General features: G+C 66.9%; 55 protein-coding genes (1 of these 55 only partly in view). 23 read left to right on the top strand and 32 right to left on the bottom strand.

Translation table 11 applies throughout. The features are described from left to right. Both paaZ and AC6CHP_RS10830 read left to right on the top strand, forming a co-directional pair. Positions 1–435 carry the 3' end of a phenylacetic acid degradation bifunctional protein PaaZ gene (gene paaZ, locus AC6CHP_RS10835; protein ID WP_498229788.1) on the top strand. The gene continues 1,677 nt to the left of window position 1, outside the view, so 435 of the gene's 2,112 nt are visible here — the last part of the coding sequence; its start codon lies beyond the left edge, outside the window; it ends in the stop codon at positions 433–435. A 283-nt stretch (positions 436–718) separates the two neighbouring features. After that, positions 719–1,114, top strand: coding sequence for a VOC family protein (locus AC6CHP_RS10830; protein WP_498229786.1), 396 nt, complete (start codon positions 719–721; stop codon positions 1,112–1,114). A 106-nt stretch (positions 1,115–1,220) separates the two neighbouring features. Here AC6CHP_RS10830 and AC6CHP_RS10825 read toward each other — a convergent pair whose 3' ends face one another. From AC6CHP_RS10825 to AC6CHP_RS10805, 5 genes are all read right to left on the bottom strand, one after another. Then, entirely contained in the window at positions 1,221–1,526 is a 306-nt protein-coding gene (locus AC6CHP_RS10825) for a hypothetical protein (protein ID WP_188813488.1), read from the bottom strand. 12 nt (positions 1,527–1,538) lie between these two features. Then, positions 1,539–2,648, bottom strand: coding sequence for a S1C family serine protease (locus AC6CHP_RS10820; protein WP_498229785.1), 1,110 nt, complete (start codon positions 2,646–2,648; stop codon positions 1,539–1,541). An 83-nt stretch (positions 2,649–2,731) separates the two neighbouring features. Then, entirely contained in the window at positions 2,732–3,346 is a 615-nt protein-coding gene (locus tag AC6CHP_RS10815; protein WP_498229783.1) for a TetR/AcrR family transcriptional regulator, read from the bottom strand. Between the two features lie 68 nt (positions 3,347–3,414). Next, complete coding sequence (gene paaK / locus AC6CHP_RS10810) at positions 3,415–4,782, bottom strand: phenylacetate--CoA ligase PaaK (RefSeq protein WP_188813483.1); 1,368 nt, start codon at positions 4,780–4,782, stop codon at positions 3,415–3,417. A gap of 7 nt (positions 4,783–4,789) precedes the next feature. Further along, entirely contained in the window at positions 4,790–5,323 is a 534-nt protein-coding gene (locus tag AC6CHP_RS10805) for a hotdog fold thioesterase (protein ID WP_498229781.1), read from the bottom strand. 375 nt (positions 5,324–5,698) lie between these two features. Between AC6CHP_RS10805 and pta the strand changes: the two genes are divergently transcribed. Further along, on the top strand, positions 5,699–7,777 hold the full coding sequence (gene pta / locus AC6CHP_RS10800) for a phosphate acetyltransferase (RefSeq protein ID WP_498229779.1): 2,079 nt from the start codon (positions 5,699–5,701) through the stop codon (positions 7,775–7,777). Positions 7,778–7,878: 101 nt separating this feature from the next. Here the strand turns inward: pta and AC6CHP_RS10795 are convergent, their stop codons facing one another. Then, entirely contained in the window at positions 7,879–8,190 is a 312-nt protein-coding gene (locus AC6CHP_RS10795; RefSeq protein ID WP_377194241.1) for a hypothetical protein, read from the bottom strand. A 135-nt stretch (positions 8,191–8,325) separates the two neighbouring features. On the opposite strand from AC6CHP_RS10795, the gene AC6CHP_RS10790 reads away from it, so the two are divergent. Beyond that, positions 8,326–9,492: an acetate kinase gene (locus tag AC6CHP_RS10790; RefSeq protein ID WP_498229776.1), complete on the top strand. Its 1,167-nt coding sequence runs from the start codon at positions 8,326–8,328 to the stop codon at positions 9,490–9,492. Positions 9,493–9,624: 132 nt separating this feature from the next. Here the strand turns inward: AC6CHP_RS10790 and AC6CHP_RS10785 are convergent, their stop codons facing one another. The 5 genes from AC6CHP_RS10785 to AC6CHP_RS10765 form a co-directional block, all read right to left on the bottom strand. Next, the gene (locus AC6CHP_RS10785) at positions 9,625–10,821 is read right to left on the bottom strand and encodes an NAD(P)/FAD-dependent oxidoreductase (RefSeq protein WP_498229774.1); all 1,197 of its coding nucleotides are present in this window, start codon (positions 10,819–10,821) and stop codon (positions 9,625–9,627) included. 4 nt (positions 10,822–10,825) lie between these two features. After that, positions 10,826–11,032, bottom strand: a complete 207-nt coding sequence (locus tag AC6CHP_RS10780; RefSeq protein ID WP_104184611.1) for a hypervirulence associated TUDOR domain-containing protein — start codon at positions 11,030–11,032, stop codon at positions 10,826–10,828. A 146-nt stretch (positions 11,033–11,178) separates the two neighbouring features. After that, positions 11,179–13,767 carry an AMP-binding protein gene (locus tag AC6CHP_RS10775; protein WP_498229772.1) on the bottom strand — a complete coding sequence of 863 codons (2,589 nt, stop codon included), beginning with the start codon at positions 13,765–13,767 and terminating at the stop codon, positions 11,179–11,181. 79 nt (positions 13,768–13,846) lie between these two features. Further along, positions 13,847–16,261 carry a zinc metalloprotease gene (locus tag AC6CHP_RS10770; protein ID WP_498229770.1) on the bottom strand — a complete coding sequence of 805 codons (2,415 nt, stop codon included), beginning with the start codon at positions 16,259–16,261 and terminating at the stop codon, positions 13,847–13,849. 6 nt (positions 16,262–16,267) lie between these two features. Beyond that, entirely contained in the window at positions 16,268–17,041 is a 774-nt protein-coding gene (locus tag AC6CHP_RS10765) for a peptidoglycan-binding protein (RefSeq protein ID WP_498229973.1), read from the bottom strand. Positions 17,042–17,325: 284 nt separating this feature from the next. Here AC6CHP_RS10765 and AC6CHP_RS10760 point away from each other — a divergent pair, with 284 nt between their 5' ends. Continuing rightward, on the top strand, positions 17,326–17,778 hold the full coding sequence (locus AC6CHP_RS10760; RefSeq protein ID WP_377194231.1) for an SRPBCC family protein: 453 nt from the start codon (positions 17,326–17,328) through the stop codon (positions 17,776–17,778). 90 nt (positions 17,779–17,868) lie between these two features. Here the strand turns inward: AC6CHP_RS10760 and AC6CHP_RS10755 are convergent, their stop codons facing one another. Then, positions 17,869–20,100: a S9 family peptidase gene (locus tag AC6CHP_RS10755; RefSeq protein WP_498229767.1), complete on the bottom strand. Its 2,232-nt coding sequence runs from the start codon at positions 20,098–20,100 to the stop codon at positions 17,869–17,871. A 213-nt stretch (positions 20,101–20,313) separates the two neighbouring features. On the opposite strand from AC6CHP_RS10755, the gene AC6CHP_RS10750 reads away from it, so the two are divergent. Both AC6CHP_RS10750 and AC6CHP_RS10745 read left to right on the top strand, forming a co-directional pair. Beyond that, entirely contained in the window at positions 20,314–20,505 is a 192-nt protein-coding gene (locus AC6CHP_RS10750) for a hypothetical protein (protein WP_104184607.1), read from the top strand. A gap of 242 nt (positions 20,506–20,747) precedes the next feature. Further along, positions 20,748–21,170 (top strand): Hsp20/alpha crystallin family protein, encoded by a 423-nt coding sequence (locus AC6CHP_RS10745; protein WP_104184606.1) that lies wholly within the window; start codon positions 20,748–20,750, stop codon positions 21,168–21,170. Positions 21,171–21,360: 190 nt separating this feature from the next. Here AC6CHP_RS10745 and AC6CHP_RS10740 read toward each other — a convergent pair whose 3' ends face one another. From AC6CHP_RS10740 to AC6CHP_RS10715, 6 genes are all read right to left on the bottom strand, one after another. Continuing rightward, positions 21,361–22,287 (bottom strand): NAD(P)H-hydrate dehydratase, encoded by a 927-nt coding sequence (locus AC6CHP_RS10740; RefSeq protein WP_498229764.1) that lies wholly within the window; start codon positions 22,285–22,287, stop codon positions 21,361–21,363. Further along, a complete protein-coding gene (locus tag AC6CHP_RS10735) occupies positions 22,271–23,047 on the bottom strand; it encodes a histidine phosphatase family protein (RefSeq protein ID WP_498229762.1) in 777 nt (258 codons plus the stop codon). The genes AC6CHP_RS10740 and AC6CHP_RS10735 overlap by 17 nt, the downstream gene beginning before the upstream one ends. Positions 23,048–23,157: 110 nt before the next feature. Beyond that, positions 23,158–24,861, bottom strand: coding sequence for an alkaline phosphatase D family protein (locus tag AC6CHP_RS10730; protein WP_498229760.1), 1,704 nt, complete (start codon positions 24,859–24,861; stop codon positions 23,158–23,160). Between the two features lie 197 nt (positions 24,862–25,058). After that, a complete protein-coding gene (locus AC6CHP_RS10725; RefSeq protein WP_377194219.1) occupies positions 25,059–26,258 on the bottom strand; it encodes an LCP family protein in 1,200 nt (399 codons plus the stop codon). 36 nt (positions 26,259–26,294) lie between these two features. Continuing rightward, a complete protein-coding gene (locus AC6CHP_RS10720; RefSeq protein ID WP_498229758.1) occupies positions 26,295–27,449 on the bottom strand; it encodes an LCP family protein in 1,155 nt (384 codons plus the stop codon). Between the two features lie 99 nt (positions 27,450–27,548). Next, a complete protein-coding gene (locus AC6CHP_RS10715; protein ID WP_188726976.1) occupies positions 27,549–28,187 on the bottom strand; it encodes an arsenate reductase/protein-tyrosine-phosphatase family protein in 639 nt (212 codons plus the stop codon). Between the two features lie 233 nt (positions 28,188–28,420). On the opposite strand from AC6CHP_RS10715, the gene AC6CHP_RS10710 reads away from it, so the two are divergent. Beyond that, entirely contained in the window at positions 28,421–29,689 is a 1,269-nt protein-coding gene (locus tag AC6CHP_RS10710; RefSeq protein WP_498229756.1) for an FAD-dependent oxidoreductase, read from the top strand. 193 nt (positions 29,690–29,882) lie between these two features. Here AC6CHP_RS10710 and AC6CHP_RS10705 read toward each other — a convergent pair whose 3' ends face one another. The 4 genes from AC6CHP_RS10705 to AC6CHP_RS10690 form a co-directional block, all read right to left on the bottom strand. Continuing rightward, positions 29,883–30,503: a DUF305 domain-containing protein gene (locus tag AC6CHP_RS10705; protein ID WP_188726980.1), complete on the bottom strand. Its 621-nt coding sequence runs from the start codon at positions 30,501–30,503 to the stop codon at positions 29,883–29,885. 73 nt (positions 30,504–30,576) lie between these two features. Beyond that, positions 30,577–31,062 carry a hypothetical protein gene (locus AC6CHP_RS10700; protein WP_188726982.1) on the bottom strand — a complete coding sequence of 162 codons (486 nt, stop codon included), beginning with the start codon at positions 31,060–31,062 and terminating at the stop codon, positions 30,577–30,579. Positions 31,063–31,184: 122 nt separating this feature from the next. Next, positions 31,185–33,314, bottom strand: coding sequence for a heavy metal translocating P-type ATPase (locus AC6CHP_RS10695; protein WP_498229753.1), 2,130 nt, complete (start codon positions 33,312–33,314; stop codon positions 31,185–31,187). Between the two features lie 54 nt (positions 33,315–33,368). Further along, the gene (locus AC6CHP_RS10690) at positions 33,369–33,704 is read right to left on the bottom strand and encodes a heavy-metal-associated domain-containing protein (RefSeq protein ID WP_188726986.1); all 336 of its coding nucleotides are present in this window, start codon (positions 33,702–33,704) and stop codon (positions 33,369–33,371) included. Between the two features lie 288 nt (positions 33,705–33,992). Here AC6CHP_RS10690 and AC6CHP_RS10685 point away from each other — a divergent pair, with 288 nt between their 5' ends. Continuing rightward, on the top strand, positions 33,993–34,664 hold the full coding sequence (locus AC6CHP_RS10685) for a PAS and ANTAR domain-containing protein (protein WP_188726989.1): 672 nt from the start codon (positions 33,993–33,995) through the stop codon (positions 34,662–34,664). 6 nt (positions 34,665–34,670) lie between these two features. Here the strand turns inward: AC6CHP_RS10685 and AC6CHP_RS10680 are convergent, their stop codons facing one another. The 3 genes from AC6CHP_RS10680 to AC6CHP_RS10670 form a co-directional block, all read right to left on the bottom strand. Next, positions 34,671–35,318 carry a hypothetical protein gene (locus AC6CHP_RS10680; RefSeq protein ID WP_427115683.1) on the bottom strand — a complete coding sequence of 216 codons (648 nt, stop codon included), beginning with the start codon at positions 35,316–35,318 and terminating at the stop codon, positions 34,671–34,673. 101 nt (positions 35,319–35,419) lie between these two features. Beyond that, a complete protein-coding gene (locus AC6CHP_RS10675; protein WP_427115882.1) occupies positions 35,420–36,106 on the bottom strand; it encodes a sortase domain-containing protein in 687 nt (228 codons plus the stop codon). A 33-nt stretch (positions 36,107–36,139) separates the two neighbouring features. Then, positions 36,140–36,910, bottom strand: a complete 771-nt coding sequence (locus AC6CHP_RS10670) for a hypothetical protein (RefSeq protein WP_498229750.1) — start codon at positions 36,908–36,910, stop codon at positions 36,140–36,142. Positions 36,911–37,133: 223 nt separating this feature from the next. Here AC6CHP_RS10670 and nhaA point away from each other — a divergent pair, with 223 nt between their 5' ends. After that, positions 37,134–38,486, top strand: coding sequence for a Na+/H+ antiporter NhaA (gene nhaA / locus AC6CHP_RS10665; RefSeq protein ID WP_188726995.1), 1,353 nt, complete (start codon positions 37,134–37,136; stop codon positions 38,484–38,486). Between the two features lie 100 nt (positions 38,487–38,586). Here nhaA and AC6CHP_RS10660 read toward each other — a convergent pair whose 3' ends face one another. From AC6CHP_RS10660 to AC6CHP_RS10645, 4 genes are all read right to left on the bottom strand, one after another. Beyond that, positions 38,587–38,850: a GlsB/YeaQ/YmgE family stress response membrane protein gene (locus AC6CHP_RS10660; RefSeq protein WP_188726997.1), complete on the bottom strand. Its 264-nt coding sequence runs from the start codon at positions 38,848–38,850 to the stop codon at positions 38,587–38,589. 146 nt (positions 38,851–38,996) lie between these two features. After that, entirely contained in the window at positions 38,997–39,221 is a 225-nt protein-coding gene (locus AC6CHP_RS10655) for a hypothetical protein (RefSeq protein WP_188726999.1), read from the bottom strand. A 107-nt stretch (positions 39,222–39,328) separates the two neighbouring features. Then, on the bottom strand, positions 39,329–39,682 hold the full coding sequence (locus AC6CHP_RS10650; RefSeq protein WP_498229747.1) for a hypothetical protein: 354 nt from the start codon (positions 39,680–39,682) through the stop codon (positions 39,329–39,331). 387 nt (positions 39,683–40,069) lie between these two features. Further along, entirely contained in the window at positions 40,070–40,327 is a 258-nt protein-coding gene (locus tag AC6CHP_RS10645; protein ID WP_498229745.1) for a hypothetical protein, read from the bottom strand. A gap of 349 nt (positions 40,328–40,676) precedes the next feature. On the opposite strand from AC6CHP_RS10645, the gene AC6CHP_RS10640 reads away from it, so the two are divergent. The 11 genes from AC6CHP_RS10640 to AC6CHP_RS10590 all read left to right on the top strand — a co-directional run bounded on the left by AC6CHP_RS10640 (position 40,677) and on the right by AC6CHP_RS10590 (position 50,156). After that, positions 40,677–42,038 (top strand): hemolysin family protein, encoded by a 1,362-nt coding sequence (locus tag AC6CHP_RS10640; protein ID WP_498229743.1) that lies wholly within the window; start codon positions 40,677–40,679, stop codon positions 42,036–42,038. Beyond that, positions 42,031–43,071 carry a hemolysin family protein gene (locus AC6CHP_RS10635; protein WP_498229741.1) on the top strand — a complete coding sequence of 347 codons (1,041 nt, stop codon included), beginning with the start codon at positions 42,031–42,033 and terminating at the stop codon, positions 43,069–43,071. The genes AC6CHP_RS10640 and AC6CHP_RS10635 overlap by 8 nt, the downstream gene beginning before the upstream one ends. A 212-nt stretch (positions 43,072–43,283) precedes the next feature. After that, positions 43,284–44,567 carry an MFS transporter gene (locus AC6CHP_RS10630; RefSeq protein WP_498229739.1) on the top strand — a complete coding sequence of 428 codons (1,284 nt, stop codon included), beginning with the start codon at positions 43,284–43,286 and terminating at the stop codon, positions 44,565–44,567. Then, complete coding sequence (locus tag AC6CHP_RS10625) at positions 44,527–44,904, top strand: ArsR/SmtB family transcription factor (protein WP_229675168.1); 378 nt, start codon at positions 44,527–44,529, stop codon at positions 44,902–44,904. Before AC6CHP_RS10630 ends, AC6CHP_RS10625 begins: the two co-directional genes overlap by 41 nt. Before the next feature lie 128 nt (positions 44,905–45,032). After that, positions 45,033–45,209: a CsbD family protein gene (locus AC6CHP_RS10620; protein ID WP_066278512.1), complete on the top strand. Its 177-nt coding sequence runs from the start codon at positions 45,033–45,035 to the stop codon at positions 45,207–45,209. A gap of 114 nt (positions 45,210–45,323) precedes the next feature. Further along, positions 45,324–46,190 (top strand): universal stress protein, encoded by an 867-nt coding sequence (locus AC6CHP_RS10615; RefSeq protein WP_498229736.1) that lies wholly within the window; start codon positions 45,324–45,326, stop codon positions 46,188–46,190. A 184-nt stretch (positions 46,191–46,374) separates the two neighbouring features. Beyond that, positions 46,375–47,574, top strand: a complete 1,200-nt coding sequence (locus tag AC6CHP_RS10610; protein WP_498229734.1) for an AI-2E family transporter — start codon at positions 46,375–46,377, stop codon at positions 47,572–47,574. Continuing rightward, complete coding sequence (locus AC6CHP_RS10605; RefSeq protein ID WP_498229733.1) at positions 47,575–48,906, top strand: DUF2254 domain-containing protein; 1,332 nt, start codon at positions 47,575–47,577, stop codon at positions 48,904–48,906. A 57-nt stretch (positions 48,907–48,963) separates the two neighbouring features. Further along, positions 48,964–49,440, top strand: a complete 477-nt coding sequence (locus tag AC6CHP_RS10600) for a hypothetical protein (protein WP_498229731.1) — start codon at positions 48,964–48,966, stop codon at positions 49,438–49,440. 59 nt (positions 49,441–49,499) lie between these two features. Next, on the top strand, positions 49,500–49,907 hold the full coding sequence (locus tag AC6CHP_RS10595; protein WP_104184579.1) for a four-helix bundle copper-binding protein: 408 nt from the start codon (positions 49,500–49,502) through the stop codon (positions 49,905–49,907). Positions 49,908–49,922: 15 nt separating this feature from the next. Beyond that, on the top strand, positions 49,923–50,156 hold the full coding sequence (locus tag AC6CHP_RS10590) for a hypothetical protein (RefSeq protein ID WP_377195543.1): 234 nt from the start codon (positions 49,923–49,925) through the stop codon (positions 50,154–50,156). A 97-nt stretch (positions 50,157–50,253) separates the two neighbouring features. On the opposite strand, the gene AC6CHP_RS10585 is transcribed toward AC6CHP_RS10590, so the two are convergent. Next, on the bottom strand, positions 50,254–50,634 hold the full coding sequence (locus AC6CHP_RS10585; RefSeq protein ID WP_188727020.1) for a MerR family transcriptional regulator: 381 nt from the start codon (positions 50,632–50,634) through the stop codon (positions 50,254–50,256). Positions 50,635–50,812: 178 nt separating this feature from the next. Here AC6CHP_RS10585 and AC6CHP_RS10580 point away from each other — a divergent pair, with 178 nt between their 5' ends. After that, entirely contained in the window at positions 50,813–52,336 is a 1,524-nt protein-coding gene (locus AC6CHP_RS10580) for a SulP family inorganic anion transporter (RefSeq protein ID WP_498229728.1), read from the top strand. Between the two features lie 66 nt (positions 52,337–52,402). Next, positions 52,403–52,981 carry a DUF3267 domain-containing protein gene (locus AC6CHP_RS10575; protein WP_427115697.1) on the top strand — a complete coding sequence of 193 codons (579 nt, stop codon included), beginning with the start codon at positions 52,403–52,405 and terminating at the stop codon, positions 52,979–52,981. A 50-nt stretch (positions 52,982–53,031) separates the two neighbouring features. Here AC6CHP_RS10575 and AC6CHP_RS10570 read toward each other — a convergent pair whose 3' ends face one another. Next, positions 53,032–53,724, bottom strand: a complete 693-nt coding sequence (locus tag AC6CHP_RS10570; protein ID WP_498229725.1) for a potassium channel family protein — start codon at positions 53,722–53,724, stop codon at positions 53,032–53,034. Next, a complete protein-coding gene (locus AC6CHP_RS10565; RefSeq protein WP_498229723.1) occupies positions 53,717–55,183 on the bottom strand; it encodes a TrkH family potassium uptake protein in 1,467 nt (488 codons plus the stop codon). Before AC6CHP_RS10565 ends, AC6CHP_RS10570 begins: the two co-directional genes overlap by 8 nt. Positions 55,184–55,650 lie beyond the last annotated feature (467 nt).

Genomic DNA, 55,650 nt, shown 5'->3' with positions numbered 1-55,650 from the left:
TTCCGGAAGTCGCTGGAGACCCTGAGGATTGGCGACGCCGTCCGGTCCGACCTGCGCCAGGTCACCCTGGAGGACATCACCGCCTTCGCCAACTCCACCGGCGACACGTTCTACGCCCACACCAACCATGAGGCGGCGGAAGCCAACCCGTTCTTCCCGGGCATCGTGGCGCACGGCTACCTCCTGCTGGCCTGGGGTGCCGGGCTGTTCGTGGAGCCGGCGCCGGGGCCGGTGCTGGCCAACTACGGGCTGGAAAACCTGCGGTTCATCACTCCCGTGGCGGCGGGCGACTCCATCCGGGTGACGCTCACCGCCAAGAAGATCACCCCGCGCGAAACCGATGAGTACGGCGAGGTGGCCTGGGACGCGGTGCTCACCAACCAGAACGACGAGATCGTGGCCACCTACGACGTCCTCACCCTCGTAGCCAAGTAGCCCCGCAACCAAGTAGCCCCCCCCGGCACGCTCTCTCACTTAACGCCCGTTTTTCTGCGACGCTCTCTCACTTAATACCGGTTTTTCGCCAACGCTCTATCACTGCCCCTGGTGGGTGATAGAGCGTTGGCGATTAATCCGCATCAAGTGATAGAGCGTTTGGGGATTTCCTGCATCAAGTGAGAGAGCGTTTGGCTGAACCGGACGGTGGGGGCGGCCGGTTCTTTTTGGCGGGCGGAAGCGTAAAATTCTGCCCGTAGGAGGTGGCCACATGAACCTAAGAATGAACACAGCCACAACCGTCCTGCCAGTCGATGATGCAGCGCGCGCCCGAAGGTTCTATACCGAAAAGCTCGGACTCCCGCACCGCGGCATGACAGGCGACGGAAGCGAATTGCTCGGCAGCGACGGCGGCCCCATGCTGCAGTTGATGCCGGTCTCGGACGGAAAGCACTCGGAGCACACCGCACTGAGCTTCGAGGTCACGGATATCGAAAAAACGGTCCGCGACATGGAAGCCAGGGGTGTCGCGTTCCAGGACTACGACCTGCCCAACCTGAAGACAGAGAACCACATCTGCACCACCGACTCGGAGAAGTGCGCGTGGTTCATGGACAGCGAGCACAACATCCTGTGTGTCCACGAAAAGCTCGGCGTCCAGGCCGAGTACGAACTCTAACCACACACCGGTGAAACACGAAGGGGCGCCCCGGAATACCGGGACGCCCCTTCGCCGTGCTGGCCGCCTGCTGTGTTAGCAGCCGGCCGTGCCGGCTGCCGTGAAATCAGGACTCGGCGCCGCCGTGGAGGCTGTCGTCGCTGCTGTCATCCTCACGGCCGGTGCCGTGCCCGCTTTCGCTCTGGTCCGAGAGGTCCATGTTGCCCCGGGCCTCAGCCATGGTGGGGCCGCCGGAGGGAACGCTGTAGGTGTCCGGGCGGATGCCGTGGGACTGTTCCTCGATCAGTGCCTGCTCTTCGCTGAAGCGGATCACGTTGGCCTCATCGCCGGCGTCGCCGGGGACGTCCTCACGGATCTTTGAGGGGTCCGGAATGATGTATCCGGCGTCTGCTTCGTCTTTGGGGTGGCTCATTTTCTTACCTTCCTATCGGGTGTTACTTGTGGGCCGCGCGATGAGGTCCGCCTTGAGGTCAAGGCTCTGGTCCTGCCGCTTGACCTTGAAGCCTACGGTATCGCCGGGGTTGCGGTTCCGGAGTTCCGCCAGGAGCTTCTCCGGAGCGGTGAGGTCAGCGCCCTCCAGGGACTCCAGGACGTCACCCGGGCGGATGCCGGCGCGTGCGGCCGGGCCGTCGTCGTCCACTGCCAGGACCACAACGCCGGTGCGAGCGTTGATGCCCAGCTGGCCGGCGATCTGCGGGGTCAGTTCCCCCGGCGTGAGGCCCAGGTAGGCGTGCTCGGCAGTGCCGTCCGCCAGCAGTTCCTCGGCGACCTCCACGGCGGTGGCGGCGGGGATCGCGAATCCGAGGGCCACGGCACCGGCCGACGGGGGAATGTAGGCCTCGCTGATGCCGATGATTTCGCCGCGCATGTTGATGACCGCCCCGCCGGAGTTGCCTGGGCTGATGGGGGCATCGGTCTGGATCAGGTCCACCAGGGAGAGGCTGTTGGAGGCGGAGCCGGGAATGGACCGGTGCAGCCCGGAGATGATCCCGGCGGTGGCTGTGTTCTCGAAGCCGAGCGGCGAGCCGAGCACCACGGCACCCTCGCCCACGCGCGGGAGGTTGGTCTGGTAGACGGGTTTGGGCAGGCCGGTGCGGTTGGCCTGGACCAGCGCGAGGTCCGTTACGGGGTCCGTGGCCCTGACGGTTCCCTCCACCCGCTGGCCGTCAGCAAAGGCCACCTCAACGCGGGTGTTGCCCCGGACCACGTGCTCGTTCGTGAGGATCAGGCCGTCCTCGGAGTAGACCACGCCGCTGCCCAGGCCGCCGTCCGTGAAGATGGTGACCACGGACGGGGCGAGGTTCTCCACCAGCTGGGGGATATCGCCCTCCGCAGCCGGCGCGGGGGCCGGCGCCGATGTGCTGTTGGGCGTAGCGGTTGACGCGGACCCGGGGCTGGAGGAGCCGCTGGGTTCCGGGGGAGGCATGGAGCCGGTGCAGGCGGTGAGGGCCAGGGATGCCGTGAGCAGTGCAGCTCCCGCGGCGGTCCGGAAGCGGTCCGGATGCGGCAGCTCCCGGCGGGTGACGGTATTCATGGACGGCCTCCTCCGGGTCCTGGCTGGTTTCTACCACCGTAGCCGGGGATCGGAGGAAATACCAAGCACCCTTAGTATCTGCCTTAGTGCTGGGTGGAGTGCAGCCCGTCGAACGCCATGGTGATCACGTCGTCGGCAAGCCGTTCGGGGGAGAGGGGCCCGCCCGGCTTGTACCATTCCACGATCGAGTTGATCATGCCGAACAGCAGCCTGGTGACGGTCCGCGGATCGATGTCCTGGCGCAGGGAGCCTTCGTCGCGGGCTGCGGAGATCAACCCAGCCACCTTGTGGTCGAAGGCGCGGCGGCGCTCCAGGGCGTCCCGCTCAATTTCCGTGTTCCCGCGCAGCCGCAGGAGCAGCGTAACGAACGGCAGCCGCTCCACCAGGACGGCCACGGTCTGCCGGAGCACGAACTCAAGGCGGGCATCGGCCGCGCCGGACGTGGCTGCGGGTTCTTCCAGGATGGCCTCGAGGCCGCCGAGGGCGTGCTCCAGGGCCAGCTTCAGGAGGTCGCCCTTGGACGGCACGTGGTGGTAGATGGCGGACTTGGAGATGCCCAGGTTGTCCGCAAGTATGCCCATGGACGTTGCGTCGTAGCCGTGCCGGTTGAAAACGTCGACGGCGATGCGCAGCACCGACTGCTGGTCGTATCCGGGGCGGCCGCGCTTGGCTGTGCTGGCTGTATCAGTGCTGGGCATAGTGGCTAGTTTCTCATGAACGGTCGGTCGGGTGGCGCAGCCCGGAGCCTGCGCCACCGCTGGATGGCCTACGCCTTGGGGCGCATGTCGTAGATGCGCCGCAGCTTGCCGTTGGACCGCTCCAGGGAGCCGGGGTCCACCACGTCGACTGTGCAGGAAGAACCCACGTGGATCTTGATCTGCTCCTTCAAGGTGCGCGCCGCCGTCGAAACCTGCTCGATGGTGACGGTCTCCCGGCGCTCGATCTTCACCGTCATCTGGTCCATCCGCTGGCCCTCGGGGCGGGTGAGCTCCAGCTGGAAGTGCGGGCTGAGCTCGGGGATGCGGAGCGCAATCTCCTCGATCTGGGACGGGAACACATTCACGCCCCGGAGGATGATCATGTCGTCGCTGCGGCCGGTGATGCGTCCCATCCGGCGGTGCGCGGGGCGGGCGGTGCCGGGGAGCAGGCGGGTGAGGTCCTTGGTGCGGTACCGGATGATGGGCAGCGCTTCCTTGGTGAGGGACGTGAACACCAGTTCGCCGTGCTCGCCGTCGCGCAGAACGTTTTCCTTGCCCACCACCGGGTTGAAGGCGTCGATGATTTCTGGGCGGAAGTGGTCCTCCCAGATGTGGCTGCCGTCCTGGGTTTCCACGGCTTCGCCGGCCACGCCGGGTCCCATCACCTCGGAGAGCCCGTAGATGTCGCAGGCCTTGAGGTTCATGGTGACCTCCAGCTCGTGCCGCATTTCCTCGGTCCACGGCTCGGCGCCCAGCACCGCGTACTTCAGCGAGGTGGAGGCGGGGTCGATGCCCATGTGCGCCATGGCGTCCGCGATGGTGAGCAGGTACGTGGGGGTGGCCAGGATGGCGTCCGGCTTGAAGTCCTGGATCAGCTGGATCTGGCGTTCGGTCTGCCCGCCGGAGATGGGGATGACGGTGCAGCCGAGGGCTTCCGCGCCGGCGTGCGCGCCCAGGCCGCCGGTGAACAGGCCATACCCGTAGGCGTTGTGGACCTTCATGCCCGGGCGGATGCCGGAGGCGCGGAAGCTGCGGGCCACGAGTTTTGCCCAGTCCGCCAGGTCCTTCTTGGTGTACCCGACCACCGTGGGCCTGCCCGTGGTGCCCGAGCTGGCGTGGACGCGGGCTACTTCATGCTGCGGGACGGCGAACATGCCGAACGGGTATTCCTCGCGGAGATCGTCCTTGGTAGTGAAGGGGAAGTTGCCCAGGTCGCTGAGTTCCCGGAGGTCGTTCGGGTGGATGCCGGCGTCATCGAACTTGCGCTTGTACAGGGGTACGCGCTCGTAGGCGTAGGCCACGGTGTGCTGCAGGCGGCTGAGTTGCAGGGCCTCGAGCTCGTCGCGGGACATGGTCTCCTCGCGGTCCAGGATGACGTTAGTGCCTGCGGCCGTTGCTGCGGCAGCGGCGGGGGTTTCGGGGGCATGCAGGGTCATGATTTTCCTACTTCTTGGGGATGGTGCGGCTGCGTCCGCGGAACTCGGCAATGAGCTCGCCGGGCTGGGCTGAACTGGGCTGGGCTGAACTGGGCTGGACTGAATTGGGCTGGACTGGGCCTGGCAGGGCCTGTGCGGGCTGGCCTGTTGGGGAGGGTGCAGCATCCGTGGCGAATATCTGGATGTCGTACAGGCCGCTGCGTCCGGCGCTGGAGCGGCGGTCCGCCACTGCGGTCAGCACCTGGCCGCGGAACGCCGGCTTGAGGAAATTGATGTCGACGCCGGAGGCCACGGTGATGCTGTTTTCCTCGCCGGGTGCCTGGACGGCGGGGTTGCAGGCGAGGGCGAACGCGGTGTCCCCGAAAGCGAAGATCATTCCGCCGTGGGCCATGCCGAAGCCGTTGAGCATTTCCTGCCGGAGGGTCATCCGGATGGTTGCGTGGCCGTCGCTGATGGCGAGGACTTCGATGCCCATCCACTCGGAGGCATAGTCGTTCTCCAGGATCTGGTGTGTCGGCCCGGAAAGGGTGGTTTCAGCCATGCGTCATTGCCTCCAGCTTTATTTACCGAATGTTCATTAGGTAATCCCATGGAGGGGTCCGGTGTCAAGGGCCGGGCGTCCACGGCCGGCCGTTCCTGCCCACTTGCTCCGGCGGGATCGTGCGCCGGAGCAGGGACACGCTGTCGTGCCCGGCGCGCCGGCCAGGGTGCGGAGAAGCAACCGGGCTGGAACGTACGACGGCGGCACGCACCGGCCGCCGCCGGCCCGCCTGATGCGCGGTCCCACCGCCCCCGTGCCCGCCGCCACAACATCCCGTGCCCATCACCACAGGCCCGGCAGACTCCCACGCTGCCGAAAGCCCGTGCCGAAGTGCAAGGATGGAGTAACCGGCACCAGCACAGCAAAGGGCGGACCATGGCCAAAGGCATCTACGTCAGCGCAACCACCCCCGGATCGGGCAAGTCACTTGTGGCCCTGGGTCTGGCGGACACCCTCCACCGGCATGCGGACAGGATCGGCTTCTTCAAGCCCGTGGTCCATGGCCCGGACGCCGCGGCCGATCCGATGGTCGCGCTGATGAAGTCCCGTTTCGCGCTGGAGGACGAGCGCTGCCGGGGAGGCCTCACCCATGAGGAAGTCCGGTCCCTGCTGGCCGAGGGAAACCGGGCCGAGATCGACGCCCGCTGCGTGGAGATCTTCGCCGATATCTCGCGGCACTGCGATGTGGTGATCGTGGAGGGAACGGACCTGGTGGGCCAGGACTCCGCCGTCGAATTCGACCTCAATGCCCGCCTGGCCAACAACCTGGCCGCCCCCATCGTGGCGGTGGTGGGCGCCAAGGGGCGGACCGTCGCCGAGGCTGCGTCCGCCGTCGAGGTTGCCCGGAAGGAACTCGCCGCTGAAAGGTGCTCCCTGCTGGCCATCATGGTGAACCGGGCGGATCCGGCGGACCTGGACGCAATCGCCGCCGCCGTGAAGCCCGGCGCCTCCAAGCGGCCCGTGTACATCCTGCCCGAGCTGGAGGCGATCGCACGGCCCACCACCGGCGAGGTTGCCGTGGCGCTGGGCGTCCGCCAGATCGCCGGGCGGCCGGACATGGAACGCGACGTCAAGGACATCAAGGTGGCCGCCATGAACGTGGGCAACTTCCTGAACGTGCTGGACGAGGGCGCCCTGGTGATCGTCCCCGGCGACCGGGCCGATGTGATGGTGGCGTGCCTGGCGGCGTCCTTCTCGCCGGAGTTCCCGGTGGCCTCCGCGCTCATCCTCACCGGCGGTCTCGCACCGGACGCCAACATCTACCCGCTCCTGGCGCAGGCCCCGTTCCCCGTGTTTGCCGCCACGGAGGACACCTACACCACGGCCCGCCGGGTTTCCGAGGTCCGCAGCGAGATCTGGTCCGGACACCGCCGCAAGGTCGCGTCCGCCCTGGGCCTCTGGTCCCGCCGGGTGGACGAGACCGAACTGATGGAGCGCCTCCACCTGCCCCGGGCGGAGCGGATGACCCCGCTGCGCTTCCTGCATGACCTCATCGAACGTGCCAGGTCGCAGCGCCGGCATGTGGTGCTGCCGGAAGGGACCGACGTGCGGATCCTCCGGGCAGCCGAGATCCTGCACCGCCGTGACGTCTGCGACCTCACCGTGCTCGGCCCCGAATCGGAGGTCCGCGAACTGGCGGCCGCCCGCGGCATCGACCTGTCCGGCATCAACATCGTTGACCCGGCCACCTCCGACCTGCGCCAGAAGTTCGCCGAAAAGTACGCGGAACTGCGGGCGCACAAGGGCGTGGACCTGGCGAAGGCGCTGGAGATCATGCAGGACGTCAGCTACTTCGGCACCATGATGGTCCAGCTCGGCGTGGTGGACGGCATGGTGTCCGGGGCGGCCCACACCACCGCCCACACCATCCGGCCCGCCCTGGAGTTCGTGAAGACGCGCGAGGGCGTCAAGATCGTGTCCTCCGTGTTCCTGATGCTGATGCCGGACCGGGTGCTGGTGTACGGCGACTGCGCCGTGAACCCGGACCCGAACGTGGAGCAGCTGGCGGACATCGCACTGGCGTCGGCGGAAACCGCGGCGCAGTTCGGGGTGGAGCCGCGGGTGGCCATGCTCTCCTACTCCACCGGCGGTTCCGGCTCGGGTGAAGCGGTGGACGAGGTGCGGCAGGCCACCGAGCTGGTCCGCCAGCGCCGCCCGGACCTCGCCGTCGAGGGGCCCATCCAGTACGACGCCGCCGTGGACGCCTCCATCGCGGAGTCCAAGATGCCGGGCTCGTCCGTTGCCGGGCAGGCCACGGTGTTCATCTTCCCGGACCTCAACACCGGCAACAACACGTACAAGGCGGTGCAGCAGAGCTCCGGTGCCGTGGCCGTCGGGCCCGTCCTGCAGGGGCTGCGGAAGCCGGTCAACGACCTCTCCCGCGGCTGCACCGTGGAGGACATCGTCAACACCGTGGCCATCACGGCCATCCAGGCACAGGCCCCCGCTTCCTAGGGCCAGCGTCCCAGGGCCCAAACAAGCCAGCACAAAGGGCGACGGCGGCACCCTCCGTGGGTGCCGCCGTCGCCCTTTGTATTCAGGTGCTTAACGCTGCGTCAGCTGTTGTCCGGCTTCGCCATGCTGGCCGGGTCCTCCTGCTTGGCAGGCTCATCGGACAGTCCCTGCGGGGTGAGGTCCAGGTCCTCGGTGTTCTCCGGGGCTTCGGGTGCCTCGCCGGTTTCCTCAGCTTTCACGGCGCCGGTGTCGTCCAGGGCAGGGTTGGCGCCTTCCACCACAGTGGGGTCCTTCTTCCCGGAACCGGAACCGGAACCGGTATCCGAATCCGCCTGCGGATGCAGGGGCGCGGTGCTGCTGGATCCCGTGTTGGTGGGGTCGTTCTCGTCGATCGAATTCGGCTCGTTCGTCATGGAAGTGTCCTCTCGGGCGTGGTCCAGCTTGTGTGCCGACTCTAGGCCCCCGCCTCGCCTGTCCGCAAGAAACCCGTGCCCCGGCCCGCCTATAGTGGGGTTTGAACCGCAGAAGCAAGGCTCAGGAGGCCCCACATGCTCGTGCTCGTCATCAACTCCGGCTCGTCCTCGCTCAAGTACCAGGTGCGCGACGTCGCCGCCGGGACCGTCCTGACCGAGGGGCTGATCGAGAAGATCGGCATGGGCAACGGTGGTGACGGGGACGGCGAAATCGAGGGCCCGCGGGACCACGCCGAGGCGCTGGAGCAGGTGGATGCCGCCATCCACCAGGAACTTGGCGGCCTGGAGCTGGCCGCGGTGGGCCACCGGGTGGTGCACGGCGGGGAGCGCTTCGCGGAGCCCGTGCTGATCGATAACGAGATCACCCGCGCCATCGAGCGCCTGAACCCGCTGGCGCCGCTGCACAACCCCGCCAACGTCCTGGGGATCCGGGCCATCACCAGGAAGTGGCCGGACATGCCCCAGGTTGCCGTGTTCGACACCGCGTTCCACCGCACGCTGCCCGAGCACGCCTGGCGCTACGCCGTGCCGGACGAGCTCTACACCAACCACGGCATCCGCCGCTACGGCTTCCACGGCACCTCGCACGAGTATGTGACCCGCCGCGCCGCCGCGCTGCTGGACCTGCCCGTTGAGGAGTTCGACGGCGTCATCGCCCACCTGGGCAACGGCGCCTCCGTCACGGCCATCCGCGGCGGCAACTCCGTGGACACCTCCATGGGCTTCACACCGCTCGAGGGCCTGGTGATGGGGACCCGCTCGGGCGACCTGGACCCGTCCATCCTGGTGTTTTTGGGCCGGGCTGGCTGGACCCCGGAGGACCTGGACACCATGCTCAACCGCGAATCCGGGCTGAAGGGCCTGGCCGGCAACAATGACATGCGCTCGGTGGTGGAGGCCTTTGAGTCCGGCGATGCCAAGGCTGCCACGGCGCTCGCGGTCGCGTCCTACCGGCTGGCCAAGTACATCGGCGGGTACCACGTGGCCGTGGGCGGGGCGAAGGCCCTGGTGTTCACGGCCGGCATCGGCGAGAACTCCCACCAGTTCCGTGCGCTGGTGGCGGACCGGCTGGGTGCCCTGGGCGTAGAGCTCGACGCCGGCCTGAACGCCGAGCGGTCCAAGGAACCGCGCGTCATCTCCACGTCCGGGTCCGCCATCCCCGTTCTGGTGGTTCCCACCGACGAGGAACGCGCCATCGCGGAGGCGACGGCCGCCGTCGTCTCCCCATCGGTTGCTTTGTAAGTGCCGTTTTCGGCGCCCAAAACGGCATTATTGGTGCACTCGATGGGGTTCCCGGGACGCTCTCTCACTTGAGGGCGGTTTTCCCGGGACGCTCTCTCACTTAAGGGCGGTTTTCGCGCGACGCTCTCTCACCTACGCCCGGCCCTTGAGGATCAGGTTCCAGTAGACCTGCGGGAAGATGCCCCGGTCCACCACCCAGGACAGCCTGCTCTCGTTCCAGGTAGGCACCCGGGGAATGGTGGGCATGGGCCGGTAGCGGTCGTCGAACTCGGCGAACACCACCGTGTCCCGCGACACCGTGAAGGGGCACACCGAGTACCCGTTGTACTTTGCGGGAAGCGGCTTCCCCTTCCGCGCCGCCACCAGGTTCTTGGCCAGAACCTTGGTCTGCTTCCGGAGGGCGCCGCCGGATTTCGAGTTGGTGGTTCCGGCCGCGTCCCCCAGGGACCATACGTTCGGAAACCTGATGTGCCGCAGCGTCTGGCGGTCCACCTCCACGAACCCGCCAGCATCGCCTGCCGCCGGAAGGTCCGTGGCCTTGAGCCAGTCCGGCGCCGACTGCGGCGGAACAGCGTTCAGCACGTCGTAGTGGATGGTGTCCTCTGCCGCGGTGGAGATGTCCCGGATGACGGCATTCCGGCCGGCCGCGTCCACGGAAACCAGTTCGCTGTTGGTCCGCAGTTCAATGCCGTACTCCGCGATCTTGCGGTCCAGTTCCCGGTCGATCTCGGGCACCCCGAAAACGGTGGGATAGGGCTGGACCATCACCACGCGGATCTGGTCCAGCACGCCCTGTTCACGCCAGTAGTCGCAGGCAAGGTACATGGGCTTCTGGCTGGCGCCGCCGCATTTGATGGGGCCGGCGGGCATGGTGAAGACGGCGGTCCCGGACGTGAGCCCGCTCAGCAGGGTCCAGGCCTTTGGCGCCAGCTCAAACTCGTAATGCGACGCCCCGTGCAGCGAATGCACGGCCTCGGCAAGGCCCGGCACCTCGTCCCAGTCGTACTGCAGGCCGGGGCACACCACCAGCTGCCCGTAGGACACCGAGGAGCCCGAGGCCAGGCTGACGGTGTTGGTGTCCGTGTCCACGCCGACGGCGCCGTCACGGATCCAGGTCACGCCTTGGGGCATCACCGACTCCTGGGAGCGGACGGCCTCCTGGGCCTGGGCCCGGCCGCCGGCAATGTGGGAGAACAGCGGCTGGTAGAGGTGGTGGTCCTTGGGCTCGACGACGGCCACGTCCTTGACCCCGTAGCGTTCCAGGCGGGCCGCCAGGGAAACGCCGGCGTTGCCCCCGCCGATGATCACCACTTCATGCTGCGTGGCCACCGTGCTACTTCTTTTCGGTCAGGGCAGAAGCCTTGTGCGCGGCCCGGGCGCCGGTCTTGGCGGATTCCACCACGTACTGCGGTTCGTCCTCACTGGCCCGGTGCGTGTGTCCGTCCAGCTCAAAGTCGCTAGTCTTCTTCTCAACGATCTTTCCGTGGGTCATGCCCTGCGACGTGTTCCATTCGACGGACGTTCCCTTGCGTAGCGGCATGCCTGCTCCTTTGGTGGGGTCCGGGCCGTAGCGGTCTCCGGCTGGAATACGGGTGCTCCACAATAGTAAGCACGGTTAGCTTCTCCGGGTACTGCCGCCGCATGAAGGTGAGGTGACGACGGCGGGAGGCGGCCGCCGTCGTCACCTCACCGCCGTGCCAGGTAGCGGGTTGCTGCCCCGGCCGTCCTGTTGCACAGGGCCCAGTAGGCCACCCCCGCGGCCAGTGAGCCGGCCACCGCCAGGGGCACGCTGATGCCGGTCAGCAGGGGGTAGGCCAGCCAATGGACCAGGTAGATGTGCATGGAGGCGCTGGCCAGCAGGACTACCAGCCGGCTCATGCTGCGCGGCACCGGGAGGGTGGGCAGCCAGGCGAGCATGAGGATTCCGGCCATCACGGTGAGGTCCCGGTAGGGGTTCTCGAAGAATCCCGGGACGGTGAGGAGCGTCAGCGCGGTGACGGTGCAGCGCTGGGCGAGGGTGCGGGAGCGGGCCACCGCCCACCCCAGGGCGAACAGCCAGAAGGCAGGGACGGTATGGGGCACGCCGGGCTCCACCAGCTCAAAGCGGGTGAGCAGTCCGCCGCCGAACAGGACCAGGGGAAAGACGAACGGGAACCGGCGTTCGGCCCGGTGGAGCCAGGGGAGGGCGAGCAGGGCCGTCATCGCCAGCAGGATGTAGACCATCACCTCGATGAACCAGAAGTGCCACTGCGTGGTCACCTGCTCGGGGCCGAGGACGGCGTTCAGCAGCACGATGTTCACCAGGCCGTACCGGTCCGTGACCAGGTAGGCGAAGGCAATGAACACCATGCTGGGCACCGCGATTCGCGCCACGCTGGTGAGCTGGCGCCGCAGGCGGGGCAGCCTCTCCCCGGACAGCTGGAAACGGGCAAAGTTGAATCCCGCCGCCGCGAACAATACGTGTGCCATGCCCTGCCAGCTGAAGAGGCCGATGTGGGTGCTGGCAATCAGGAAGATCCCGACGGCGCGGAGGACGAGGCTGGTGTCCATCGGGGCCAGGAGGCGGGCGGTCCACGGGCGGGCCGGCTTTTCGGCCTGGCGCCCGTCCGTAAGCCGATCCGGGTGCCCGTTCTTGTTCCTGTCCGGCCGCGGTTTGAGGTTCCGGACCGGCGTCACGTGCCAGTCCGGCGGCAGATGCCCCAGAACCTGCTCGAGCCGGACTGAGGCGGCCACGAAGGAGAGGGAGTCGCCGCCGAGCGAAACAAACGTGTCGTCGTCGGAAATGTCCGTCAGTTCCAGCGTGTCCTCGAAGATCCGCCTGACCGTGTCCGGCTGGGCGGCGGTGGCCTGCGTTGTTGCGGCACCGGAAGCGTCCGCCATGGGCTCAGCGGCTGTGGCCGGGCGGGAGGACAGTGCCGCCACGGCCGGATAGTCCACTTTCCCCGTGCCCAGGCGGGGGAGCTCCTCCACGGCATGGAGGTCGACGGCGGCCCGCGGCAGTCCCAGCCCCTGGGCCAGGACCTTGGTGAGCAGGTGGGTGTCGTGGTCCCCTTCGACGGCGACGACGAGCCGCTGGTCCGTCCCGGCGCTGGCCGCGTCCACGCCGAGGTCGGCGAGGAGGCGTTCCACCTGGCCCAGGTCCACCCGCAGCCCAACGATCTTGACGAACCGGCTGCGGCGCCCGCGCACCTCGTAGAGTCCGGCACTGTTCTTCCGGGCGAGGTCGCCCGTGCGCAGTTCGGTGACCGTGCGGCCCAGCGCCAGGTCGCCCGGGCTCTCTGCATAGCCCAGCATCACGTTTGGGCCGCTGTACACCAGTTCGCCGTCGGCAAGCCCCGGGACGGGCTCGATCCGGAAGGCTCCGCCGGGAACGGGAACACCGATCGCGCCGGGATGGTCGGTTGCCAGGTCCGGCGGCAGGTAGGCCATGCGGGCGGTGGCCTCCGTCTGGCCATACATGACGAACAGGTCCCAGCCCCGCTCCCGGCCCAGTTCGGCGTAGTGCCGTACCGAGTCCGGGGCAAGCCGGCCGCCGGCCTGGGTCACGTAGCGCAGGCTGGGCAGGTCCATGTCCGCGAAGCCCACGCGCTCCAGCAGTTCGAAGGTGTAGGGAACGGCGGCGAAGGCGGTGGCCCCTTCCCGCCGGAACAGCTCCCAGAAGCACGGATCCACCACGGACAGCCCGGTGAGGACCAGGCCCGCGCCACGCAGCAGGTGGCTGTTGATCACTGAGAGCCCGTAGCAGTAGGACATGGGCAGCGTGGTGGCGGCGCGGTCGTCCTGGGTGATCTGCAGGTAAGTGGCGATGGATTCGGCGTTGGCCTGGAGGTTCGCGTGGGAAAGCCTGACCAGCTTGGGGGACCCGGTGGACCCTGAGGTGCTGAGGAGTAGGGCAAGGTCCGGATGCAGGGTGTGCCGGGTCCCCGGGCGGCGTTCGTCCAAGACGCACTGCCCGTCGGCCGAGCGCACCACCACATCGGGATCGTAGGCGGCCACCAGGGACTCAAGGGCCGCGGGCTTGTCCTCCGGGAGGAGGATCAGCGGGTGGCCGGAGGCGAGGGCGGCCAAATAGGCGACAACGGACTCGACGTCGTTGGAGGCGGCGAGCGCGATCAGGCGGCGCTCGGTGCCGAGCCTTCGGGCGAAGCTGTCCACCCGGTCGGCGAGTTCGCCGTAGGTGAGGGTCAGTCCGTCGGTGATGATGGCAGGCCTGTTTCCGTAGCTCGAAAGATCGGCAGCGAAAGGTACCCGCGCGAAGTCAAGCTGCGTGGTCATCCGACGATGGTATTAGCTAAGCCTCACCTAAGTAAAAAGCACTGTTATAGACCATTGAGTGGAGAAATAATCGGCTGGCCTAGCCCGGATCTGTTGTGGGGAGCGGTTCCGCAGCAGGGGCAGTGGGACCTGTGCCCGCCGTCGGCTGTGCAGTTTGAACTGGAGTGGACGACGGCGCCGGGCTGGCTCCGCCGGCCGGGGCCGGTGGCGCGGTTGCTGCTTCGGTTCCTGCCGGAGCCGGAGCAGGAGCAGGAGGCTCGGTGGCGGGGGCCGCCGAAGCCGGGTCCGCCGGTGCGGTCGCGGAGGCTGGGCTGGGCGACGCCGGCCGGCTGGCGGCCGGACCTGCCGAGGCACTGGGATCGGCCCTAATGATGCCTATGATTTGTTCCTTATAGGAAGCAAGGGCGGCCTGGATCTCCGAAAGCGGGACGTTGTGGATGTTCCTGCCGTACGCGGCAATTTCTTCCCACAGTGCTGTCAGTCGGGCCATGCTGTCCCCTTCAAGCGGACCGTCGAGGGTGAGCACGAGCTGGCTGGCCAGCGCATAGGTAAGGCAGTCCAGGCAGTTGTAGTTTGCGGCAGCTGACAGGTTCTCGGGGACGATGACGTCCGCATGCCCCACAACAAGAACCACCTGGAAACCGACCGCCACCGCCGCGCACCCTGTACAGCTGGCAAAGGCGTAGGCCTCGTTCCGGGCGTCCACCGGTTCGCCGTCCTCAGCCCATACAAGCGCGAATGCCACGCTGTAGGTGACTGAGCCGTCGCTGGTATTGATGGCAAGGGCCTGGTTGCCGTCCGGCTCAGGCGCGGCGGGCCGATCGAACGGGAACACCCAGGACGGCGCGGCGGAAGCGCCCGCGGCGGATGTGGATGCAGCAGGCCCGGTACCGGACGGGCCTGCAACGGGAACAAGCACCATGCTCAGTTGGGGATTCTCGCGCGTGGGCGTCGGGGTGCCCGCAGGCCAGAGGGCCACTGTGCGTCCGCCGCGCCCTTCTTTCAAGGCGGTATCGCCGGCCGGGAGGATCGATGTGGTCGCATCCGCAAGGGTGCCGCGTTCGTAGGGCTGGACGGGCCGGTAGGTTGCGCCGTCGGGCCACCATGCCCAGGCGAGGCCGGCAAGGAGGGCACCCACCACTGTCAATGTAGCGGTACGTTGCACAGCGTTGCTGCGGGTCTTCTGCCAGAGCGCGGTAAGCAGCTGGCGAACCAGGCGCAGCAGGATGTACAGCATGCCCAGCATGGGCAGTGCCACGGCAACAATGGCGAGGAAGCGTACCGCGGCCCCGGCCAGGTCTCCGGCCGAAAGGCTTTCTGCCAGCAGGCCCTGCTGCCGGGCGGCGCTGCTCCATGCGGTGGCCAGCAGCCGTGGCAGCGAAATCACCATCATGGCCAGGCTAAACAGCAGCAGGGGCACGGTGACCAGGACCCAAAGCGTCACAACGGCGCGCGCCCATGGTTTGAGGACCTTATTTTCAGGCCGCCCCCAGCGCCATGGAAGCATGCCCAGCAGGACGGGTTTGATGCGCTGGAAAAGGTCGGGCACGCCGGTGGCGTCCGCCAGGATGTGGTAGCCGTCGAACCTGACCAGGGGCAGCAACTGCCGGACCATTTGCAGGATCTGCGTCACCACAACCAGCAGCAGTGCGTCGAAGCCGGTGGCCCACCAGAGTCCCATGATTGCCACGGCAACGATGGCGTTGAAGTAGAGGCCGCCGAGGTCCGTCCGGAGACGGCCGCCGCGGCCCAACCGGTAGGAGTCGGTCACATCTGTGAAGAATGCCGGCCAGACCAGGTAGAGGCCCGCGCCCATCGCGCCGGGGATGGCGCCTCCCTTCCGTGCTGCGGCGGCGTGACCGAACTCGTGGAAGCCTGCAGACAGGATGGTGATGGCGAAGATCAGCAGGAGCAAGAGGGGGTTTTCAAAAGCTTCGTGGGTGGCTGATCCCAGTCCCTTCACCATCAGCACCCACCAGCACGCCGCCAGGAAGGCCACGGTAACAGCCGCGACGATCAGGGGGTTGAAAAGTGCGGCGAACGGGGCCGTGATTTTGCCCGTCCGCACCGGATCCGTCACCGTGTAGCGGAAGCGCATGCCCAGCAGCGGATCCGCCTTCCTGACTTCCGGCTGGGACCCGTCGGCCAGCCGGAGCAGTCCAAGCGGCAGCAGTTGCGAATCAATCAGGGTGCGCACGTTGTCAGTGCTGATGAGCCTGCCGGACCCGGCGCTGGCATGCTCCGCAATCTCGGATAGGCCGCGGGTCCCGTTCACGGCTTCCAGCACAAGATAGAGCAGCGGTGTCAGCTGGAGGGTTTGCCCGTCGGCGCGGCGGACCAGGGAAGGCGGCTCTCGGTAGCCTGATCCTTCGGACTCGCCGATCAGTTGGACGCCGTCGGCCAGGCGGGGAACCCGCAGGTGGGGCTCAGTCTCCAGGGCAGGGAACGACGGCGGGCCCGCCTGGGGGCGCGGCCCGCCGCTGGTTCGGGTCATCTGTGCTTACTGCTCGAGGTTGGACTGCTGGTCGGCATAGGCGTTGGCCTGGCCCTCAATGTGCTGGCTGATGATGGCATCCTGCTCGGCCACAGCGTAGGCCTGGCTGTCGATGGAACCGATGTTCGCGGCCACAGCCGCGTCGATCGGGGCCGCGACGTTCGCATTGGCGGCCACGGCACCGTTGATCGGCGCCGCAATGTCCGCGTCCGCAGCAAGGTCCACGTTGACGTTGAGCAGGTCGCCGTCCAGTGCCGCTGCGGGATCCACAGGCACCGCGCCGACATCGGGCAGGGTTCCATCGGGCAGGGTGCCGTCGGGGAGTGTTCCGTCCGGAAGGGTGCCATCGGGGAGGAGGGCGCCGCCGTCGGCCGTTCCTGTGGTGGTTCCCGCAACCGGGGTTCCGCCGTCCACCGTGCCCGCGCCGGTGTTCTCCGGGGTTCCGCCGTCCACCGTGTCATTGCCCTGGTCGATGGTGCTGTCCTGGGTGGACTCGGCATTCGCATCCGCCACGATGCCCTGCTCAATAACGACGCCCTGATCGGCGAGTGCCTGGGCGTCCGAGCCGTAGGAAAGAATGTTGGCGGAGGCTGCAGCGTCAATCGGTGCTGCGACGTTGGCGTTCGCTGCCACAGCAAGGTCGATGGGCGCTGCCGCGTCGATGCCCAGGTCCAGGTCGGCATTCAGGTCCAGGACAGAGGCAACTTCCTTGTCCGGCAGGGCCGTTGCCTGCTCTGACATCAGTTCGTCGTCGGTCAGGGGACGCATTTCCTGTTCCATGCTCACGCAAAACCTCCACATGCGGCGCTGGTTGTCCTGCCCCCAGCGGGCAGCCAGCCAGACAATAGTAAGCCTGATTAGCATTTATGGGTACTGGAGGCGTCATGAGCGTTACCGCTGGTCAGGCCTGTGGGACCGCACGCGCGCGGCTTCATTCGCAGGCGGTGCCGGCCCTTCCGGCAGGGCATTGACACCGGCCTGCCGAAGGTCCACTCTGGCGCTGTGCCTGCCTATCGTGCCGGCAGAGCCGAGCCGGCATCAGGTGCCCTGTGAAGGAGGCTCCCATGCCTGTTGTAGAAGAAAGTGTTGTTGTTGCCCGGCCGCCGCAGGAGGTCTTTGACTTCGTGTCGAAGTTCCAGAACGTCGCGGTCTTCGATTCCTCCGTCACGTCCTCGGAGCAGGTGGGGGACGGCCCTCTGGGCGTCGGAACCCGCGGGCGGGGCACCAGCAAAGTGATGGGCAGGCAGTTCGACTGGACCGTCGAGGTTACCGAGTTCGATCCTCCCCGGCGCATGGTGTCCCGTTCGGTCGAGGGCAAGCTGGATTTCACCATCACCTTTACCCTTGAGCCGGCCGACGGCGGCACCCGCCTCACCCAGCGGATCGACGCTGCCACAGGACTGGGCGGCGTGTTCGGCAAGCTGGCCGACCCGCTCGTTGAACGGGCCCAGGGCCGCACCGTCCGCGCCAACCTCGAAACCCTAGCGGAGTGGCTGGTGGAGCATCCACAGACCTGAGCTGCCAGATTTCCCCATCGATTGCTCCGAAAACGCCGTTCACAGGGCTCTAAACGGCAGTATTGGAGCAATCGATGGCGTACGCCCGGCCTACTTCAGGCCGGCACCCGGGAGCAGCTTCGTGGCCCCAAGGGAATCGGCGATGAACGCGTAGTCCCAGGCGCGCTCGCGCCACTGCACGTACCGGCCGGAGGCGCCCCCGTGTCCGCCGTCCATTTCGATTTTCATGACGATCGGCTCGGTTCCGGTGGTCTTGTTCCGCAACTCCTGCACCCACTTCGCCGGCTCAACATAAAGGACCCGGGTGTCGTTGAAGGACGTGACGGCGGCAATCTTCGGGTAGGCGGCCGGGCGCACGTTCTCGTAGGGGGAGTAGGACTTCATGTACTCGTAGACACCGGGATCCGTGATGGGGTTGCCCCATTCCTCCCACTCCAGGGCGGACAGCGGCAGCTCCGGGTCCAGGATGCTGGTCAGCGGGTCCACGAACGGCACCTGGGCCACGATGGCGGCGTACTTCTCCGGTGCCATGTTCGCCACGGCACCCATCAGCAGGCCCCCGGCCGAACCGCCCAGGGCAGCGATCCGTGCCGGGTCCACCCAGCCCGAGGCTGCCAGCCAGTCGGTGGCGTCCACGAAGTCGGTGAACGTGTTCTTCTTGGTGAGCTTCTTGCCGTTCTCGTACCAGTGCCGGCCAAGCTCCCCGCCGCCGCGGATGTGGGCGATCACGAACACCACGCCGCGGTCCAGCAGCGAGAGCCGCGCAATGCCGAAGCCCGGGTCCATGCTCATCTCGTAGGAGCCGTAGCCGTACACCAGGCCTGCCGCCGTCGAATCCTGCTTCACTGCCTTGTGCCGCAGCACTGACAGCGGGATCCGGGTGCCGTCGGATGCGGTGGCCCATTCGCGGGTGGCCACATAGTCGTTGCCGTCGTAGCCGCCGAGGACCGGGCTTTCCTTCCGCAGGAGCAGTTCCCCTGCCGGCACCTCGGGGGTGGGCAGCACAAAGTCATAGATGCGCGACGGCGTGAAGTAGGACGTGTAGCCCAGCCGGATCACGGGTGCCTCGTAGTCCGAGCCGCCCACGCCCGCGGTGTACAGCTCTTCGTCGAAGGCGGGTTCAACCGGTGCTTCCTGCGCCGGAGTACCCAGCCCATGCAGCCCGATGACTTGGACCCGTTCGATGGTGTCCTTGCGGATGGACACGATGAGGTGCGTGGAGGTGACGCCGGCCCCGTTGACGCGGACGTCGTCGGAATGCCCGACGACGGTGACCCAATCCTGCTCGGACAGCGGCCTGGCGAGCTCGGCCGGGTCCGCCAGGGACACCATGGAATTGATGGCCCCGCGGTTGTGCGTGAGCAAAATACGTTCGCTGGCGGTGCCGTCCGGGCCGGTGAGGAGGAACGGCTCCGCCTCGTAGAGCACCCGGTCGTTGCGGGAGATGACGGTGGTCAGTTCCTGGGCGGGGTCGTCAAAACGGAGCAGGCGCGTCTCGCTGTATTCCGAGCATCCGATGCCCAGCACCAGGTACCGGCGGTCGGAGGAAAGCTCGAAGCCTAGCCACATGGCGGCGTCATCCTCCTGGTAGATGACGACGTCCTCGGCCACGGGCGTTCCCAGTGTGTGCGCCTTCACCTGGTAGGGGCGCCAGGAGTCGTCCACCACGGTGTAGAAAATCCGGGTGCCGTCCGGTGAAAAAGCGACGCCGTAAAAGATGTTCTCGATGACGTCAGGCAGCAGTCCTCCGGTGCGGAGGTCCTTGATGCGGAGGGTGAAACGCTCATCTCCCGAGTTATCCACCGCGTAGGCGTAGAGGTTGCCGTCTACCGTTACCGCCGATCCGCCTACCGAGAAGAACGGCTTGCCCTCGGCCTCGATGTTGCCGTCCAGGAGGACTTCCTCGCCGGGGATCCCGACGCCGGGCTGCACCGCGGGAGGGGTCCAGTCGGCGATCTTGTCCCCGGTGTCCGCGGCCCTGACCCGGCACTGGATGCCGTACTCCTTGCCCTCGGCCGAGCGGCTGAAGTACCACCAGCCGTCCTTGCGGTGCGGTACGGAGAGGTCGGTTTCCTGCGTGCGGCCCTTGATCTCCTGGAAGATGGCTTCCCGCAGCGGCTCCTGGTGGGCGGTGACTGCTTCCTGGTAGGCATTCTCGGCCTTCAGGTGCGCTACCACCTCGGCGGATTCCTTGTCCCGCAGCCACTCGTAGTTGTCCACGAAGGTGTCCCCGTGGTGGAGGCGTTCGGACGGGATCTTCTTGGCCGCCGGCGGGGTGGGAACGGCGGTGGCGGCGGAGTCCTGCAGCGGGGTCTGGGTCATGCCTTCAATATATAGAGCCGCCCCGACAATTTTGCCGCCGTTCGCTACCGGGGGATTACACCGCCAACCCCTCTCCTCCCACCCCGGACGCTCTCTCACTTGACGCGGGTTTTCCCCGGACGCTCTCTCACCCGAGGACGCTGGTCGGCTTGAGGTGGCAGGCGTATCCTGTTCACGCCAAGGCACATCCGCCCAGCGTGAGAGGGGAAGTTCATGACCATCCCGCCAGTGCACGAGCCCGAGCCGTTCCCGCCGGAACCGGGCCCCACCCAGCCGGATCCGGCCCACCCCGGGCACCCCGGGCCGCCGGCCCCCAATCCCTTCCCTGCACCCGAACCTCCAGGGCCGCTGCCCGTCCCTGACCCCGGTCCCGCACCCCTGCGGCCGGACCCCACCCGGGACTAAGCCGGCGCCGGCGAACATAGCCACATCCCAACCCAAGAGCAGCCAGAAAAGGGGCCTTCCGCACCACGTGGAAGGCTCCTTTTCCCGCCTTCAGACGCGCCTTCCTACACCCAAAAAAGTCCAAAAAATCTTCCGTGAGACGCTTGCGGACCTGCCTCGCCAGTGATAAAAAATCTGTATCAGCCAATACAGATTGGCTGATAGTAAAAAGTGTTGGACCGTCTCTTACGAGGAGGGAAGCCATGTTGATGCGAACCGATCCGTTCCGCGAGCTGGACAGGCTGGCCCAGCAGGTCCTCGGCACCGCAGCGCGTCCGGCAGCTATGCCGATGGACGCATGGCGTGAGGACCAGGAATTTGTAGTCGCCTTTGATCTGCCCGGCGTCGATGTGGATTCAGTGGATCTGGATGTGGAACGGAACGTCCTCACGGTCAAGGCCGAGCGGCCTGATCCTGCGGGCAAGGACACCGAGCTGATCGCCTCCGAGCGGCCGCGCGGCGTGTTTAGCCGCCAGCTGATCCTCGGGGACACCCTGGATGCTGAAAATGTGAAGGCTACGTACGACGCCGGTGTCCTGACACTGCGGATTCCTGTCGCCGAAAAGGCCAAGCCGCGGAAGATCGAAATTGAGACGAAGGGGGCAAAGCAGGAAATCGCCGCCTAGTTTCAACACAGGATCGGGACGTCGGGCACTGATTGTGTACTGCCTCTTCAGGGCGGATGGCCATTCTGAGCACGCCACAGCGCTTCCCGCGCATCGGCAGGTTGCGCCTGAACTTCCCGATACGGTGGCCCCCGGTTTCGGCCGGGGGTCGTCCCATGCCCGGAGTCCTAGGCCCGGTCGAGGCCCCGAATCAGGTGTTGAGCTCGAGCATCAGGGCGGGCAGTTCGTCGGCCAGTTCGCGGGCCAGGAATCCCAGGGGTCCCAGCCTGCTGGCCAGCCGGTCCGCGGCAGCTGCATGGAGGTGTGTTCCCCAGCAGGCCGCCTGCGGTCCCGTGGTTCCCCGGGCCCGGAGGCCGGCGATCGCCCCAGCCAGGACATCCCCGCTGCCGGATGTGCCCAGCCCGCCGTAACCGGTGGTGATTTTCCACAGCTCCGATTCCTCTGGGGCGTCCGGGCCGGATGGGCGGGCTATGAGCCCCTGGCAGCTCACCACGGCCTGGTACCTGTCGGCGATTTCCGCGACATCCGCCGGCAGGTCCTTCAGGTCCCGGCCCAGCAGGATCTCCGCCTCCTTGGGGTTGGGCGTGAGGATCAGGCGGCCCTTCCACGGGTCACACCGGTCCTGAACGTTCACCAAAGCACCCAAAGCGAAGGCATCGAGAACGACGGCGGGACCTCCGCCGTCGTTCTTCTCCCCAGCGGCAGCCTCCCGCTCCACGAGGGCCCGGAGCAGGTCCTCGGCGAGGTCCGGATCGTCCAGGCCCGGGCCGACCAGGATGGCGTCAGCGCTGTCCAGGTACGACGAAATCAGGTCCAGCCCCTCACCCGTGACGGACCCGCTGGAGGTTTCGGGCAGCCCCATGGCCCCGCACTCGGGCAGCGTCACGCCCACCTGCACGGCCACGGATTCCGCCACTGCCAGGGAGAGCTTCCCGGCTCCGGCGCGCAGTGCGGCCGCGCCGGCGAGCAGCGCCGCCCCCGGCGTTGCCCGTGCGCCGCCGATCACCAGGACCGAGCCGCGCGAATACTTGTCCTCCCCGGGCGCCGGCAGCGGCCAGTCGCGCAGCAGCGACGGTGTCACGAGGGTTGGCGCGGCGGAATCACTGGGGGTGGACACTGGAATCCCCTCCGTGTTCGGTGACGGTGACGCCGTGTTCGGCCAGGTGGTCGGCCACGTTGAAGCTCTCCAGCGTCCACGGGCCCTCGCCGGCGGGCCGCACGAAGCGGGTGATGGAGGCATTCAGTACCGAGGTGCTGGCCGCCAGGTCCAGGAGCTCCTTCTCGGTCATCCCCTCCAGCACGTACCGGAACAGCATGATCAGGGCGTCGTGGCACACCAGCATCACCCGGTGCCCGCTGCCGAGGTTGTTCAGTTCGTCCAGGACGGAACGCAGCCGGAGGGCCACGTCCGCCCAGGATTCACCGCCTGGCGGCCTGTAGTACATCTTGCCCAGCCACTCGCGGCGTTCGGCCTCCTCCGGGTAGCGCTTCTCCACGCCGAGCCGGGTCAACCTGTCCAGGATGCCCAGTTCGCGGTCCCGCAGCCGCTCGTCCAGCTGGACCTTAACAGGCCAGCCCGCAGCCTCCACCGCGATCTCGGCCGTCTGGAATGCCCGCGCGTAGGGGGAGGAGACCACGGCGTCCGGCCGGAATTGCTCGGCAATGCGGGCCAGAGCCGCGCCCAGAGCCTTGGCCTGTTCCTGGCCGGTGCCCGAAAGGTTGACGTCGGCGTCCCGGGCAGGCACGGCAATAACTTCCGCCCCTGCCATCCGCGCATCGGTGGCAGCCACGTTCCCTTCGCTTTCACCGTGGCGGATCAGCAGCAGTTCCACCGCCCCGGCTTCCTGCACAGCCTCTGTCAGTCCGTCGTCCTTCACAAAGAATCACCCCGTCCGCGTGCCTTGCCGAATGCAGGAACACTACCAGCGGCGTACCCACAGGACAGGGAAAATAACGGACGACGGCGGCTGGCCGGGCAGTGCGGGGCCTACCGCTCCGGCGTCAGCACCTTTGAGAACACCGTGGCACCGTTGGCGTTCCGCAGGCTCACCGTGAAGGTGTCGGACTCCAGCTGGACGTGCCCGAAGAACTGGTTCTCGCCGTCGCGCGGTGACTCCCCGGGGAAGCGCCCGGCCTTCGAGAACACCACCTCGGGGCCGAACGTGCCGTCCATGGCGTTCGGGCCGAAAGACCCCGCGGCGATGGGCCCGGCTACGAACTCCCAGAACGGGTCGAAGTCGGTGAACGCCGCCCGCTCGGGGGAGTAGTGGTGCGCGGCGCAGTAGTGCACGTCGGCGGTCAGCCACACAACGTTCTTCACCCGGTTCCGCTTGAAGGCGCTCAGCACCCCGGCAATCTCGAGCTCGCGGCCCAAAGGAGCGCCGGGATCACGGTTGGCCAGGCTTTCCTGGTTCACGGCGCCGTCGGGCACAATGATCCCCAGCGGCAGGTCCGCAGCGATCACCTTCCACGTCGCCTTCGACTTTGAGACCTCGCGGATCAGCCAGTCCACCTGCTCCTGGCCCAAAACGTTCGTTGAGTAGGCCTCCTTGCCGTCCGTGTTGGGTGACTTGAAGGTGCGCATGTCCAGGCAGAAGATGTCCAGCTGCGGGCCGCGGCTGATTTTCCGGTAGATGCGGGCGGGCTGGTACTGGCCGGCGTCGTCGAACGTTCCCGGCCGCCAGAGCGCTGCGGAATCGGCGATGGGCATGTTCTCCTGCCATGCCTGGCGGCCGCGGGCGGCGAGGGTGTTGACGTCGCGGACGGTGTAGCGGGGATCGTCCAGGATCTCGCCGGGGTACCAGTTGTTGGTGGTCTCGTGGTCGTCCCAGTTGGCGATCACCGGGACGTCGGCGAACATGGCGCGCATATTGGCGTCCATCGAGTTGTACCGGTGCCGGCCGCGGAACTCGGTGAGGGTTTCGGCTACTTTGGACACCTCCTCGGTGACCAGGTTCCGCCACACCTGCCCGTCCTTCTCCACCACGGTTTCGGCCAGCGGACCGTCCGCGTACACGGTGTCGCCGGAGTGGATAAAGAAGTCCGGCCGGGTCTGGTGCATGGCCCGGTAGCCGCGCATGCCGCCGATCTCCTCGTTGATGCCCCAGCCCTGGCCGGCAGTGTCGCCAGTCCACACAAAGCTTTGGGCGGACGACGACGGCGCGTCGCCTCCGTTGCCTGTCCCGCCAGTGCGGCCCCGGCCGTTGTACGTCCCGGCATCCGGAGCCGTGCGGAAGGTGCCGCGCACGCTCTCACCGGCCGCGCCGCCGTCGTCCTCGAAGCTGATGTCCAGCGCGAAGCGGGTGTTGGACGGCAGGTTGCCGGCGTGGATCTTGGCGGTGAAGTCGGACGCCTGGGTGGCACGGGGTCCCCGCATGACGCGCTCGAAGGCGCCGCGGCCGCGCAGCAGTTCGCCGCCGTCGTCAACGGCCCGCAGGATTGCCGTCATCCGCCCGGACCCCGACGCGCGCGACCACAGCACCGCCGAGTCCGACGTGACGTCTCCGGTGGCGATGCCGCTGGGCAGGGTGAGCCGGTTCCGGACCAGCGCGACGCCGGCGGGGGCCTGGCGCGGGGCAGCCTGGACGGTGCCGGCCTGCGCTGCGGCGGGCACGGCGGCCAGTGCGGCGGCGAGGACGGATCCCTTGACGATGGTGCGGCGCGGTACGTCGGCCGGTGAAGTGGAAGTCATGCTTCTCAGGCTGCCGCCGCGGGGCGCACGGACTCTGGCCCCCGGATGAACACGGGGTGCCGGGTGCTTGAACACCCGGGAACACACCTCCGGCATGGACGGCCCTGGGCCGCAGGAACGGTGCTGCCCAGCACCGTTCCTGCGGGGCCGGGCCGTTCATCGGGCGGGAGGCATAGCCCCTGCCGCCCACACATCCTTTACGGAACGGCGAACTCGCCGATCCGGCCCTCCCGCAGCGCTGCCCCCACGGCGTTGATGGCGCCGTAATCCGGAAACAGCACGGACTGGCCGGCCACGAACCCGGATCCGGCGGTTGGCAGGGTCATGGTGCCGATGGCGTTGGCGTCCAGGTTCCGCAGGCTGTAGGCCAGGATGGCGGCCTGGACCGGGTCGAAACCCTTGTTCACGGTGAGGCAGCAGGAAGCGAAGTCCACCAGCCCGCGGACGGCGTTGACATCATTCAGGCCGCCACCTGTGGTCAGCCGGGCCAGGACGGCCTTGAGCAGGATCTGCTGGTTGCGGACCCGCTGGAAGTCGCCGTCTGCGAAGGCGTACCGCTCGCGGGAAAACTCGAGGGCCGCCTGTCCGTCAAGGTGGTTGACTCCGGGGCCGAAGACGTGGCCGGTGTCGTGGGTGGACTGGAAGGGAATGGGGACGTTGACGTCGATCCCGCCCAGTCCGTCCACCAGGACCTTGAGGCCGCCGAAGTCCAGCATCAGGGTGTGGTCGATGGTGATTCCGAACAGCTGCTGCACCGTCTGGGTGGTCATGTCGATGCCGCCGTACTGCAGGCCGGCGTTGATCTTCGCCCCGCCGAAGCCCGGAATGTCCACCCAGGTATCCCTGTTGATGGACACGATGTACAGGGTCCTGCGGTCGGCCGGGACGTGGACGAGCATCAGGGCGTCCGAGCGCTGGTCCATCGCTTCGCCGGTTGCTGCCGTGTGCGCCGCCGCGTCCTTCGCGTTGCCGCGTATGTCACTGCCGATGACCAGCACGTTCATGGGCGCGGGCGGCAGCTCCGGAATGGGCTCCGGAGGCGGCGGGGGAGCGGGGGCAGGCGGAGGTGCCTCAGAAGGGGTTTCCGAGGGGGACGGTGTCTCAGACGGCGACGGGGACGGCGCTTCGCTTTGCGTTGCGGCGGGCTGGGCCTCGGGGGCGGGACGGTTGAGGCTGAAGACGGCGACGATGGCTACAGCCACCAGGGCGAGCGCCAGCAGCGCCGCGATCCAGCGCCGGCGGCCGTGGGCCACCCAGCTGCCGCCGTGCGGACCGGACGCGGGGGGATCGGTTGGGCCGGTACCTCCGGACCCGGACGAACCGGACCCGGACGAACCAGGCCCGGACGAACCGGGACCGGAGGAACCGGATGAATCAGGACCGCCAGGCGTGCTCACGATGTCTCACCTCGTTGTGGGTAGGTGGGATCAGTGTCAGCCCGCAAGGCCCCTGCTGGCTACAAACTTGTCCAAACTGTCATCTGCCAGGGCCCGCGAGAGCCCCGCAATGGCGTTGCGGTCCGGGATCACGATGGACTGGCCGTCCGCCGACGTTCCCGTTCCGAGTGTTGGGAGGGTGAACATCTCCATGTCGTCGGAGCGGACGTTCCGGAGTTCCAGCCCCAGCCGTGCCAGCGTTCCGGCGTTCAGGCCGCTGTCCGCGCTGACGAAGGGTGCCATGGCGCTGATGACGTTGTGGATCTTCACGGGATTGAGGAGCGTGTCCCGGCTGAGGTTCTTCGCTAGCAGTGCCTGCAGGAAGGCCTGCTGGTTGCGCACCCGCTGGTAGTCGCCGTCGGCATAGGCATACCGTTCGCGGACGAAGTCCAGGGCTCCCTTGCCGTCCAGGACCGTGGGCCCCTTGGCGTACTTCTTGCTGCTGTGCGGCGAGACGAACGGCTGGGTGACGTTGACTTCCACACCGCCCAGGGCGTCGGTCATGCCTACGAACCCTTCGAAGTCGATCATGGCCACATGGTCGATCCGCTGGTTGAACAGGGATTCCACCGTCTGCACCATCAGCGGGACCCCGCCGTACGCGAGGGCTGCATTGATCTTGGCTTGGCCGTTGCCCGGGATGTCCACCCACAGGTCCCGCATCAGGGAGACGGTGAAGATCTTCGACCTGTCTGCGGGGACGTGGACCAGCATGAGGGTGTCCGCGCGCTGGTTGGAGTTGCCGCCGGACAATGCCTCTTCCGTGGTGGCGCCGCGGCTGTCGCTGCCCATCACCAGGATGTTCAGCATGCCGTCGGCCACGGCGTTCTGGGTGCCCTCCGCTGTGCCGGTGCCGGTCTGGCTTCCGGCCGGTCCGCCGCCTTCACCGGGTGCTGGCTCTCCCGCCGCCGCTTCCGCCGGCTGGCGCTGGGGCCGGAGGGATTCCGCCGGCCAGGGAGAGTCGATGGTGGTGATCTCGGACTCGTAGATCTGTCCCAGGCTGTACAGGTAGGCGCCGAGGGAGGCAGGAACGATGATTGCCACGGCCAGGAGCACCAGCAGGATGGTCCGCAACCGGTGGCGCCTGCCGCGTTTGGCCGGCTCGGGTGCGTCGGCCGGCTGGGTGCTTGGATCGTGCAGCTGGATGCCCATTTGGGAAAATTAGCACTGGCAAAAATTCATTACATCGGGGGAATCCGCAGAAAAACCGCAGAGAAAACCACAGGTTAAATGACGACGCCGGAGGCCGGCTCAGGCGGGAACGTTCAGGCGCGCGTGGCGGAGGATGGAGACGATGGCCGGAGCCAGCTCGTCCTCCATCTGCCGGTACACCTCGGGTGACCGCCGGTAGGGGTCGATGATGTCGTTGTCCCCTGCGTTGGGAGGCAGGGACAAGTGCCGGACCCCCGCAGCCCTCGCTGCCAGGCTCTTCCAGAAGGCGGTGTTGGCAGCCAGCCGGTCGCCGTCGTCGGCCGCTCCTGCAGGAGGCGCGCCCCCGTCCGATGCTGCAGCGCGCTGGTCAAGGACGTCGAGCATGCGGGCGAACTCGCGGATGGTGAAGGTGCGCTTGAGGAGAGAGGCGTCCAGCTGGAGCACTTCGCCGCGGTGTCCGGTGGTCATGGTGAGCACCAGGTCCACGCCGCGCAGGATCGCCGGGGTCAGCTGGCGGGCCGCGAAGTTGTCCGGGTCCCCGCCGAAGGTGCGCACGATGTCCGCTGAGATGGGCTGCATGGGCTCGCCCACCATGGCGCGCGTCCCCGCGCTGGTGACCACGAAACCGCCCGGCACCGCCTGGTCGAGGCCTGCCTGCAGCAGCCTCTCGGCCACCGGAGAGCGGCAGATGTTGCCGGTACAGACGGTAAGGATTCGTACTGGTGCGGATGTGTCCAAGGGGATTTTCTCTTTCCAGCCGGTGCGCGGACCGTCCGGCCCGCACGTTTCAACTTAACACGCAACACCTACACGCTCTCTCACTTGACGCAGCTTTTCCCGGGACGCTCTCTCACTTGACGCAGCTTTTCCCGGGACGCTCTCTCACTTGACGCAGCGGCACCGCCACGACTACCAATCCAGGGGCACTGCGACCACCATGGAAGCAGGCACCGATGCGGAGGAGTGGCACGATGAGTCCACAGGAACAGCTGGAACGCGACTGCGTGATTGCCGGAGGCGGCCCGGCCGGCATGGTGCTCGGCTACCTGCTCGCGGGCGCCGGCCTGAAAGTCACGGTGCTGGAGAAGCACGCGGACTTCCTGCGCGACTTCCGCGGGGACACCGTGCATCCTTCCACTGTCACCCTGCTCGGCGAGCTCGGGCTGCGGGAGAAATTCCTGCAGCTGCCCCTGACCCGCTTGCCCACCCTGGACGCCGTTGTGGAAGGGCAGCGCATCACCATGGCCGACTTCCGCACCCTCCGGGCCCCCGACAACTTCCTGGTCCTGGCCCCGCAGTGGGACTTCCTGAACTTCCTGGCCCGCGAGGCGGCAGCTTTCCCCACCTTCGAGCTGCTCATGGACACGGAGGCCACCGGACTGATCATGGAGCAGGACCACGTGCGCGGAGTGCGGGTTGAAACGCCCGACGGCGGACGCGAGATCCGTGCGACGCTGACCGTGGCCGCGGACGGGCGGGCGTCCGTGCTGCGCTCGGCGGCAGGGCTGGTTCCGGATGAGTTCGGCGTGCCCATCGACGTGCTGTGGTTCAACCTTCCCAAACCGCCCTCGCCGCCGCCCGTGACCCTCGGGTATATCTCATCCCGCGGGATGGTCCTCACCCTTGACCGGGGCGACAGGTACCAGTCGGGCATGGCCATCCAGAAAGGCGGACTCGATGATCTCCGGGCTGCAGGGCTGGGCGCACTCCGTGAACGGCTCACTCGCGCGGCCCCTGTGCTGCAACCGGTGGTTGGCACCCTGCAGGACTGGGAGCAGGTCAAACTCCTCTCCGTCCAGATCAACCGGCTCCGGCGCTGGTACCGGCCCGGACTCATGGCGATCGGCGATGCCGCCCACGCAATGTCTCCGGTGTTCGGCGTCGGCGTGAACTTCGCCATCCAGGACGCCGTGGCGCTGTTCAACGCTATCTCTGCTGACCTGGCTGCCGGAGCGGCCCCGGTGGAGAAGCTCGCGGCCGTGCAGCGGCGCCGCGAGATGCCGGTGAAAGTCATGCAGTTGATACAGCGCAACGGGCACAAGGCCATCTCCAGGGCAGCCACGGGCCACAGCTTCGCCCCGCGCTGGGTGGTTGTGCTGATCGGGATCGCCTCACCGCTGCTGCGCCGCTTCACCGCACGGTTTATCGGCGTCGGAATCCGCCCCGAACATGTGAAGCCGGCGGCGGCTGGATCCAGGCGATCCAGACGCCGCTGGCCGGGCGAACGCTCTCTCACTTAACGCCCTTTCCAGGCGGACGCTCTCTCAAGTTCGTTGGGGAAGTGATAGAGCGTCGGCCGATTTGGTGCGTTAGGTGATAGAGCGTTGGCCGATTTGGTGCGTTAGGTGAGAGAGCGTTGGCCGATTTGGTGCGTTAGGTGAGAGAGCGTTGGCCGATTTGGGGTATTAAGTGAGAGAGCGTCGTGGGGGAGGGTTAGAGCCCGGCCAGCATCTCCTTCATCTCCGCGATCTCCGCTTCCTGGGACGTGGCGATGTCGCGGGCCAGCTGGATGCTCTCGGGGTGCTTGCCGGCGGCGATTTCCTGCTGCGCCATGTCGATCGCGCCTTCATGGTGTCCGATCATGTGCTCCAGGAAGAGCCGGACGGCGTCCGTTCCCTGGGCATCCTTGAGCTTCTCCATGCCCTCAGAATCAACCATGCCGGTCATGCCGTGCCCGGAGTGGTCAGACATCATGGTGGGCACGTTCCAGTCCTCGAGCCACCCGGTCATCGTTTCGATCTCCGGCGCCTGCGCGTCCTTGATCTTGGTGGCCAGGGCGGTGACGTCCGCGGGCATGTCCGGTTTCGCCAGGATCATGTCGCTCATCTCCACGGCCTGCGCGTGGTGCGGGATCATCATCTGGGAAAAGGCGATGTCCGCCGGGTTATGGCCGGCACTGGCATCGGGCATCATGCTGGACGCGGGGCCTGAGCTCCCGTGGTTCATGGGCATGGTGCTTCCGCCGGAACTTCCGGCATCGGTGGCGCACCCGGCCAGGCCAAGCGAGGCTGCCAGCGCAGCGGCGACGGACAGGGCTTTGATCTTGCTGTTCATTGTGTGATGGTCCTTCAGGAAAGTAGGTGAACTGGGCCTGTGGAGGCGTGGGAGGCCACGCGGCGCAGTACGTTTACGTTCGGCTGATGGACAGGTCGCAGGGCGTCGGGCTTGGCGGGACGAAGGAGTAACCGGCGGCCCTGTGGGTGCCAAAAACCGGTGCCAGTAGTGCGGTGGGGCTTGCCGGGGGAGGGACGGCCGCGAGCGATCCGGTCTTCGCCAGCGGGGTGCACGACGCGCCTTCTTCCCGCACATCCGGGCACCCCGCGCTGCAGGATTCGGAGGCGGTGAAGGCCGCGCCTACCGCATCCGTCAGGGTCGCTGCGTGTCCAGCATGGGAATGTCCGACGGCGGCGTGTTCCGCCGCGGAGTGCCCACCGGGAGAATGCCCGACGGCGGAGTCCCCGGCACCAAGGGCGACGTCCGCGTGGGCCGCGTGCGAGGAATGGTCCGCGGTCATGACGTGCATGCCGAAAATTCCGGCCACGACGGCCATAACCACAGCCAGCAGCCCCGCGCGGAGGAGGGCTGCCGGCAGGACGCTGGCGCGTGCCGTCATGCTGGTTCCTCCTCCTTCAGTGGACGGGCCGGGACTGGGTTGGGTCCGGCGGGGCTGGACTGGATTGGTCAGGCTGTACTGGATTGGTCAGGCTGGGACGGATCGGACCGGGTTCAGTACCTTCAACGTACCTCGGACGGGTTGAGTTTCACCCGCCGCAGCAGCTGGGCGTTCAGGGCCACCACAATGGTGGACACGGACATCAGGACGGCTCCGGCAGCCGGCGAGAGCACCACCCCGGCGAACGCCAGGACACCGGCGGCCAGCGGCACGGCCAGGACGTTGTAGCCGGTGGCCCACACCAGGTTCTGCCACATCTTGCGGTAGCTCGCCCGGGAGAGGTCCACCATGGACAGCACGGCGCGCGGATCGTTTCCGGCCAGCACCACCCCGGCGGACTCCATGGCCACGTCCGTGCCGGCCCCGATGGCGATGCCCACCTCGGCGCGGGCCAGCGCCGGCGAATCGTTGACGCCGTCGCCCACCATGGCCACCTTCAGGCCGCGGGCCTGCAGTTCGGCAACCTTCTTGTCCTTGTCTGCGGGCAGCACTTCGGCGAACACCTCGTCGATGTTCAGGTCCTCGGCCACGGCCTGGGCCACCTGCCGGGCGTCGCCGGTGATCATGCCAACCTTCACCCCGCGGTTCTGCAGGGCCGCAACGGCCTGGCGCGACTCAGCCCGCACCGCGTCCTCCAGGCTGACCGCCCCCAGCACGCGGCCGTCGTCGTCAATCACGTGCAGGACGGCAGCGCCGCGGTCCATCCATGCCCGGGTGGACCGGGCCAGGGCGGAAGGTTCGACGGCGCCCAGCTCGCGCAGGAGCGCGGGCCCGCCCACGTGCACGGTGCGTCCGTCCACCGAGGCCCGCACGCCCCGGCCGGTCAGGGAGGTGGAGCCGCTGGCGGCAGGAAGGGTGAGGTTGCGTTCCCGGGCCGCGCGGACGATGGCACGGGCCACCGGGTGCTCGCTGTCCGACTCAACCGCGGCGGCCAGGGCCAGCAGCTCATCAGCGTCCACTCCCTCGGCGGCGGCCACGTCCTTCAGTTCGGGTGCGCCCGTGGTGAGCGTGCCGGTCTTGTCGAAAAGGACCACGTCGATGGTGCGCATGCGTTCCAGCGCCATCCGGTTCTTGATCAGCACCCCGGCCCGGGCCGCCTGCTCGGTGGAGATGGCGATGACCAGCGGGATGGCCAGGCCCAGGGCGTGGGGGCAGGCGATGACCAGGACGGTCACGGTGCGGGTGACGGCCTCCGGGATGCTGCCCAGCAGGGTCCAGGCGATGAAGGTGAGGACACCCGCGCCGGCGGCAAAGTAGAACAGGAAGGCTGCGGCGCGGTCGGCCAGGGCCTGGGCCCGGGAGGAGGACGACTGTGCCTCGGCCACCAGCCGCTGGATGCCGGCCAGGGCGGTGTCGTCGCCCACGGCCGTCACCCGGACGCGGACGCTGGTGTCCGTGGCGACGGTTCCAGCCACCACGGTGTCGCCCGGGCCGCGGGGCACGGTTTTGGATTCGCCGGTGATCATCGACTCGTCGACTTCCGCCTGCCCCTCCACCACCGTTCCGTCCGCGGGCATCCGGGCGCCGGAACGGACCAGGACCAGGTCGCCTTGCTGGAGTTCGGAGACGGGAACGGTTTCGGTGCCGGTGTCCGTGATGCGTTCGGCTTCATCCGGCAGCAGCGCGGCGAGGGCATCAAGGGCCCCCTGCGCCGAACCCAGGGCCCGCATCTCGATCCAGTGGCCCAAAAGCATGATGGCCACCAGCAGCGCGAGCTCCCACCAGAAGTCCAGGTCGAAGCCGCCCAGGCCCAGGCTGGTGACCCAGGACGCGGCGAATGCAACGGTGATGGCCATGGCGATCAGCAGCATCATGCCCGGCCGGCGGTCCTTCAGCTCCTGCAGGCCGCCCTTGAGGAATGGCTGGCCGCCGTAGAGGAAGATCACCGTGCCCAGGACGGGTGGGATCCAGGTGGACCCGGGGAACATGGGGGCCATGTAGCCCAGGATGTGCCCCACCATGGGGCTGAAGTAGACCACGGGGATGGACAGGGCCAGCGTCAGCCAGAACCTGTTCTTGAACATGGCCGTGCTGTGTCCGGCGTGCTGCCCGTGCGTGTGGACGGCATGATCGTCGTCAGGGCGCGCGGCGTGGCCGTGGCCGTGGCCGCTGCCTGAAGCAGCCGCCGGTTCGGTGAGGGTGCCGCGTGAGGGGCGGTCGTCGTCGTGATGGTGGTGCTGGTGGTCCTGCATCGGATCCTCCTTGGAGGGCGCCGCAACCCGGGGCAACAGCCCCGTTGCGGAAAATCAGTTGGCAGCCAGGGAGTACCCGGCCGAGGTGACGGCCTGGCGGACCGCCGCGTCTGAAACGGAGCCGGCAACGGTCAGGCCGGAACGGCCGCCGGCTACCAGGTCAACGGAGGCCGACTCGACGCCGTCAAGGGCGGAGACGGCCTTCTCCACCGTCCGGACGCAGTGCCCGCAGGTGAGGCCCTCGACGGAGAAGGTTCGCTGGGAGGGGGCAGCGGCGTCGGAATGTACGACGGCGGCCGGCGCCTTCTGCGCGTGGCCTGCGGGGGAGCAGCAGCTGCAGCCGGCGCTGGAGGCCAGAGGGAGCGCGGTGCGGTTCTCACTATCAAACATGTCAGTTCCATTCCTTGGTGAAGGACGATTCCTTGCTGGGCAGGCGCTGGGGTTGAACGGCTGTGACGGCGGTGCGGGGCACCGGCCTGGACATACCACTTCACTGACAACACCTTGAATATACCCCTAGGGGGTATATGCGTCAAGCGTTGCTGCCACCCGGAGGGCACCGGCGCTTCGGAAGGGGCCATGGTCCCTTACGCCCGGGGCCTTGCCCGGCCATAATGGAATAAGTGCGGACTGTGCCAACGGCCGGGGACGTGTTGGACGCTACATGGAGGTGGCCCTGTGTCAGAGCTGACCGGCCCTTATACCTATTCCAGCGCGCTGGGGGACAACCAGTGCGTTGCCGGAACGTTCCACGCGGACGTCGCCACGGGGAGGCTCCACTGGTCGGAGGCCATGTTCCAGCTGCACGGATACCAGCGGGGCGAGGTGGTGCCCACCCTGGAGTTGCTCTTCTCCCACAAGCATCCTGAGGACAGGCCCAAGTGCGAGGAAATTGTGGCGCAGGTCGTCCGGACCGGCGGCTATTTCTGCATGTACCACCGCATCATCGATGCGCAGGGCCGGACCCGGCGGGTCCTGACAACCGGTGACGCGCTCGTAGAGGGCGGGAGGGTCACTGCCCTGGAAGGCGTCATGATCGACCTCACCTCAACGCTCCAGCGCGAAACCGAGCAGACCGCCCGTGACGCGGTCATTGGAGCCACCTCCACCAGGACTGTCATCGACCAGGCCCGCGGCATCCTCATGGGCCAGCTGAAAATGGGGTCTGACGACGCATTCCAGATGCTGGTGAGCACCAGCAGCCACCGCAACGTCAAGCTGGTGGTGGTGGCCGCCGAGCTGGTGCAGCTGGCCAACTCGGCGGAGTCGCGGAAGTACCTCGAGGCGGCTGTCAAGGCCATCGAAATGGACGGCCGGGGGAATGCGGCGCAGCGGAAACGGGCTGTCTAGGGTCAGTTAGTGGTGCTCCACCCAGCACGCCAGAATGGTGGTGGACAACTGGTAGGCCAGCGCATTGCGGCTGATGCCATCCGGGCCCATGGCCTCCGGCAAGCCCGAGGCGTCCACCTGCAGCACGAAGCTGTCCTTCTGGAACACTGCCGATCCGTCCGCGGTTTCGTAGGCGGGAAAGCCGAGGCTGGCGAGCCCTTCAATCGGCGTCGCGTCCACAGCCAGCGCTTGCATGGCGTCAAAGTAGGTCAGCGCCGCCGCCTTGTCCGGTGCTTCCCGGACCGAAATCTCGAGCGCACCCTCGTCCAGGTGGTACGTGCAGGTGAAGGTGCTGTCCGCCCAGCTGTTGACGGTATGCGGATCCTGCTCCAGGTCAAGGATCGCCGTGAGCCTGTCCATCGGCTGGTCACCGCACACCATCTTCGCTGCTTCGCTGGGTTCGCTGACGGCAGCGCGCGGGGAAGGGGAGCCGCCGCCATGATGCCCCGCGTGGCCGCCGTGCGCTGAGGGGTCCGCGGCAGCTGGTGCTGCCGGGGCGGAGGCGTCCGACGACGGCGCCTGGGCCGCTCCCACGGACCCCGCCGCAGCAGCGCAGCCGGAGAGCAGCAGGGCTGAGACAGCAAGCGAAGCAAGCAGCGGGGTGCGGTGGGTCATGACTCGTCCGTCCTGGCCGCACCCCTGTGAGGGTTCGCGGCCGTTTGTTCGGTTACTGAGGGATTAGGTGATGGTGCGATGGGGCGCTGGCGGGAAACGGGTCAGGCTTTGAGCTTGGCGTAGATGACGTAGTTGTCATCGAAGAGCCCGGTGGCGGGGTCGTAGCCGTCGCAGGTGATCAGCCGGAGTTCCGGGCCTGCCGTGTTTCCGTAGACCTCCAGCGTGGGGAAGTCGTTCTTGCTGTAGAGGGCTCCGCGGTCAACGGTGAATACGGCGATGCTGCCGTCGGTTCGCGAGACGTTGATCTCGGCTCCCGGGGTGAGCTTGCGGAGGTCCGCGAACACACCGCCACGGCCGCTGGGAGAGTTGACGTGGCCAAGCATGACGGACGGTCCACGCTCGCCGGGGGCGGGGGAACCGTTGTACCAGCTGGCCGGAGCGCCGCTTCCGGAGTCCTGCGGTACCTCGAGCGAGCCGTTCTCCCGCAGGCCCAGCTTGAGCAGATCGGTCCGCACGCCGATGGCAGGAATTTCCAGGACCACCGGCTCGGACCGGGACAGGACTGCCGGCTGTGATGCTGCAGGCGCCGGAGCGGAAACGGCCGGTGCCGGCATCGCCGGACTGGCCGCGGCCAGGGTGGGTGCCGCGGAAGCCGCCACGGAAGCGGAAGGTGGGGCACCGGCGTCGGGCGCTACCGAATCTGCGGTGCCGCAGCCGCCCAAAGCCAGCAGGAGCAGAAGCCCGGCCGCCGCGGTGGCCCAGGGGCCCCCGCGGCGGCCGGAATTCATGGTTGTCACAGTGATGATCCAGTCAGCCCAGGCTTAGGCCGCGGATCCGGCGCTGCGGCGGCGAACAACGTACGCGCCGCCGGCGAGAGCGGCCAGGGCCAGGCCGCCGCCGAGGGCCAGGGCGCCGGTGTCGGTGCCGGTTTCCTGGCCAACGCCGGTGTCAGCACCGCCGGCGGGCATCTTCATCTGTCCGGCGGCCAGGGTTCCGCACAGGGCGGGGGAGGTGGCGGCCAGCGGGAGTTCGGGGACAAGGTCGCTCTTGGCTGCCTGGCCCGCTGCGCTCAACGTTGCCGGATCAAGGCCGTGGACCACAACCACGGCGGTTCCTGCTTCCAGGGCGGCCTTTGTTTCGGCGTTCAGTTCGAAGGTGCGGTCTACGGTGTAGCTTGCGCCCTGGCCGGCGACCTTGAGGTCAAGCCCGGCGGCAGGGCTGGTATCGCCGCTGGTGGACAGGGTGGTGACAATGCCGCCGTAGCCCGGTGCGCCTTCGGTGGTGGAGACAACCTGGTCACCGTCCTTGTCGGCGGAGGGGGCCGGGCATACGCCCTGGGCGCCGCCGTGGATGTGCTGGACGTGGGGGTAGGGGGCATCCATGAAGGTTGCGGCCAGGCCGGAGACCTTGAGGACGGCGTGGGCCTGGTTGCCCGTGACATCTACGGTGATGGTGCCGGAGGCCGAGCTGCCGTTGATCTGGCCCAAGGTGGACTGGTACGACTGGTCGGCGGCCATGGCGGGGCTGCCGGAGAGGGCAAGGGCGCCCAATGCGAGGGTTGGTACGGCCAAAAAGCGGAGTGTCTTATTCATCAGAAAGCAGTCTCCTCATACAAGTAACGGTGTCGTCCCGGATGAGGGACAAAAGTACTTCGGCGCCGCTGCTGTTACGGATGGGAAGAAAGTGAACTGGAACACAGGATGTGGTGCTAGCAATACCGGAACTCGAGGGAAACACCCCCTGTAGGATGGACAGAAGGTGCGCCGGGAAGTCTGGTCGGCATAGTCTTGTAGACCCCAAATGCCAGGAGACTCAATGAACCAGACCACGCCCTCCACACCCCCGCCCGGGAAGGGGAAATCCACCGTTCTTTCCAGGGGCAGTTACGCCGAGGCGCTCCGGATCGGGGAGATTCTCCGCAAGGAGACCGTCGGCGGCGCCCTGCTGGTGGCAGCTGCGGTCATCGCCCTCATCTGGGCCAACTCGCCGGCGTCGGACAGCTACTTTGCCCTCAGGGACTTCAAGTTCGGTTACGAGCCCTGGCACCTTGAGCTCAGCCTCGGTGCGTGGGCGGCGGACGGGCTGCTGGCCATCTTCTTCTTCCTGGTGGGCCTGGAACTCAAACGCGAGTTCGTGGCAGGGGACCTGCGCCAGATCAGCAAATCGATCGTGCCCGTTGCGGCCGCCGTGGGCGGCGTGGTGGTACCCGCGCTGATCTACGTCGTGATCAACCTCACCAGCCCCGAGACCCTGCGCGGCTGGGCCATCCCCACTGCCACGGACATCGCGTTCGCGGTGGCGGTCCTGGCCATCATCGGCTCCCACCTTCCGAGCGCCCTGCGGATCTTCCTGCTGACGCTGGCCGTGGTGGACGACCTCATCGCGATCTCCATCATCGCGTTCTTCTACACCAGCGACCTGGACGTCATGCCGCTGGTCCTGGCCCTCATTCCGCTGGCCCTCTACGCCTTCCTGGCCCACAAATACCGCCACTTCTTCGGTATGAAAGCCTCCGCAGCCTGGGTCATCCTGCTGCCGCTTGGCGTGATCACCTGGGCCCTTGTCCACGCGTCCGGCATCCACGCCACCGTGGCCGGCGTGCTGCTGGGCTTCGCCGTCCCCGTCATCCGCTCCCAGGCCGCGGGCGGTCCGGACGCCGGGCCAGGCCTGGCGGAAATCTTCGAACACCGCTTCCGGCCCATCTCCGCGGGCGTGGCGGTTCCCATCTTCGCGTTCTTCTCCGCCGGCGTGGCCGTTGGCGGCTGGGAGGGGCTGGGTTCCGCCCTTGCGGACCCGGTGGCGCTGGGCATCATCGTGGGCCTGGTGGTGGGCAAGCCGATCGGCATCCTGGGCGTCACCTGGCTGCTGACCAAGGTCACCCGGGCGGAGCTGGACAAGTCCTTCAAGTGGATCGACGTCTTTGGCGTGGCCCTCCTGGCCGGCATCGGGTTCACGGTGTCCCTGCTGGTGGCCGAGCTCAGCTTCGGGCAGGGGAGCCTGCACGATGACCACGCCAAGGTAGGCATCCTGGCCGCGTCAGTGCTCGCGGCGCTGCTGGCCGCGGCGGTACTGACCACAAGGAACCGCCAGTACCGTGCCGAGGAAGAGGCCGAGAAGGTGGACGCGGACCAGGACGGCATTCCGGACGTCTACCAGGAACGGAACTGACACCACTTCAATAGCAAACGCGGGGCTGCTCCGCACCCGTCCCGAATCATCGGATGGGTGCGGAGCAGCCCCGCGTTTGGTTGAGCCGCAGACAACGCGCCTAGCGGCGCACTGAGTTCCTGCGTCCCACAACGGCCTCGGCTGTTCCCACCAGCAGCACCGCGGCGATGACAGCCACGATGAAGCCCACGAAGTTCAGCTCGAAGATGTCTCCGGTGCCCAGCAATGATGCGACCACTCCGCCGATGACCGAGCCAACAAGGCCCAGCAGGAGGGTGGCCAGCAGGCCCAGGTTTTGCTTGCCCGGCTTGATCAGGCGGGCAAGTGCGCCAATGACCAGGCCGGCGACGATGAATCCAATCACGGTGTGCTCCTTAGTGGTGGTTGCGGACGGATGACGCCCGTACTGCCGCAGCGGTGCCGCAATGGATTCATTCTATGTACACCTCCGGCCGCTTCTGCTGCGCGCGGTGGCGGCCCTGAGGACGATGGTCCCCGTACTGGCGGGAATCAGGCCGGGGCCAGCGGCTTGGCCTGTTCCTCCACGTGCCGGATTTCGAGCGCCTCCGGGTCCAGCAGCTTCCGCGTGCCGGTCCTTGCGTCCAGGATCCAGAACAGTTCCAGGGCCGGGACGACGTCCATCACCCGCCCCCGGTGGAAAAGTTTGCCGTTGTGCCATGCCTCGATCTGGTCCCCGACCCTGAGCTGGCCGGTGAGAACTCCCTGTGCCTCCATGATGCGCCTCCTGCTGTTGTGTCCCCGTAAGAGACAGCATGCCGTGGCCAGGTTGCTGAAATGTTTCAATGCGGTGTTTTTTCTGTGACTATGCGGGAGTCAAACTGTCAGCGTGACGTGCCTTTGCCGGTGTCGCCAAGGCGGTCCGGCGTCCCAGTGGTTCCGCTTGGGCCGGAACCGGTGCCTGAACCATTGGATTCCGCGCCGTTGAGGTGGTCCGAGTAGGGCGCATGAAGCTGCGGTTTCTCGTCGATGAGCTCGTTCGCGGCCATGGCCAGGAGGTCGCGCTGGAAGACGGGCAGGGAAATGAGGCCCTGTGAGTAGGCCTGAACCTCGTATTCGCCCGCGGAACCGCAAATGCTGAAGTACCTCAGCCAGAGTTCACCCATGCTGATGTCAGCGGCCTTCAGGGCATCGTTGAGCTGATTGCGTTGTTCCGGTTCATGAGGATCGAAGCCCACGTTCCAACCTCTTAACGTGCTTCCGGGGGCGCCTTGGTGAGCAGCTTTTCGCTGACCTCAATCAAGGGAAGACCGGATTCCCTGGCTTTTCTGACGAGCTGTTTCATCGCGTCGTCCTGGCTGAGGCAGGACGCGTCCGCTGTCCTCATCAAATTGTCCCGGAAGGAACGCATAGATCTTCAACGTTTTGATTCCTTACTGTCCAAACACCAGCGGCGCGCTGACCACGGAACGGACCGGCAGGGCAGCTACGGCAGACTGCCACGCAGGCCACTACCAGGGTGTCGGTGAAACCGCTGCTGGTTCCCGCACATCCCCGGCCAATCAGCGAAACACCGCTGCCGCCTGCGCCCGGCGTTGAGTCCTTGACGCCCGGAGGGACGGGCATCAGGCCACGGCGGGATAGCTGTAGAGGATGTAGTCGGCCGCAGCCGGACCGGTCATCCGGAGCCTGCTGTTAGCCAGGTCAATGCCGCAGCGGTGCATCCCCGCCCGGAATGCCTGGTCCGGCTTGGGCTCCAGCCCCCGGAGTGCGGCCCAGCTCACATAGAGGCCGTAGAGGCAGTCGGGCCCGAGGCCGCCGTCGTTCGAAGGATCTAAAACCGTTGCCTGGTCAAGGAACTGCTGGAAGTGCGTGATTGCCATAATGTGGCCTGTTCATCTTCTGCATCATGTGCCGCCGTGTGGCTACAGCAGCTTCTCAGGGGCCTGTGCAGGGGTCCGGGAGGGGACAGGGAATGATTCCCGTCACTCTTCCGAATGTACGCCCGCCCAGGGGGTAAGTACAGCAATCGGACCACCCGTGCGGTTTGCCTGTGCCGGTACGGAACGGCCGCAGGACTCCTATGCGTCTCTGCTCTGGGCGTACAGGCCCGGTCCGGTGGGGACCGTGCCGGTATGATGGAGTGCATTATGGATGACCCTCCCTCACATATGCCCAAGCCCCTCCGCCTTCTGACCGGTTCGCCGGCCACCACGGGAGAGGGGCGCCTGAATGTATGAATGGATCATGCTCGGTATCGGCCTCGTCCTGACGGTCGGTACCGGTTTCTTTGTTGCTTCCGAGTTCGCGCTGGTCAATCTGGACCGCAATGACCTCGAAGCCCGCCAGGCCCGCGGGGAAAAGCGCCTTAAGCCCACCATCAAAGCACTGAAGATCACCTCGACCCACCTCTCAAGTGCGCAGCTGGGCATCACCCTGACAACGCTGCTCACGGGTTACACGTTCGAGCCGGCGATCAGCTCGCTGTTGCGCGGCCCTTTACTGTCCACGGGGCTTCCCGAGGCTGTTGTGCCGGGCATTGGTGCGGTGATCGGCATTTTCATCGCCACGATCTTCTCGATGGTGATCGGCGAGTTGGTGCCCAAGAACTTCGCCCTGGCGCTGCCCCTGGCCACGGCCAAGTTCGTGGTGCCGTTCCAAGCCCTCTTCACCACCGTGTTCAAACCGGTGATCCTGCTGTTCAACAACACCGCCAACAAGATCATCCGCTCCTTCGGCATCGAGCCGAAGGAGGAACTCTCCGGCGCCCGCAGCGCGGAGGAACTCAGCTCGCTGGTCCGCCGGTCAGCCCTTGAGGGCCTCCTGGATGAGGACCATGCGGTGCTGCTGCACCGGACCCTGCGGTTCTCGGAGCACTCTGCCGCGGACGTCATGACCCCCCGCGTCCGGATGACAGCAGTCAACGCCGATGACACGGCCGAAGAAATCGTCGCCCTTGCCACCACTACCGGCTATTCCCGGTTCCCCGTCATTGGGGAGGACCGTGACGACGTGCTGGGCGTGCTCCACGTAAAGCAGGCCTTCGCCGTGGACCTGGCAGCCCGGTCGCGGGTGCTCGCGTCGGAGTTGATGATTGAGCCGCTGCGGGTGCCCGAGTCCATGGGCGTGGATACGCTGCTGGTCCTGCTGCGCAAGCAGGGCCTCCAGGTGGCCATCGTCTCCGATGAGCACGGCGGCACCGCCGGCATCGTGACGCTGGAGGACCTGGTGGAGGAGATTGTCGGCGAGCTTGAGGACGAACACGACCGTGCCCGCACCGGCGTCGTCCGGACCGGACGGTCCATCACCTTTGACGCGTCCCTGCGGCCCGACGAACTGCTGGACCGGACAGGCATCACGGTGCCCGACGGCGAGGAGTATGACACCCTGGCCGGTTTCGTCACGGACCAGCTGGACCGTATTCCCGAACTCGGTGATGAAGTGATGATCGACGGCGGGACGCTCCGGGTGGAGCGTGTCCTGGGTACGCACGTGGAGCGGATCCGCTTCACGCCTAACGGATCCCAGGAAGCGCCCAAGAGTGCGCATGACCGCATCATTGATGACCTTACGCAGGAGCTGACCCATGAGTGAATATCTTCCCGGCATTATCTGGCTGGTGGTGCTCCTGGTGGTCAACGCGTTCTTCGTCGGTGCGGAGTTCGCCGTCATTTCCGCACGCCGCTCCCAGATTGAGCCCAAGGCAGAGGCCGGCAGCAAGGCCGCCAAGACCACGCTGTGGGCCATGGAGCATGCCACGCTGATGCTGGCCACCAGCCAGCTGGGCATCACCGTGTGTTCCCTGGTGATCCTGAACGTCTCCGAACCCGCCATCCACCACCTGCTGGAAATCCCGCTGGGCCTGACGTCCCTGTCCTACGAGGCAATCAGCATCATTGCCTTCATCACGGCGCTGCTGCTGGTCACCTTCCTGCACGTGGTGCTTGGTGAGATGGTCCCCAAGAACATCTCCTTCTCCGTTCCCACGCGGGCAGCCCTGATCCTGGCCCCGCCGCTGGTCATGGTCTCCCGCGTGGTCAAGCCGGTGATCTGGACGCTGAACGGCATTGCCAACTCCATCCTCCGCCTGTTCAAGGTGGAGCCGAAGGACGAGGCCACCAGCGCCTACACGCTGGATGAGGTGGCGAACATCGTGGAGCAGTCCACCCGGGACGGCATGCTGACGGACACCACCGGAACCCTGACCGCCGCGTTCGAATTCACGGCCAAGACCGTGGCGGACGTGGAGGTTCCCATTTCCGAGATGGTGCTCCTGCCTGAGTCCGCCACGCCGGCTGACATCCAGCGCGCCGTGGCCGGGCACGGGTATTCCCGGTACATCCTCACCAATGACGACGGCGAGCCCTCCGGGTACCTGCACCTCAAGGACGTCATGGACCTGACAACGCAGGAGAAGTTCACCCAGCGGGTGCCTGCCAAGCGGATCCGCCGCCTCGCGTCCGCCTACAGCGGCAGCGAGCTTGAGGACGCTCTGGCCACGATGCGCCGCACCGGCGCCCACGTTGCACGGGTGTTCGACGCGAAGGGCAACACCACCGGTGTCCTGTTCCTGGAGGACATCATCGAGGAACTGGTAGGCGAGGTCCAGGACGCCACCAGCGCCTGAAACGCCGGCTGCAGCACGGCCACCTTCAGCACGGCCACCTGCAGCACGGCCACCGCACCACACTGCTGCACCACAGCCACGAAGGCGCCGCTCCGTCACGGGGCGGCGCCTTCCGCCGTTAACGGGCCCGGCCGGCGGCGCAGGACATAATGGCAGGCCGGGCCTATGATGAGTGCATATACGTGCACATATGCACCCAAGGAGTGGGCTGGATGTTTTCGGTTCTGCGGAACGCAACGTACCGGAGGCTCTTTGCTGCCCAAATCGTGGCGCTGATCGGCACGGGCCTGCTGACGGTCGCGCTGGGGCTGCTGGCCTACGACCTGGCTGCGGGTAATGCCGGGGCGGTGCTCGGTACCGCGCTGACCATCAAGATGCTTGCGTACGTGGGCCTGGCGCCGGTGATCAACGCGCTGCTGGCCCGCTGGCCGAAAAAACCGGTCCTGATCGGGGCCGACCTGGTGCGCGCGGCAATGGCACTGTCGCTGCCGTTCATCACCGAAACCTGGCAGATCTACGTGGTGATTTTCCTGCTGCAGTCAGCCTCTGCCACGTTCACCCCGGCGTTCCAGTCGCTGATCCCCGCCGTCCTTCCGGACGAACGGGACTATACGCGCGCGTTGTCCCTGTCCCGGCTGGCGTACGACATGGAGGCCCTGGCCAGCCCGGCCCTTGCCGCGCTGCTGCTCACCGTTGTCAGCTACAACAACTTGTTCCTGGGTACCGTGGCAGGGTTCGTGTTCTCCGCCCTCATGGTGGCCGTTTCCGTCCTGCCGCGGGTCTCCGCCGGGGAGTCGCCGCAGGCCTCGCTCTGGCACAGGACCACGCTCGGCGCCAGGATCTTCTGGCGGAACCGGCGGCTCAGGTCGCTGCTGGCACTGAACCTGGTGGTCGCGGCCCCCACGGCCCTGGTGCTGGTGAACACGGTGGTCTATGTCCGTGATGTCCTGCACCGGCCGGACACGGACCTTGCCCTGGCGCTGGCCTGCTTTGGGGTGGGGTCCATGATCGTTGCCCTGTCCGCCCCGTGGCTGCTTAAACGCCTGGGTGACCGGACGGTGATGCTCGCCGGGGCCGCCGTCGTTCCCATCGTCATGGCCGGCGCCGCCGCCATCTCATGGGCCACGCCCGGCAGCGGATGGTGGTTGCTGCTCACCCTCTGGTTCCTCCTGGGTGCGGCGAACTCCACCATCCTTACGCCGTCGTCGAGACTGCTGCGCGAAGCCTCCACCGAGGACACCCGGCCGTATGTTTTCACGGCGCAGTTCTCGCTCTCGCACGCCTGCTACATCCTGGCCTATCCGCTGGCGGGCTGGGTGGGAGCCGTGGCCGGTTTGGGCTGGGCCGCGGCGGGGCTGACAATTGTTGCGATGATAGGCAGTGCAGGAGCATTCCTGTCCTGGCCCCGGCATGATGCCGCAGGGGCCACGGGCCGTGCAGGGGAGGAGCAGGACAGTGGCCAGCCAGCCCCGCAGCGAAGCCGCGCCCGCCGTTGATGTCCCGTCCCTGGTCCACCAGGTAACTCCGGGGCCGGAGCTGCTGGAGGCAGCCTCCGCCACCCTCCGGATGCTGGCCGAGCCCACGCGCCTGCACCTGCTCTGGCAGTTGTCGCAGGGCCCCAGGACCGTGACCGAGCTGACGGCCGCCGTCGGAGTTCCGCGGACAGTGGCAAGCCAGCACCTGGCCAAACTCCGCCTCAGCGGGTTGGTGGACACGCGCAAGGACGGCCGCCACGTGATCTATTCGTTGCGCGACGGGCACCTGGTCCGCCTGATCCGCGAAACCATCAACCATGCGGACCACCGCGTCACCGGCGAACCCACCCACGGCTGACGCGTCGAAAGGCCGCGTGCCGCAGCTCACCGGGCAAAATGATCAGCACCCTTAGTGATTTGTGGTTACGATGGGTAGGTAAGCCGCTGGCAGCACGCCGGCGGGAGCCGACCGTAGGGAGAAACACCATGGGTTTGGACGACAAGATTGGTAACGCAGCCGAGAAGCTTGGCGGCAAGGGTAAAGAGGCCGCCGGCGAAGCGACCGGCGACGATCGTTTGAAGGCCGAAGGCCAGGGCGACCAGGCCAAGGGCGACCTGAAGCAGGCCGGCGAAAAGGTCAAGGACGCTTTCAAGAAGGACTGACCTACCGGTCCATCAGCAAAGGGTGCGGTTCCACTGGAGCCGCACCCTTCCTGCGTTTACCGGAACTTGGGCAGGCTCTGAATCCCGTGGTCCTGCGCCCCGCTATCGTGGAGTATGGCGAACACGATTCTTGTCGGTATTGATGCCTCCACTGAAAGCGCCGCTGCCGCGGACTGGGCGCTGGCAGAGGCGAAGTCGCTCAAATGGAGCGTTGTGTTCGTCCATGCCGTGTCCCCGGTCGATGTTGCAGACCCGGAAGTTGAGGCACGGTACTTTCGAGCATCCTTCAGTGAAGCGGAACGGACCTTCGGGCCGTTGCTGGAGGACGCAGAGTCCAAGGGTGTGCCTGCGGAAAGCCGGGTGGTTGCCGGACGCGCCAAGGACGTGCTGATCCGATTGTCGTCCCGGGCTGGGCTTGTAGTCGTTGGGCGCCGTCACCGCACCGGTTACGCATCCCGCTTCGGAAGCGTCTCCGCCGCCTTGGCGGCGCACTCTTCCTGTTGGACTGCAGTCATCCCGGAGAGGTGGAAGCGGGACCAACCTGCCTTGGACGGTGTCCCGGCCCCCGGCACGGCAAGATTCTTCGGGCATGTCATCGTAGGGGCGGAGGAGGGGCCGGAGGCAGCAAACCTGCTTGCCGTGGCAGCAGAGTTGGCCCAGCGGCACGGTGCGCCGCTGACTGCCGTTACCGTCAGCCCTGATGGTGCAGCCCGGGACGGCACGGCCTGGCTCCCGGAGCTTCTTCACCGCATAAATGAAAAGCACCCCCAACTCCAGTGCGCAGGCGTTACCCTGACGGGGACTCCGGCCGGTGAAGTCACGGAGGCAGCCAGCGGCGCCCGGCTGTTGGTCATTGGATCGCGCGGCCTCAGCGGCCTTCCGGGAATCGTTCGCGGGTCAGTCAGCCAGGCCGTTTTGGAAAGTACGTCCTCTCCGGTTTTGGTGATACCTTCCCGGCCGTTGAAGCCTGAACGCGAGTGATGTGGCGCCATTCGGTTCCCGGCCACGGCGGAGCGCGGCGATGCCGGCACCGTGCGGCTGGTCCAAGGCGGGCCATTGGTTGGTATACCACTGTGGCTCCATGAGAAGTTTAGGTAGCCTGCGGGGCGTCGCCGATGCCACTTTTTCGCAGCTCCAGCGCTTGCTGATCCAGGGAGACAACTGAATGCAGACTCAAAACCGGGTAAACCCGTGGCAGGACGGTCTTGGCCGGGCGAGTATCAGGGCAGGCCAGATTCTGGTGCTTCTGGCACTTTCGGCCGTCCTGGTCTACGGGCTCATCCAGGTGCGGCTGGTGGTCATTCCCCTGCTGCTGGCACTAATTTTGGCGGCTGCCATCGCACCGCTGGTGAACTGGCTCAGAAGGAAAGGCTGGCCCAGTGCGGCCGCCACCGGCTTCTCCTTCCTGTTGCTCCTGCTGACCTTGGGTGGAGTGGTCACGGCCATTGTTTTCGCCGTGATTGGCCAAGCGGGGGAACTGGGACGCAGCGCGACGGAGGGGTTCGACCAGGTCTACGGCTTCGTCCGGAACGGCCCGATTCCGATCGATGACCAACAGATCCAGCAGGCACGTGACGCCGTGCTGGACTTCGTCACCAGCAGCACCGCGGGCGCCGGTGTTGTCACCGGCCTCAGCGCGGCAGGGACGTTCATCACCGGTGCCCTGCTCATGGCCGTGATCCTTTTCTTCTTCCTCAAGGACGGAGAACGCATCTGGGCGTTCGTCCTGCGCGCTTTCAAGGGCACACGGCTGGTCAAGGCGAGGCGCGTGGGGCATGACAGCCTCGCGGTGCTGGGCGGGTATGTCCGGGGAACGGCCATCGTGGCCGTCGTCGACGCGGTCTTCATCGGGTTGGCCCTTGTAATCCTCGGAGTTCCGCTCGCCCTGCCGCTGGCCGCGATTGTGTTCATCGGCGCCTTTATCCCGCTGGTGGGAGCCACCCTCGCCGGTGTGCTGGCTGCCCTCGTGGCGCTGGTGGCCAACGGGCCTGTCACGGCCCTGATCGTGATCATCGTGGTGGTTGTGGTCAATCAGCTTGAAGGCAACTTCCTGCAGCCGGTGGTCATGGGGCGTACTCTCAGCGTGCACGCCCTCGTCATCCTGCTGGCACTCACAGCCGGTACCATCCTGGCGGGCATTATCGGCGCCATCCTCTCCGTTCCCCTGGCGGCCGTTATCTGGGCCGCGATCAAAGCATGGAACGAAAAATCAGACGACGAAATCACGGCGGAGGATGTTTCCAGAGCCGAGCAGGAGACCGCCAGGGATTCCCACGGCCAGCTGTCCGCCGCCGCGGCAACGGACCAGCCTTCGCGGGAACCGGCGGCATCCCACAGCGGCGCGGGCCAGGGAACCGAGGAATAGGTGAACACCACTACCCGCAGCGCGCACTGGCTCGATGCCCTGCGGACCCAGCTCTGGCCGCTTCCGGCATTGGCTGTTGCCTTGGCCGTCGTCCTGGGCATAGCGCTGCCTGCGCTGGATTCGGCCGTTGACGGCGAGCTGCCGGACAGCGTCACGGTTTTCCTTTTCAGCGGCGGGCCGGAGGCTGCCAGGGCTATCCTGCAGGCCATTTCGGGTTCGCTCATCACGGTTACCTCGCTGACGTTCTCGCTCACCGTGGTAACCCTGCAGCTGGCCAGCAGCCAGTTCTCACCCAGGCTGCTGCGGACCTTCACCTCGGACCGGTTTGTCCACGGAACGCTGGCGCTCTTCCTGGCAGCCTTCGCCTTCTCTCTGACAGTCCTGCGCAGTGTGCGGGACGAGGGCAACGGCAACACCGCCTTCGTACCTGAAATCTCCGTCACGGTGGCCTATGCGCTCGCCATGGCCAGCGTCGTCGGGCTGGTGCTCTTCCTGGCGCACCTCACGCGGGAAATCCGGGTGGAAACCATGATGAGCCGAGTCAACGTGGAAACCCAGGAAACCATGGACCGCGTCTTTCCCCAGGACCGGCCCGCACTCCTGCCGCAGCCCTTTCCGGCGTCGGGCAGCTTCCCCATCCGCGCCAGTTCTTCCGGCTTCCTGACCTCATACGTCCAGGGCGAACTCCTGCAGGCTGCGAAAGATGCCGGTGCCGTTCTCCGCATAGACCGGGAACCGGGCAGCTCACTGGTGCAAGGCGTCCCGTTTGCCACCGCCTGGCCCGTGGCACCGGGAGCAACGTTCACCGCAGAAGTCCGGGAGAAGCTCACCAAGGACACCAACACCGCCGTGGCAACCGGGTATGAGCGCACCAACGTCCAAGACGTCGGATTCGGGTTCCGGCAGCTCGTGGATGTTGCCGCCCGGGCGCTCTCCCCGGGCATCAACGATCCCACCACGGCAGTGCACGTCATCGGGCACCTCTCGGCGCTCCTCTGCAGGCTGGCGGAGCGTAACCCCGGACCGGAGCACCTGGTCGACGACGACGGGCGGGTCAGGGTGGTGCTGTCCCATCCCGGAATGCAGGACTTCCTCAGCCTGGCCATGGACCAGCCCCGGCAGTACGGCGCGGCGGACCCTGCCGTCGCCGCCCGCCTCCTCCGGCTCCTCCACGAGCTTGCGTGGTGCGACCGGACGGGCCGGTACCGGGCGGAGATCGTGGACCACTTGGGCCGGATGCGCAACGCCATCGGCTCCGCACACTATTCGAGCCCGGAACGGAAAAACCTGATGGACCTGGCTGATTCCATCTCAAAAGTAATACTCATGTGATCTGCGGAACAGGAATACGAAGCTAGGCTGAGTAAAAGCCCTCAACAGGAAGTGGTGATGGCCACACTGGGTTCGTCTGCGCTTGGACTGCTTCGCCGCCTTGGTGCGCTGCGGGGCGTTTTCGTATGGCTGCTCCTGGTCCTGCTGATTGCCGGTGCTGCTTCCTACACGGCCGGCAGCCGGTATGCCCTGGTCCCCTGGCACAGCCCGGTGCAGTCAGCGGGCGGACAAACCGCTGGCGAAGAGCCGCTTCAGGCAATAACCGAAGCCGGTCCGGCAGAGCCTTCAGCCTCAGCGTCGCAGTCCGTCCGCGTGATCCACGAGGCCGGCCCGTCCGAGCCTGCGGCACTCGAGAAAGAGGGCGAGCGGAGTAAGGCGCCCCGCGGCGAACCGGTCCCGGTGCGGACCGGTGCGGTGGATCCGCCGTCGTTGATCCAGCGGCTGCCCGGTGGCAGCCTCCATTCCAGTGACGTGCCGCCGGAGCCGGAACTGCCGGCGCTCACGGTGGTGGATCTTTCCATCAGCAGGACGTAGGAGCGGTTCGCCGTTCCACTACACCTCTACCTGCTGTATTGACCTGGAAAGAGATACCAATGACACATGTACAGTCCATGCTTGACGCCTACCCCAAGGATGTGGCGGGCATCGACAAAGCCAAGCTCGTGGAATGCATCCAGGCGTGTTTCGACTGCGCACAAACATGCACCGCGTGCGCCGACGCATGCCTGAACGAGGACATGGTGGCCGAGCTCACCAAGTGCATCCGCACCAACCTCGACTGCGTCGACATCTGCGCCGCCACCGGAAAGATCCTCTCCCGCCACGGCAATTACGACGTCGGCATCACCCGGGCAGTGCTGGAAGCATGCCGCATCGCCTGCCGTGCCTGCGCGGAGGAGTGCGGCCAGCACGCCTCCATGCACCGCCACTGCGAGGTATGCGCTGAGGCTTGCCGCCGCTGTGAGCAGGCCTGCACCGACCTCCTGGCCTCGCTGGACTAGGTGGAGGTGGCGGCCATGACACATTCACAGATTCCGCTGGCGGTTCGACGCGCCGGCAGCAGGGGCGGATCCCGTGCAGGGCGGGCGGAAGACCCGCAGCTGCGGCGGATGCTGGCCACGCACGTCCACTGCGGCGAGCCCATGCAGTTGGTAGCGGCGCCGGGCGAAGGGCTGGCAGCAAAGAACGACGGCGGCCTGCTCACCTACCGGTGCGCGTGCGGGTTCAGCTTCGATCACTGGGAGGGCTGACCGGCCCCTGTCCAGCGGCCGGGTTGTCCTTGGCGCTTATTTGGGGGCGCCGAGGGCAGCCCGGCCGCGGCGGTTCGGTGCTGCAGAGCGTCGATTGTCAGCCGCGGCCGCTGAGCCGTTCGATGAGTTGATCGGCCTGGGCCAGGTTGCGGGCCATCTTGGCGCGTTCAGCCACGGCCTTCTCCAGGTAGGCGGCGAGTTTGGCCTGCGCGTCACCGGCGGACCCTGTTTCCTGCGAGGAGAAGAGCTCGAGGATGTCGGCCATCTCCTCCAGCGAGAACCCCAGGGGCTTCATCTGCTTGATCACCATGAGGCGCTCGACGTCGTCTTCTGAATACACCCGGAAGCCGCCCTCGGTGCGGGCCGTGGCTGGAAGCAGCCCCACGTCGTCGTAATGGCGGATGGTGCGCAGGGACAAACCTGTCCGTTCCGCCAATTCGCCAATGTGCATGGTGGAAGTACCGGTTCGTGCTGTCATGTCGTGGGCCTCCGTAATATCCGCGTTCAACCCTACCATCACGTTAGGGTAGGGTTGGTTCCAGTCGGTGATGCGCCTGAGCGGACTCCCGACATCCCGGCGCGGCGCTGCGCCCCCTTCATTCTTCGAAAAATGGAGGCGCCGCCCTGCGCCTTCCTGACCATGAACGGAGCCAGCAATGGCCGTCAAAACCGCCGCGGATGCCTCCGCCTACACACCGGAACAGCTCCAGTCTGTCCGGGAGACGTTGAAGTCCCCGCGACGGCTCAAGACCGAAGTCCTCGCCGGACTCGTGGTCGCGCTCGCGCTGATCCCGGAGGCGATCGCCTTCTCGATCATCGCCGGCGTCGATCCCCGCCTGGGCCTGTTCGCCTCCTTCACCATGGCCGTCACCATCGCCTTCGTGGGCGGCCGCCCGGCGATGATTTCGGCCGCCACCGGCGCGGTGGCCCTGGTGATAGCCCCGCTGGTGAAGTCCCACGGCGTGGACTACTTCATCGCCGCCGTCATCCTCGGCGGTATTTTCCAGGTGATCCTGGGCCTGTCCGGCGTGGCGAAGCTGATGCGCTTTATCCCGCGGTCCGTGATGGTGGGCTTCGTCAACGCCCTGGCCATCCTGATCTTCATGTCCCAGGTGCCCGAACTGCTGGGCGTTCCCTGGCTGGTCTACCCCCTGGCGGCGCTGGCTTTGGTGATCGTGTTCGGACTCCCCAAGCTCACCACGGCCGTCCCCGCGCCGCTCGTGGCAATCGTGGTCCTCACGCTCATCACCGTCCTGGCGTCCATCGCCGTTCCCACGGTGGGGGACAAGGGCGAGCTGCCGGACTCGCTGCCGTCGCTCTTCATTCCGGACGTGCCGTTCACCCTTGAGACCCTGCAGATCATCTTCCCCTTCGGCCTCGCCGTGGCGTTCGTGGGGCTCCTTGAGTCCCTCATGACCGCCAAGCTCGTGGATGACATCACCGATACCCGCTCCCACAAGAGCCGCGAGGCCTGGGGACAGGGCGTGGCGAACATCGTCACCGGCTTCACCGGCGGAATGGGCGGCTGCGCCATGATCGGTCAGACCATGATCAACGTCAAAGCCTCGGGCGCCCGGACCCGGATCTCCACCTTCCTGGCCGGCGTGTTCCTGCTGATCCTTGTGGTGGTGCTCGGCGGCGTCGTGTCCGTCATTCCCATGGCCGCCCTGGTTGCTGTGATGATCTTCGTATCCTGGGCCACGTTCGACTGGCACAGCATCCACCCGCGCACGCTGAAGATGATGCCCAAGAGCGAGACCCTGGTCATGGTGGCCACCGTCGTGGTCACTGTTGCCACGCACAACCTGGCCATCGGCGTCGGCGTCGGTGTGCTGGTGGCGATGGTGATGTTCGCCCGCCGGGTGGCCCATTTCGTCACGGTGGAACGGACGGTCACCGGCGTGGAGGGCCATGAAACCGCCACCTATACGGTGAACGGCGAGCTGTTCTTCGCCTCGTCCAACGATCTTTACACCCAGTTCGAGTACGCGCTGGACCCGCAGTTGGTGGTGATCGACATGCACGCATCGCACCTCTGGGACGCCTCAACCATCGCAGCCCTGGACGCCATTACCGAGAAGTACCGGCACCACGGCAAGGACGTGAAGATCATCGGCCTGAACGATGCCAGCACCACCATGCGTGAGCGCCTGGGCGGGAAGCTCGGCGCCGGGCATTAGTCCCGAACCCGTGGCTCCGGCAGTATGGGACGAACGGTTACGGTACGCAGGGGGAATGGAGACGGCATGCACGGTCAACTCCCGTCGGACACAGTGGAACTACCGCCGGATTACCGGCCGCACCGGACCGTCAACCTCAAGAAGGACGGAAAGCTCCCGGCGGCAGTGCAGGGAATCTTCGTTCTGGTGGCGCTCCTGGCAGTTTCCGCTGCATTGCTTCTTGGCCTGCCGCTCGGGTCAGGCTTGAGTCCCCTCGTCACAGTTCCGGTGACCCTGCTCGCCTGCCTGGCGTACATGGCTGCGCATGAGGCGACCCACGGCGTCGTCCTGCAGTTGCTGACCAGGGTCCGCCCCACCTATGCGGTGCGCTTCCCCTTCCTGACAACGGGGAACCGTGCCTACCTCACCCGGCGGACTGCCGTGGTGGTGGCACTCGCGCCGTGCATCGTCTGGGGAGGTGTCCTCCTCGCCGCACTGTTGACGGTCCCGGCTGATTACCGGATCACCATGTATGTCCTCCTGGCACTGAACTTTGCCGGCTCGGCCGGGGATTACGTTGAGGTCTACGTCGTCTCCCGGCAACAGCCTGATGCGCTGGTGCAGGACGATGGAGACAACATCAACGTATTCGTGCCGGGGAACTAGCGGCGGATACTCATAAGCGCCGCAGACCGCCGCGGTGCGTCAGGGCCAAACTAGGGGCGGCTGCTGAACCGCTCAGCCAGGTTCTTGGTGCCCTGGACGATGATCTGGTCGTCGTCGTACAGCACGGTCTGGGCGGTGGTGTGCTGCCAGGTTCCGCCCGGCCGTTTGACCGCCACGATGGTGATCCCGTACTTGTCCCGGAGGCCCAGCACGCCCAGGGGCCGGTCCCGGGCATCCGCCGGTGGCTGGGTGCGGACCATCACGAAGTCGTCCTCGAATTCCACGTAGTCCAGGATGGACCCGCGGACCAGGTGCGCCACCCGCCGGCCCATGTCGTGCTCGGGCCGGATGACGTGCTGCACGCCGAGTTGTTCCAGGATTTCCGCGTGCGGCTCGCTGATGGCCTTGGCCCAGATCTGCGGGTGCTTGAAGGTGAGCAGCCGGGAGGTGGTGAGGATGCTCGCCTCCAGGTCCGAACCGATGCCCACCACGGCCCGGTCGAACTCGTGGACGGAGAGCTGCCGCAGGACTTCTTCCCTCGTGGAGTCGGCACGGACCACATGGGCCAGCCGCCCGTTGTAGGACTGCACGATGTCCTCGTTGTTGTCGATCCCCAGCACCTCGGTGCCCTGGGCCTCCAGTTCCAGGGCCAGGGAGCCGCCGAAGCGCCCCAGGCCGATAACGGCCACGGAATCGGGGTGCGCGGCGCGCTCGCCCCTGCGGGTGAAGATGTCCTTAGCCAATGAGGGGCCTTTCCTTCGGGTTTTCGTACAGTATGGGGCGCTTCCTGAGGGCCAGCGCGGTGCCGAGCGTGACGGGGCCAAGCCGGCCGATGAACATGAGCAGGATCAGCACCACCTGCCCGGCGGGAGGCATTCCGGCCGTGATGCCGGTGGACAGCCCCACGGTGGCAAAGGCGGACACCACCTCGAACAGGATCCGTTCCTGGCCGAAGTCGGTGATCATCATCAGGAACATGGTGGACGCCGTCACCAGGGCGATGGCCAGGAGCACCACGGTGATGGCCTGGCGGTGAACGGCCCGGGAAAGGCGCTTGCCAAAGATGTTCACCGCGGTGTCGCCCCGGAGTTCCGTGGCCAGGATGAAGAAGAGCACGGCGAAGGTGGTGATTTTCAGGCCGCCTGCGGTGCCGGCCGGGCCGCCGCCGATGAACATCAGGATGTCCATGCCCAGCCAGGAAATGGGGTGCATCTGGCCGATGTCAACGCTGTTGAAGCCGGCGGTGCGGGTGATCACGGACTGGAAGAATCCGCCCAGGATGCGGTCCTCGGGCGGCAGTCCGCCCAGGGTGGCGGTGTTGGTCCATTCCGCGGCCGTGAGGAACACGGTCCCGCCAACCAGGAGCACGGCGCTGCCGGCCAGGACGATTTTGGTGTGCATGCTCCAGTAGACGGGCCGGCGGTACTGGCGGCGGAGCTCGAAGAGCACGGGAAAGCCCAGGCTGCCGATGATCACCGCGCCCGCGATGGGCAGGCACACCCACGGGTCGCCCACAAACCCCATCAGGCTGTCCGAGTACAGCGCAAAACCTGCGTTGTTGAAGGCGGACACGGAGTGGAACACCCCGTGCCAGAGGGCCTCGCCGGGCGTGTAGCCGTAACCCAGGAGGAAGCGGAGCATCAGGAGCACCGCCAGGATGGTCTCCACAATGACGGTGATCAGCAGGACGCCGATCAGGACGCGGCGCACGTCGCCGAAGCCGGTGCTCTTGGTCTCCGTGGCGGCCAGCATCCGGGACCGCAGGCCCAGGCGGCGGGCAGTCAGCACGCCCAGGAGCGCACCGAAGGACATCACGCCGAACCCGCCGATCTGGATCAGCACCAGGATGACCGCGTGCCCGAAGCCTGTCCAGAACACCGGGGTGTCCACAGTGATCAGCCCGGTGACGCATACGGCGGACGTCGCGGTGAACAGGGCTTCCAGCAGTGACGCCGGCTGTGGTCCCGTGGCGGCGGCCGGCAGCATCAGGAGCGCGGTCCCCGCCGCTATGGCAAGGACGAATCCCAGGGCGATCAGCTGCGCCGGGTGCCGTGGAACCAGCTTGTGGGTCAGCCGTCGGAGGGTGGACACCTGCTTGCCCTGGAGTTCCGCCAGGGACCGGCTGTACCCGGCCAGCACCGCCCTGGGTTTTTTCCTTCGGCGCTGAGGGTGGGGGCTTCGCTGGTAAGCCTTCAGGTGCATAGGCGCCACGGTACCACCGCAGCACGGCGCAGTCCGCCAGATGAAACAGACCTCACATTCCGCCCGTATTCTCCCGGGCTGCCGTGCGGTCCTGCCCAGTTCGTCAGGGGGCCATGCCCACCTGAGCCGGGACACGCCGTCGTGCGCGGCGCGCCGCCACGGTGCCCCGGGAAGTAACCGGGCAGGAGCGCTCGACGGCGGCGCGTCACCCTGCGGGAGCGGCAGTGCGGGCTGCCGTGCGGTCCTGCCCAGTTCGTCAGGGGGCCATACCCACCTGAGCCGGGACACGCCGTCGTCCGCGGCGCGCCGCCACGGTGCCCTAGGAAGTAACCGGGCAGGAACGCACGACGGCGGCGCGTCACCCTGCGGGAGCGGCAGTGCGGGCTGCCGTGCGGTCCTGCCCCAGTTGCTCAGGGGGCCATACCCACCTGAGCCGGGACACGCCGTCGTCCGCGGCGCGCCGCCAC

The organism is Pseudarthrobacter sp. GQ63, assembly GCF_059758765.1.
This window is presented reverse-complemented; position numbering and strand designations above follow the sequence as displayed.

Excerpts from the sequence above, each read along its gene's own strand:
- AC6CHP_RS10585 (WP_188727020.1), bottom strand. The coding sequence starts at position 50,634 with ATGACAGCACGAACCGGTACTTCCACCATGCACATTGGCGAATTGGCG.
- AC6CHP_RS10705 (WP_188726980.1), bottom strand. The coding sequence starts at position 30,503 with ATGAACAGCAAGATCAAAGCCCTGTCCGTCGCCGCTGCGCTGGCAGCC.
- AC6CHP_RS10575 (WP_427115697.1), top strand. The coding sequence starts at position 52,403 with ATGCACGGTCAACTCCCGTCGGACACAGTGGAACTACCGCCGGATTAC.
- AC6CHP_RS10635 (WP_498229741.1), top strand. The coding sequence starts at position 42,031 with ATGAGTGAATATCTTCCCGGCATTATCTGGCTGGTGGTGCTCCTGGTG.
- AC6CHP_RS10640 (WP_498229743.1), top strand. The coding sequence starts at position 40,677 with ATGTATGAATGGATCATGCTCGGTATCGGCCTCGTCCTGACGGTCGGT.
- AC6CHP_RS10700 (WP_188726982.1), bottom strand. The coding sequence starts at position 31,062 with ATGACGGCACGCGCCAGCGTCCTGCCGGCAGCCCTCCTCCGCGCGGGG.
- AC6CHP_RS10825 (WP_188813488.1), bottom strand. The coding sequence starts at position 1,526 with ATGAGCCACCCCAAAGACGAAGCAGACGCCGGATACATCATTCCGGAC.
- AC6CHP_RS10795 (WP_377194241.1), bottom strand. The coding sequence starts at position 8,190 with ATGACGAACGAGCCGAATTCGATCGACGAGAACGACCCCACCAACACG.
- AC6CHP_RS10770 (WP_498229770.1), bottom strand. The coding sequence starts at position 16,261 with ATGACCCGAACCAGCGGCGGGCCGCGCCCCCAGGCGGGCCCGCCGTCG.
- AC6CHP_RS10790 (WP_498229776.1), top strand. The coding sequence starts at position 8,326 with ATGCTCGTGCTCGTCATCAACTCCGGCTCGTCCTCGCTCAAGTACCAG.
- AC6CHP_RS10760 (WP_377194231.1), top strand. The coding sequence starts at position 17,326 with ATGCCTGTTGTAGAAGAAAGTGTTGTTGTTGCCCGGCCGCCGCAGGAG.
- AC6CHP_RS10820 (WP_498229785.1), bottom strand. The coding sequence starts at position 2,648 with ATGAATACCGTCACCCGCCGGGAGCTGCCGCATCCGGACCGCTTCCGG.
- AC6CHP_RS10680 (WP_427115683.1), bottom strand. The coding sequence starts at position 35,318 with ATGACCCACCGCACCCCGCTGCTTGCTTCGCTTGCTGTCTCAGCCCTG.
- AC6CHP_RS10765 (WP_498229973.1), bottom strand. The coding sequence starts at position 17,041 with ATGGAACAGGAAATGCGTCCCCTGACCGACGACGAACTGATGTCAGAG.
- AC6CHP_RS10730 (WP_498229760.1), bottom strand. The coding sequence starts at position 24,861 with ATGACTTCCACTTCACCGGCCGACGTACCGCGCCGCACCATCGTCAAG.
- AC6CHP_RS10750 (WP_104184607.1), top strand. The coding sequence starts at position 20,314 with ATGACCATCCCGCCAGTGCACGAGCCCGAGCCGTTCCCGCCGGAACCG.
- AC6CHP_RS10675 (WP_427115882.1), bottom strand. The coding sequence starts at position 36,106 with ATGAATTCCGGCCGCCGCGGGGGCCCCTGGGCCACCGCGGCGGCCGGG.
- AC6CHP_RS10775 (WP_498229772.1), bottom strand. The coding sequence starts at position 13,767 with ATGACCACGCAGCTTGACTTCGCGCGGGTACCTTTCGCTGCCGATCTT.
- AC6CHP_RS10580 (WP_498229728.1), top strand. The coding sequence starts at position 50,813 with ATGGCCGTCAAAACCGCCGCGGATGCCTCCGCCTACACACCGGAACAG.
- AC6CHP_RS10615 (WP_498229736.1), top strand. The coding sequence starts at position 45,324 with ATGGCGAACACGATTCTTGTCGGTATTGATGCCTCCACTGAAAGCGCC.
- AC6CHP_RS10590 (WP_377195543.1), top strand. The coding sequence starts at position 49,923 with ATGACACATTCACAGATTCCGCTGGCGGTTCGACGCGCCGGCAGCAGG.
- AC6CHP_RS10645 (WP_498229745.1), bottom strand. The coding sequence starts at position 40,327 with ATGGCAATCACGCACTTCCAGCAGTTCCTTGACCAGGCAACGGTTTTA.
- AC6CHP_RS10670 (WP_498229750.1), bottom strand. The coding sequence starts at position 36,910 with ATGAATAAGACACTCCGCTTTTTGGCCGTACCAACCCTCGCATTGGGC.
- AC6CHP_RS10565 (WP_498229723.1), bottom strand. The coding sequence starts at position 55,183 with ATGCACCTGAAGGCTTACCAGCGAAGCCCCCACCCTCAGCGCCGAAGG.
- AC6CHP_RS10655 (WP_188726999.1), bottom strand. The coding sequence starts at position 39,221 with ATGGAGGCACAGGGAGTTCTCACCGGCCAGCTCAGGGTCGGGGACCAG.
- AC6CHP_RS10630 (WP_498229739.1), top strand. The coding sequence starts at position 43,284 with ATGTTTTCGGTTCTGCGGAACGCAACGTACCGGAGGCTCTTTGCTGCC.
- nhaA (WP_188726995.1), top strand. The coding sequence starts at position 37,134 with ATGAACCAGACCACGCCCTCCACACCCCCGCCCGGGAAGGGGAAATCC.
- AC6CHP_RS10755 (WP_498229767.1), bottom strand. The coding sequence starts at position 20,100 with ATGACCCAGACCCCGCTGCAGGACTCCGCCGCCACCGCCGTTCCCACC.
- AC6CHP_RS10600 (WP_498229731.1), top strand. The coding sequence starts at position 48,964 with ATGGCCACACTGGGTTCGTCTGCGCTTGGACTGCTTCGCCGCCTTGGT.
- paaK (WP_188813483.1), bottom strand. The coding sequence starts at position 4,782 with ATGACCCTGCATGCCCCCGAAACCCCCGCCGCTGCCGCAGCAACGGCC.
- pta (WP_498229779.1), top strand. The coding sequence starts at position 5,699 with ATGGCCAAAGGCATCTACGTCAGCGCAACCACCCCCGGATCGGGCAAG.
- AC6CHP_RS10595 (WP_104184579.1), top strand. The coding sequence starts at position 49,500 with ATGACACATGTACAGTCCATGCTTGACGCCTACCCCAAGGATGTGGCG.
- AC6CHP_RS10695 (WP_498229753.1), bottom strand. The coding sequence starts at position 33,314 with ATGCAGGACCACCAGCACCACCATCACGACGACGACCGCCCCTCACGC.
- AC6CHP_RS10720 (WP_498229758.1), bottom strand. The coding sequence starts at position 27,449 with ATGGGCATCCAGCTGCACGATCCAAGCACCCAGCCGGCCGACGCACCC.
- AC6CHP_RS10780 (WP_104184611.1), bottom strand. The coding sequence starts at position 11,032 with ATGCCGCTACGCAAGGGAACGTCCGTCGAATGGAACACGTCGCAGGGC.
- AC6CHP_RS10805 (WP_498229781.1), bottom strand. The coding sequence starts at position 5,323 with ATGGCTGAAACCACCCTTTCCGGGCCGACACACCAGATCCTGGAGAAC.
- AC6CHP_RS10610 (WP_498229734.1), top strand. The coding sequence starts at position 46,375 with ATGCAGACTCAAAACCGGGTAAACCCGTGGCAGGACGGTCTTGGCCGG.
- AC6CHP_RS10620 (WP_066278512.1), top strand. The coding sequence starts at position 45,033 with ATGGGTTTGGACGACAAGATTGGTAACGCAGCCGAGAAGCTTGGCGGC.
- AC6CHP_RS10815 (WP_498229783.1), bottom strand. The coding sequence starts at position 3,346 with ATGCCCAGCACTGATACAGCCAGCACAGCCAAGCGCGGCCGCCCCGGA.
- AC6CHP_RS10830 (WP_498229786.1), top strand. The coding sequence starts at position 719 with ATGAACACAGCCACAACCGTCCTGCCAGTCGATGATGCAGCGCGCGCC.
- AC6CHP_RS10690 (WP_188726986.1), bottom strand. The coding sequence starts at position 33,704 with ATGTTTGATAGTGAGAACCGCACCGCGCTCCCTCTGGCCTCCAGCGCC.
- AC6CHP_RS10710 (WP_498229756.1), top strand. The coding sequence starts at position 28,421 with ATGAGTCCACAGGAACAGCTGGAACGCGACTGCGTGATTGCCGGAGGC.
- AC6CHP_RS10745 (WP_104184606.1), top strand. The coding sequence starts at position 20,748 with ATGTTGATGCGAACCGATCCGTTCCGCGAGCTGGACAGGCTGGCCCAG.